The organism is Pedobacter antarcticus, from assembly GCF_900112985.1.
Classification (GTDB): Bacteria; Bacteroidota; Bacteroidia; order Sphingobacteriales; family Sphingobacteriaceae; genus Pedobacter; species Pedobacter antarcticus.
On sequence record NZ_FONS01000010.1, the window covers coordinates 1 to 57671 of the forward strand.

The window sequence follows — 57671 nt, forward strand, 5'->3', positions numbered from 1 at the left end:
CTGGAGAAAAAGAAATATGCGATTTTCAAACATCAATCCCAGAAAGACAGAGCCGTATTCCCCGGAGATGATGCCCGGGAATTCTGGGAAAGGGCAGAAGACCGGAACAGGGAAACAGCAAGGGCTTATGACGAACTCGGACTTGCTGAATATGAGGCCATGGAAGCTTTTGTCCGCTGGAAATTCTAAAATACCCCCTTCCAAAGAAAATGGGTTTAACGACAAAGGCCTCTGCTGTAGCAGAGGCCTTTGTTATATATTTCATTCTGCTTTTGAATTGAATTCCTCCAGCCAGCTTACCCTGGTATTGTTTAATGTATCCAGGTGTTCCAGTCGTTTATACTGATAATAGGCACCCTGATCAAAATCTCCATTAATCAGGATCATCCCAGCAATAAACACATGCCTGACACCTAACTCACTTTTGCTAATGAGGTCCTGGATCTTCTCATCAATCGCTTCGTACATGACTGCAGTTGCTTCTATGATCGGATTATCCGCAGTCATAAGCCGGTTTTCAGATTTCAACAAAATCTGCTGTACACGGTTAATCTGATAATTATCCTCCGGGTTGACATCGGAAATGGTCAATTTCTCTTTTATCTTTTGCAGCGAAGAAATTACCGCACCACAACAGATAGAATCACCACACTGTCCGGTTCTTCTGAGTTCACCAGCTACCCCTTTATGATTAACACCGATATGCGGGCCATAACTAATGAGCATGGCTCCATGCTCCGGAATATGTTGCGCAGCAGTATTCAATGCCGCGAGTCCGGCAAAAGGATATCCTGAAAGGCCACCCATTTTAAAAGCACCAATCATTTCTGAAGCTGCTGCAGGATACTGAAGCGTGTTGACTTCGTCACAGCAAATACTGTCGGCATGGAGAATTTGCTCAGGTTTGAGGTCGAGCTTCTGCCGGATGATATCATATAACAGGTTAACAGATTGTTCCGCAGGATTAGCTCGCGGGTAGATTTTACGGATGAGATCCAATGAGGTTACAGAACCTGGTTCTTTCATTTGGCAATGGATTAAGATCTAATTTATTCCGGACAAAATTATTGGTAATTTCGTTATCCCTGCAAATTCATGAATATTTTATTTCTTAATAATTGCGAGAACAATGTCCCTGATATGTGCTTTAGCTCTTTTCTTAAATAATTTCACATAATCTTCGTCAGATAGCGTATCAAATCCATTCACTTTTCTGTAATAATCTTTATTAAAGATCATTGCATTCAGGGAACCATAGATTGTACTCAATAAAAATGTAGTATCAATATCAGATTTAAATTCGCCCTTCTCTGCGCCATGCTGGAAAACATTAATCAATACTTTGAAGTTCCGCAAACGCATATTATTAAAGTGCTCCATTACAGATTCATCCTTCAGCGTTGACTGCAGCTGAAATAAAAGACGGTAGAAATATTTCTGTTCGAAGATTTTGTCGACATAGAGATCCAACAGGAATAGAATTGTATTAAGCGGGTCCTCAGCAAGCTCATCGTATGCATTAAATACTTTGGCCATATTAATGGTTCTGTATTCCAGAATAGCCTGCATTAACTTTTCCTTCGATCCGAAGTAATAAGACACCATTGCAGAATTCATTCTGGACTCTTTCGCAATAATTCTGAGAGAGGTTTCAGCATAGCCGACTTCGGCAAACAATTTTTCACTGGTTTTAATTAGATGAATTTGTTTCTCGCTGAAGGTTCTATCCTTGTCCTTAATCATATCTGAATTTAACATTAAAATCGAGTTAAAAGTTAAGAAAACAATTTCTTTTCGTTAATCCGCAGTTCAAACCTAATCCAAATCTTTGAAAAAATGAGAAACTGTTTTAAAGTAACTACATTCTTACATAGGCTAATTCGCCTCACTTAGAAATGTTAATAAGATGTTAACTACTCTCTTAATAAAGATATAAATAACTATAAATCAAATGATAATACAATTTAAACTGTGGAACAAAATGTTAATAACATTAGCAGGAATAATAAAAAAAACAGAATACTAACATCAGTTGTGAATAAGTTGTGCAAAACACATTAAGAATGTTAATAATAGCTTTCTTTCTGTTAGGAATTATAGATCCCTGCTTGATTATCAAGGGTCGAATTAATGCACTTGTGGCAAGGTGGTAGAAACTGTATTCAAATTATCTGTCAGGCTCTCCATAAAGGCAACTATTTCCTGCACTTCTTTTTTCGACAGGTTAAGCGGCTGAGCGGAAAGTGTTTGGCCGGGTACCTCTAAACGGAGTCCGGCTCCGCCGCCCTGGTTATAAAATTCGACTACTTTTTCTAAATCTTCGAATGCACCGTTATGCATGTATGGGGCAGTTTTAGCGGTATTTCTTACCGTAGGAGTTTTAAATGCACCCTGATAATATGAAATCGGAAAAAACCCAAAACGCCCAGCATCCTGGTCTGGAACTAAACGATCGAAATCGGCGTTAGCCGGTGTACCCAATACCTCAAACTCCGTCCGTTTGTAAAGCGGTGGTATCAATCCGTTAAATAATGGAGCAAAATGACAGCTGCCGCACTGCCCTTTCCCCATAAACAGGTTAAATCCATTCAACTGCTGCTTATTCATTGCGGATCTGTCACCAGCCATATAACGGTCAAAAGCGGAGTTCCTAGGAGAGAGCGTACTGAGATAGGCAGCCAGAGCCTCCGCGAGATTATTCATATTCAAAGGGTCTGCAGCCGCTGGGAAGGACTGCTGAAATGCGATCTGATAACCCGCATTCTTTTTCAGGGAAGCCACAATGACTTTATGCTCTCCATTCATCTCTGATGGATTCGCAATCACGTCTTTAATCTGCCCGGCCAAGGTTTTAACGCGCCCGTCCCAAAACTGGGCATATTGAAAACCCGCATATAATAAAGTAGGCGCGTTTCGTTTTACAAAAGACTCTTCATTAAAAGCAAGGCTTGTCTTTAGCCCATCGCTAAAATATTTCGCCGGATTATGACAGGAAATACAGCTTCTTTTCAAGTTTCCCGAGAGTATCTTTTCGGCAAATAACCGCTTACCCAAAGTCACTTTCATTTCATCAGCGTGTTTCCCTTTTCCTAAATCTGCAGCCGATACATCATTAAATGCCGATGCAGGTAGAGCATCCGGACTGAATATATGACTCGCCTTATAGTTTAATATACTTTTATAGTTGGCCTCCAACCCTCTTTCACGAATAAAATTGCCTAATTTCTCCTGCAAAGGAAGTGCATAAATAGTTAAGAATTCCATCCGGTCAAACTGATCGAAATTTGTATGTACTTTAAGGTAAGCAAGGGTACTGCTTAAAGACAGGGAGAGCTTACCATCTGTATTTTCTGCAGAACTGAGATAAGGTGTCAGTACCTTTTTGATGATATCAATAGATTGATAGGCTTCAGAAATACCGGTTTTGAGCTCTGGTGCATCATATCCTGTAATACCCAGCGTAATAACTTTAACCAGTTCCAAGCGGACACTTTCCAGTATCTCTTCATCTTTACCATTAAAGCTGTACAATAGTGAATTCAGGTCGGCTGCCGAAGATATCAGCAACTCTGCCTGTTCCAGTAATGCTTTGCGATGCCCGGCCGGATCTTCATCAAATAATAAAGCTTCGATTACCTGGAAACCGGATGGCTCCTGATATTCCATATAAGGTTCATCAACCTCCACTTTTGCCGGCCGGTTATAAATTAATCCGGAGCTCTCAAAGAAATAATCCATAAAAAACTCAATCCTTTTATAAGCCAATCTAGATTTGGTGAGCGCAGCCCTGGCATTTGCAATTGTTCGCGTATCCTGGCTGTTTAAAACCGATACAGCTGCCTGCAGCTCAAAAAGGGACTGTCCAAAACCGGCAGTCCCTTCCTTAAAAATGCCGATCGTATGGTTTAACCCAATCCTTTGGTCTGCGGTCTTCAGACTGGAAAAAATGCATAGGCAGGTTATCCACAGCGCGGTAACGAGCAACATTTTGAGTTTATTGACCTTCATTCCAGGTTTATTCTTTAATCATCGTAAACTGGTCTCTCACGACCCCATCGGCACAAATCCATTTTAGCTCCAGACGCTTATCCTGCACATCCAATAAACATGCGCCTCCATGATCGGCATCAGAAAAGTACATTGCATCATGCGGATAACCGGTCTGCTTCCCGCCCAATTTGCCCGCCGAACCGCTCACTACGTAGACCGTGCCATTATTTTTCTTGATCGTTTTAGTATAGGGCGCGGAGTTCCTGCTTCGGTCATTTCTTCCCGAAGAGTTACTTATATTATGTTTCTTGGGGTCAAACGTATTTTCCATTCCATAATGTCCCCGCATCAATTTGCTGCGTTCGTAACCATGGCTATGTCCGTTCAATACGATATCTACCCCGGTGCGCTCTATAACCTTAATAAAGTTTTCTCTAATTTTAACCAGTTCTTCTTCCTCATCTGAATTATGGGACCCCATAGTATAAGGCGGATGATGCCAGAATGCAATTATCCAGTCCTTATTTTTATTCGCCGCCAGATCCTTTTTAATCCATTGTACCTGTGGTCCTATGGTATCATACAATCTGTAAGCTTTGTCTTCCTTTCCATAAGAATCCAGAGATAAGAAATGGATGTTCCCGACATCAAAAGAATAAAAAGCCTGCGTATGAGAGGGCACGCCGCCGGATTCTCCCGCAGTTGGCATAGAAAAGTTCTGATAGTATGCTGTCTCATGCGTTTCCTGAGCATATTTAGCACTCAGATCGGTATCATGATAGTCGTGATTTCCTGGCGTGGGGAACAGCGGATACTTTTTCAGCAGGTCATCTTTATAAACATTAAAGAACTTAGTTTGATATTCGGCATCTGTCCCATCCTGATAAGCATTGTCTCCCAGTAAAATCCAGGCATTAAGTTCATTTTCTCCGAGGTAACTGAGCATTTCTTTTTTAACCTGACGCTGGTTAATTGAGTTATCTCCGCAGTCCCCGAATGCTGCAATCCGGTAGTGTCCGGGTTTGCCGGGTTCAGGTAGCGTGGTAAAGAAGTTGTGTTCGTTTCCCTGCAAAGTATCCTTTAGTCCGCCAATTGAATAATAATATTTAGTAAGTGGCTTCAGCCCGTCTATTTTCAATTCATGTTCAGTAACCAGTTTGAGATCCTGCACGGACTGATCCAGATTTGCGGCTGAAGTACCGTAACGCACCCTACTTCTTGCAGAAAGGTCAGTTCTCCAACGGATGTGAATACCTGTACTGCTTGCCACCTGCAAATAGGGGCCGCGAATGAGCTTTACAGGTTCTGCAGGCGCTCCTTTTTGTTTCTTTTGCGCAACAGCCATTCCTGAAAAAAGCATAACCAGCGGCAGCAGAACACAAAAGATCCTGTTACTACTTTTATAATTTATGTGATTTGATCTGTACATATTCTCTGAGTTTATTTAACTCCGTTTATATCCAGTTCTTTCCCTGCAATATCTTCCCATCTGTAGAAATGAAAAGTCCTGTCATCACTCATAGCTACGAAAAGGCCATGTTTGAATGTTTCATTTAACGGCACATTTACAACCTCAGACCCATCACTGTGTCTTGCTGCAACTTTAACAATTTTGAGCAACTGATGGTCGAACTTACCATCGGCACCAGACTCTCTTCTAAAAATCTGGAACCTGTTCACTCCCTGATCTGAAACCAAAATATAACCTTTGGAAGCAGATGTTTTATAGATAGAAATACCTTCATGGTCGTCTGCAAAACCTGTTGTGCCGAACAGTGCTAACTCCTGATTTCCCTTTTCCGGGTCTGCATAGTATTGTCTGACACCATGCTGCTCATCAGAATAGTAAATATAACCCAGCTCATTATCCACAGCAATAGCTTCGATTTCTTTTTTTCCACTGTAGGCACCAAATTTCCTGACCAGCGTTGCTTTGACCTGCCCGTTCCCATTATCTGATAATAAATATTGCCATAGATAGCTACCATCTACCGGTCCTGTTTTACGGCCTACTATTGCATATAACTTTCCTGATTTAGCTGTGTAAACAGCAATTCCCATCAGATCACGATACTCTATACCAGTTTCGCCTTCAAATACAGGGATACCACCTCCATCAACAGGTTTCATATCCGGTAAAGAAAAAATCCGCAGCTGATGCGTGAACCGTTCTGTAGTAATCGCGATATCCGTAGATACCCCATTTAGTTTTAAACCATAAGCGACGTCAACATTATTCGGTCTCTTTAAATCTTTTACCGTTAGGTCCGCCTGGATTTTACCCTCCAGGTTGAATACATACAAGGCCCCGTTAACTGACTTATCTGTCCCGATGACCAGACTCTTTGAAGGATCCGCAGGATTTACCCAGATCGCAGGATCGTCTGAGTCAAAGCCTACCTTTTCAGAAATAACTGCAGGTTTTATAGTGCCCCTGCTCACAGTAATACCTGTAGGAACACTGGATAATTTTGGACTGCATGCCGCCAGAAATAAAGGCGCCAGCATTAAAAAGTTTATTGATTTAGATAAGATCATAGATAAAATATTAGTTGGCACCAAATGCACCAATGTAAGAAGCAGGTTCCGGTGTGGTATACACTACACCATTCAGGGTCAGACCGTCAGGAAAGTTGCGGCTGAAATCTTTGGTTCCGGCATTTAATGCTGCAGAACCAACTTTCAAATGAAAGTCCCAGTTTTCATTAAATGTTGGATTATCAGTCGCTGTTGTAACTGGATAATTCACAAAAAGAGGATCGTTTTGTCCGGCCAGAGCACCGATAACATCATTTTTACCGGCAACTATATCTGAAGCCGGCTGAAACTGTGACACTATATCCTGTCTGTAACCGTAATAAAGCGAATTTTTAAAAATTGAACGTGCATCTTCTGCATCTTTGGTATTCCTTTTTATCCCAAAACGTGTATTCGCAAATAAGTTATTATATAACTCTACGTTTACACTGGTCTCCAGCCAGACAGAACCACCTTTTGCAGTAGGCCTTCTCCATCCTGTATTCACCATCGTATTGTTATAAGCGACAACATGTGCCTGTGGTGAACGACCGCCTGCATTAGATAACTTCAGCGCATTCGTATTGGTGGAGTAAAACAGGTTATAAGCAACATCTGCCAGAACACCAGACTTAATATTGATACCCTCACCGCCAGTAAGACCAGTCGTATAAAATTTATTGTTGGCAAATATGATATGTCCACCTTCCAGATAAGTACAGTCATCATAAAAATGCCTGAATGTACTGTTGGTTACCACTAGCTTTCCTGTCGTATTCGAAAACCATATTGCTGGCGTGTTTTCACCACTCACTGCTTTGTACAGGCCTAATTTAACCGAAGTAGAAGCTTCAGTAGTGGTTGCACCACCGTATTCAATAATAGTGTTGTCCAATACCATTTCTGTACAGGTCTTTGCAGCCAGCAGGCCTCCCCATAGTTTTCCAAATTTATGAGCTTCATTACGGTAATTTTCTTCTACTGTAAATTTCACAGGATTGGCCGCGGTACCCAGTGCATAAAGATTGCCCTTCAGAATAATCTCCGGACTGGCCAGCGTATCCATAATTACAATTACACCTTCTTCAATAGTCAGTGTTTTGTTCTCCGGAACAATAATATCTCCGGTCACTCTGATCACACTGCCTTTAGTCCAAATTCCGTAAACCTCTCCCGAAACACCGCTGTTATCAGTCACTGAAGTTGAAGTATCTACATCCACGTTTGCTTTCTTGCAGGCATTCAGGAAGACCACAGCCATCAGCAGAGAGAGGATAAATGATTTAGTTTTCATAGCTTTTTTGATTATGCTTTATTTATAATTTGTAACGTAAGCCCAGTAAATAGGTCTGCTCGTAATAGTCTTTGCGGATCAGGGTTTCATTCTTTCCGTCTTTCTGGTCAGGAAGTCCTGCATTTACAGCATTTACACCCTTAATAAATAAGGTCGTCGGCGTGTTCAATAGATTTCCGGCTTTTATAAAGACGCTTATTTTATTCTTGAATTTCTTTTCAACTGAAGCGTCCATCTGGATGAAACCTTTCTGCCACAAATCATTATCGACAAACTGGGAAACAGTATTAATTCTGTCACCGGTATAGGATCCGGCAAGCTGTGCGTCCCAGCCGTTTTGAGTATCTTTATATAAGAGAGAAAGGTTCGCAATATGTGCTGCCTGGCCGTAAAGTGGTCTTGTTTGTTCTACAGATATAGTTTCCAGATCTCCTGCACTGTTTCTGATTCGGCTGGTTTTGCTGGTTGTAATACGTGAATGCGTGTATGTATAATTGGCTTTGAAACCAAATTTGCTGATGAACTTCACATAATCCAGTTCTAATCCATAGTTCTTAGCATTACCGAAATTGCCGGCACTGTAATAAAGGTCTCCGCGGGTATCTGCCTGAATCGTGTATTCAATAGGATCCTGAATGTTTTTATAGAATCCTCCAATTAAAAGCTGATCAGAGCTATTTGGAAAAAATTCATACCGCAGGTCGAAATTATCTGCTATAGCACGCTTCAGATCGGGGTTTCCACGTTCTGTGTATTCTTCGTAAACAACTTTCGAAGGTACGATCTCATAAAAACCAGGTCTGTTCAGCGAGCGGAAATAACTGGCTCTCAAGTTCTGTTGCGCTGTCAATCCATATTTCAGATTTAAACTTGGAAGTACATCTGTATAAACCTGGCTGCCTTTTGGTTTGCTTTCTCCTGCAGGGAACAACAGGTCATATCCCTGGTTGGTATGCTCGACTCTGACCCCTCCTACTACCTCTAGATCCTCTATTTTAACGTTGAACATCCCATAACCGGCTGTCGTTTTCTCCGAAGCATTGTAAGTAAGCGAATTGGCTACTGCACCTTTAGGATTCTGAATATCCCAGTTAATCTCAGTATAATTATTAAAATCAACACCATAAAGTGACTTAGGTGCAGATGGCTCAAATACGTAGTTGTTATAAAAGCTGCTTCTTTGTTTATCGCGGTACAAGCCACCGGCTGTAAAATCAACTTTCAGGCCTGCAATAGCTGCGGAGTAGGTAAGATCAAGGTATCCTGCTTTATCTTCATCTGTATTTCTTGACCACCGGCGCGTACTTTTGGAAGCCGTAGTTCTTTGATCCAGGAAATTAGTTCTGAGCCCGTTTAATGTAACTGAAGTTTCTTCCGGAACATCGTTTTTCGCTGATGAATATACACCAGACCAGTTAATCTTTAGTTTTTCATTGAACAGTTTATGTTCCCCCTGTAAAGTGGTATTGTAAATCTGTTGTTCAGCTAATCGTGAGCGGGTTTGATAAGTGAGTTGTGCATTCCCGGCTCCGGGGTTATAGTCTGCATTGGAGAAATTGGTATTCAGCACATCTCTGGTCTGAATACTGGTTAGGTTAACATACGAGTTTACCAATGCCAGCTTATTATTTTTATTCAGCGTATAATCTATTTTGCCGTGCAACCCGTATCTTTTCTGCTGCTCACTGTACTGACGGTAATCCTGGGAAGTAATTCTGGAAACTGCATCTGTTCCAGCTACCGTAGAGTTATAAAAAGTACTGTTAGTCGCGGTATAATTATTCTGATAACTTCCTGCAATGATTACGCCCAGCCGATTATCCAGAAACCGCTGGCCTATCGACAATCCACCGACTACATTAGGAGCTGGCTGTTTAGCCTTATAATCTACTGCTCCATTGGAGAAATCACCCGATTTAGCATTATAGTTTTTCCGATTAATTTCATAAGGTGATTTAGCATTCAGCGCGCCAGGATCGAAAGACAGAAATTTACGGTCCAGCAACATCTGGTTGTATCCCCCTGCCAGATTAGCATTAATTTCCAGTTTAGCGGGCGCATCTTTCATAACCATATTGATAACTCCACCCACGGCGTCACCTTCCATATTTGGAGTTAGCGATTTATAAACCTCCAGACGTTGTAATAATTCTGTCGGGAACACATCCAGTGGTACATACCGGAATTTATCATCAGAACTTGCAATTTTAATCCCGTTAACCAGGGTATAATTATAGCGTTTGTCCATACCCCGCAGGATAGCATATTGTCCACCACCATTACTGCTTCGTTCAATAGATACACCAGAAACACGCTGAACTACATTCGCCACAGTCAGATCCGGGGAGATTTCCATTGCCCTGCCAGATACGACATTCGTAACCTGCATGGCTTTCTGCTCCAGTTTTCTGGCTGTGCGTTCTGAGGCCCCGTCATGTTTGGCACCAATAACCACTTCATTCAGGTCATTTCCATTGGCGTCACTCAGATAAATCTGGATCGAAGGATTGTCTTCATCAAGTACATTCAACTGCCTGGTAAAAGTTTGATAAGTTACATACGACACTTTTAAAACCGCGAGACCTGCCTTCACCTTCTTAAATTCAAATGACCCATCCAGACCGGTCATGGTAACTTTGTCTGTGTTTTCCAATCTGACAGAAGCACCAACTAGTGCCTCACCTGTTTTCTTGTCGTACACATGCCCCTTTATATTACTCGCTTTTGCGACAGTAATACTTAGAAAGAAGCATAAAATAATCTTAAAAATTGGTTTCATTTTGAATTGAGATTTTAAAGTCGTTTGCTGTTTTTACAACTATTCCTCAAATGTGCAGGGTGTTTATTGAAGCGTCAAATTATCACCGTATACAAAGCGTCAACAGCGTATACAAGGCTGTATACGAAGCGCATACAGCATAGACAACCAGCATGCAATAAACTGGAAAACAAATACTTACAAAAGACAAAAGCACCATTACCATTCAGTTAGCGTAACATTAACAAATTGTTAAGTAGTAGAATCCGGAAGATTCTAAGTCTATACAGCCTGTATAAATGTTGTCAGGTTATCACCTTCAGCTATGTTAAGTTTCTTTCGAAGTCTGTATCTGGCCATGCGTAAACTATCCTGCGATATTCCAAAGATGGCAGCCATATCCCTGGCATTCATATTCATTTTAATTAGCGCAATCAGACGCATGTCATTAACCGTCAGATTTTCGCCCTTTGCTTTCAGTTTGTCAAAAAAAGACTGATGCAGCTGCTCAAACATTTCTGTGAAATCTTTCCATTGCTGATCCTGATTCATATGCTGCATGATCTGCTTAACTAATTGTTGCATCTGTTTCTTCTGATCTCTTTTCTCCTCTTTGATCATCTCTTCCATTGTATTACGCATACTTTCCAGGAACTGATTATGTTGAATTACCTGTAGCGTATGGGTAGTCAGCTCTTTCGTTTTTAACTCAAGCTGCGTTTGCTGGGCAAGAGAAAGCTGTTTATTCTTTTCCACCACGGCATTATTTTCTCTCAGCTTCAGCCGTTGCCTGGAAATCGTCAGCAATCCCATTACAATTAATAAAATCACAACTACTACAATAGAAACAGTAACTATAATATTCACTTTACGGCCGTTTTCAAGCGCAGCAATCTCATCGTTCTTTTTGTCGGTATCGTATACAATATTCAGGAATGACATCTGCCTGTTGTTCTGCGTAGAATATATATTAAGCAGGTGCTTACGGCTAAGTTCCAGGTAATGAAAAGCACTGTCATTTTTGCCCATCAGATTGTATGCTTTGGCAATATCCCTGTAAGCTGAAGCTTGCTGATATTCATTTTTAGTATCCACAGCCATTATAAGTGCTTTTTGAGAATAACGCAGCCCTTGTTTATAATCCCCTGTCTTACGTAGAATATCACCAATGTTATTCATCACTTCAATGCTGGAAACCTGATTATTTACGGATTGATAAAGCTGAAGGGAATGATCAAAATAATATCTTGCAGAATCATAACGAACCAGATCTTCGAATATACTTCCCAGGTTTTCGTAGATCTTTGCCATACCAGCTTTATGATCCGCGTGCTGATACGCACTCAACGCAAGCTTTTGATAATAAAAAGCGCTATCGTAACGCTGCTCTTTTTCATATAAATGACCAATATTACCATAAGTTTCGCCCAAACCAACCCGGTTATTCAAGGTTTGATACAACTGAAGTGCTTTATCGTATTGTTTACGGGAGGATACTTTATCCAGATTCTGATAGTATAAATTACCCATATCATTAAAATTATGAGCAAGCAGATTCCGGTCTCCAACCTGCTCATATATTTTGTAGGCTTGCTGAAAATAATCTAATGACTGTGAAAAATGCCCTTGTGCACTCGATATCTCTCCCATTTGCTGGAGACAAATTCCTGAGCTCCTTTGATCATTACTGAGCTGAGCCTGCCCGTATAATTTCTTTAAGATCAAAAATGCCGAGTCAGGATACTGTTTACTCAAGGCTAGGGTGTATTTGAGTTTAATGGCAGGATCTTCGGCCGCGAAAGCGTTGCTATAGATCAGGGAAGACAGTAAAATTACGCACAGCAATCTGCTGATAGATTTGCAAGAATAGTATGACATGATGCAAAGGACGCCTTCCTATATGAACCATATGTTAAGTAAAGTGCTTTAAATGAAGATATCAATTAACATTAATTTAACCATAATCGCTCGTCTGAATCTGACGACTGGATTTACCCCTATGCAGTTTTGTCATAATTCTGTCTTATTTAAAATGAATCTCAATAGTATTGTTACACACTCAAGTCTTATTGTAGTTTTGCAGTTTAAAATCATTCTAAACAACACATACACAAAATGCAAAACAAATACTTTAAATTTTATTTAATGACACTTATCCTGCTGTTCACGGGCGTGATTTCCTTTGCACAATCGAAAACGGGAATTATAAAGGGAACAGTAGTTACCAGCGACGGCGGAGCTGTAGAATCCGCAGAGGTGAGTATTCGCGGAGTAGCTAATGCAACGACAGACAGAAATGGAAACTTTACGCTAAAGAATATTCCAGCAGGAGATTATATGATCACTGCAAAACTAGTAGGCTTAAAAGCCGATACAAAATCGGTTTTTGTGACGGCCGGTGAAACTTCGACCGTTCAGCTTGGTTTACAAGCGTCAAACGAGCAGCTGAAAGAAGTGATTGTCAGCGGAGGTAAAAAGAACAAATTTGCAGTTAAAGAAAGTGAATTTGTGGCTAAAATGCCTTTAAAAAACCTGGAAAACCCGCAGGTCTATTCCGTGGTATCTAAAGAACTCCTGAAAGAACAGGTAATCACTAATTTCGATGATGCTTTAAAGAATGCACCGGGGGTAGATAAATTGTGGTCATCAACGGGTCGCGGTGGTGACGGAGCTGGTTATTTCTCTTTAAGAGGCTTTGCAGTACAACCGACATTGGTTAACGGTTTACCAGGTTTAACCAATGGAAGTCTTGACGTTTCCAATATCGAACGCATTGAAGTAATCAAAGGGCCTTCCGGAACTTTATTTGGCAGCAGCCTGATCTCTTATGGCGGTTTGATCAACACTGTAACCAAACAACCTTTTGACGCAGTGTCAACCGACGTAAATTATGTAGCCGGAAGTTACGGATTAAACAGACTGAGCGTTGATGTGAATACGCCGCTGGATGCAGAACATAAAGTACTGTTCCGTGTTAACGCTGCGTATCAGGAAGAAAATAGTTTTCAGGATGCAGGATTCAGGAAGTCGACATTTATTGCACCATCCCTGTCTTATAAAGTTAATGACAGACTTTCATTCCTATTAAATGCACAATTCCTGCGTGCTGAAGGAACAAATCCTACGATGCTGTTCTTCAATAGAAGTGCACCATTGATCTACAATAATGTTGCTCAGCTCGGTTATAACCCTAAAAACTCTTTTACGAGCAATGACTTGAGCATCAAAACACCGGTAACATCAGTTCAGGCACAGATGAATTACAAGATCAGTGACCAGTGGAATTCGCAGACCGTTGTGTCAAGAGGTTCTGCAAAATCAGATGGTTATTATTCTTATTTGTTCGAAGGGACCAAAAAGACTGGCGATAAAACAACCAGCAATGGCATATTTGATCGCTGGATAAGCGACCAAAACACCAATACAGAAACTACTGACATTCAACAAAATTTCACCGGCGATTTCCACATTGGAAGTATCCGTAACCGCATTGTAGCTGGTTTAGATTATTTTAACAGAACTTCAATCAGTAACAGCTCGAATTATGCGCCACTTGGTGCAGTTAAGCCTAATGGTGAAGATTCGGGTGTCTTAACACGTCAAAGTGCAGATGAAGCTATTGCCGCAGCAGGTTATGGTGGCAACAGCAGAACGACACAGGAAGTGTACAGTGCTTATGTTTCAAACGTAGTGAACTTCACTTCTCAGTTTTCCGGTATGGTGAGTGTACGTGTTGATCGTTTTCAAAATGGCGGTTTAAGCACTGCAGCGGCAGATAAGTACGGTCAAACCGCATGGTCTCCAAAATTCGGTTTGGTTTACCAAATCCTGCAGGATAAATTGTCTGTATTCGGAAATTACATGAATGGTTTTAGTAACGTTGCTCCTGTAAATGCAGAAATTAATGGCGTCCCAATAGTAACTACCTTTAAACCTGAACATGCAAATCAAATCGAAGGAGGAATTAAAACAGACCTCTTCGATGGAAAATTATCTGGTTCATTAAGCTACTACGATATTAAAGTTTCCAATATTGTATTAAGTACCGGTATCAATCAATATTCGCAAGGTGGCGAACAATATAGCAAAGGTGTTGAGGCTGAATTTACCGCCAACCCATTCCCTGGGTTAAACATAACTGCAGGATACACTAAAAACAAAAGTAAATTAACAAATGCAATCGTTGCAACAGAAGGCAGAAGACCTACTAGCGCGGGTCCGGAGGACCTGATAAACGGATGGATTAGTTATAAAATACTTAACGGAGCTGCAAAAGGTCTCGGATTTGGCTTTGGAGGAAATTACGCCAGCAAAAACCTGATCGTGAATGACGCAACAGTGGGTGTGTTTACTGTCCCTTCTTATACAATATTAAACGCATCGGCATCATATGGCACAGGCAATTTCACTTTCTCGTTAAAAGTTGACAACCTGACGAACAAAGAATACTTTAAAGGATGGAGTACACTGGAACCAATGAGACCACGTACAGTGTCGGGTGGTATCGGATACCATTTTTAGTATAAGCAACCCTATGGTTTAAACCCCGGGTTATCAAAAAAGAAAAGCCTTTCAGTTATTTACTGAAAGGCTTTTTTATTAAAGTGGGGGGAGAAGGATTCGAACCTTCGAAGTCTTGCGACAACAGAGTTACAGTCTGTCCCATTTGGCCACTCTGGTATCCCCCCTAACGCTGGGCGAATATAGGTAATATCCCTTAAAATGCAAATAAAGCAGGTTTTTTATTGTAACCAGAATCAGTAACTGGATTCGACAGTATCAGTTACATCATCTTCCAGCTTCTGCTGCGTCTCTTTTAATTCATTGATTTCCTGATCACTATATTGATAGTGTTGCCTAAAACTCTTATAATCCGAATCGTAAATAATAGCATATTTATTTTCTTTGTCCTTGATAATAATTCCATCTAAAGGCGCGCTTTCCAGGTTATAATCATTCATAAAAACACGCGATCCCTTTTTAAGAGATTTAATGATAAACAATCCGGATAGATCTGTCGTGAAAATTACATGACACTCCTGGCTTTTATCTACATGAAATATCAAAAGTCTACTACCTGTTTTATCTTTATTTTCCAATAGCACGGCCATGTCCTGTCCATTGTCTCCGGTGAAATCACCGTAAGCCATAACCTTCGCTGCCCTGTCCGCAATGGCTGTAAACTGGTACTCCTTGGTACGCTGAAAATCATGCTCATGAAAATAAGCCGCAATACAAGTTTTAATCTTTCCCGGGATCTCATTATAAACTGATAATGGAAAAATCTGGTAATACATCAGTCTTCCAGATCCATGTGCATTCACCATACTTTCCGGTAAATAATTACCGATAATCTCCTCGGCGTAGATATTATCTTTTCCATCGTAACCTTTCAATTTTCTAAGATCACCCAGGTCATCATGGGAGGCCCATTCATTCACCGCGACCAAAACCACAGACTTTGCAGGAAGTATCTTATACTTCTTTACAGGCTGATCACTTTTTCCGGTGAAATCCATTTCATAAAGCTGAATCGCTTTAGGAACAACCAACCTTTGATACTCAGTTTCATTGGGAACCCGGGAGGTATAATAACGATAGACACGGTAACCTCCCAGCGACAACGCAAGCATTGCAAATACAAATACAGTCAAAACTTTCTTAGACATATCTTTTTGAAAAACTCAATTTACTTATAAAGTAATAAGCAAAACCGGAAGGTTGATATTCACTACGTCCTGACTATTATACGCCTCCCTCTGTTAATTATCTGGACGCTGCATAGCTTTAAAACCTACCCGTCAAACCGCAAGACCTTCCAAAACTTAACGTAAGCTTTTCAAATCGTTAACAAATCCTTACGCCGCAGAACGTTCCTTTGTAACCGGATTTCACATTTAAATGCGCCCATTATAAAAATGAACTGCTCGTCATTCAAGCACAAATTATGCAAGTCGGCGCCTGCAAAGTAAAACCGAAATAAATTACAAAATATGAAAATTAAAAATCTACACTTAACTACTATTTTCTTGCTTGTACTGTTTGGTACTGCATGCCGGAAGGATAGAGCTCCTGAAATTATCCCCGGCAGCGGTACAGCAGTAAAATTCTCTTCATCGATTAATGGAGAAATAAAAACCAAAGCTGTTGACAACAGCTGGAACACAAATGATAACATTGGTGTATTCATGAAAACAGGAAGTGGACTGCTTAATGCTCTTTCTGTCAATAAAATGTATTCGACCCCGGGCGACGGCGAATTTACGCCTGTCTCCCCAGATCAGACAATTTATTACCCTGAAGACGGCAGTACAGTGGATTTTATCGCCTACTACCCTTACATGCAGGCTTTAACTTCTACTAAATATCCCGTTGATGTAACTAATCAAACTATACAAAGTGCCATAGATTTATTATATGCAGACAATGCTGTAAACCTGAGTAAGGTTAAACCTGGTGCAAGCCTTATTTTTTCACATCAGCTTTCTAAAGTTGAATTTACGGTAAAAAATGGCACTGGTGTTTCTAACCTGAATGAATTAAGCGTAAGTCTGGCCGATCAGAAAACTACGGCCGAATTTGATCTGGCTACAGGAAGTTTAACGTCCCATGACCAGAATGCCGATATTCAGTCAAGGATAAGCGTCAGAAATGGATTGACGATTGCGGAAGCTATCCTGATCCCGTCTGGCGCTGTAGCGGCGAAAAAAGTTGTGTTCACCGTTGGTGAAAAAAACTTCAGCTGGAAGATCCCTGCAGATACGAAATTCGAAAAAGGAAAAAAATACACCTATGAAATTGTATTAAATAGCGATGGCAACGGAAATACCGGAACAGCGGTATCCCTAAAAGCATCGATCACCAATTGGACAGACGTTCCTTCGGGCACATTCATACTGGATCAGGAAACGGTAACTACGCCGCCCGCCACATCAGGTTATCTGGAAACTCCGGTAATCAGTACCGACGAAAACACGGTTTATATAGCTCATGGATTCCCGGGCCGTACAAATGTCAGAAACTACGCTATGTTATATGATAAGAAATATAAAATGGCATACTGGGTGGCTTATCCTATGCATTCTTCCTACATAGGCAGTTCCGGCCGTAGTGATGCCTGGGCTTTTGACCCGCTTATTAACCAGGATTCACAGGTGAATTTAAGCAGTTCTTTTGGTAATGGGTATGACCGTGGTCACCAGATTCCAAGCGGGGACCGTACTGCGACAAGAGACCTCAATGCAACAACATTCTACTACAGCAATATGACCGCTCAGATATCTTCCATGAACCAGGGAATCTGGAACAACCTGGAACAACAGGTAAGAACATGGACGGCGCAAAGCGACACATTATACGTAGTGACGGGAGCAGCAATCAAAACAAAAACGGATGAAACGGTAACGTATGCCAAAGGGTCTGCAATACCTAAATATTATTATAAAGCACTGGCGATGAAAAAAGGGAATACTTATTATACAATCGCTTTCAAGATTAATAATCAAATTATTCCTTCTTCAACCTCTTATAATAGCTACAGAATGAATGTAAGTGACCTGGAGAAAGAAACTGGGTATACTTTCTTTCCGAAAATCCCGAATGACGCTAAAGCAACTATTGATAATACTATCTGGAAATAAACCTAACGAGCTTACATAACGCTAAATGAAAAATCAAAACATTCTACTGGCTACGGCTATGACACTGTTCATCATGAGCAGCTCCTGCAAAAAAGACGATACAACAACACCTCCTGAGCTAACACCCGGTGCTAAGGCAATATCTTTCTCCTCGAGTATTAATAACCTGGTTAAAACCACAGCATTGAACGATGCCTGGGCAGCTAACGATGAAATCGGGGTTTTCATGAAAACCGGAACCGGGTTAACTGATATATTGGCTGCAAATAAAGCATACAAGACTAATGGTGATGGCGATTTCCATCCTTCAGCGACAAATCAAACTATATACTTTCCGGAAGATGGAAAAACGGTTGACTTTATTGCTTACTACCCACTAAAATCTACGCTTAACGGTAATGTATATCCAGTAGATATCAGTAATCAAAACAACCAGGCAGCGATTGATCTTTTATACTCAAATAATGCTAACGGATTAAGCAAAACCAACTCAAATGCAAACCTTGTCTTTTCTCACCAATTATCGAAAATAGAATTCAACGTAAAAACAGGGGAAGGCGTTACTGATTTAAGTGGTCTGGCAGTTACCATCGCCGGCTTAAATACCAAAGCAAATTTTGATTTAGCGACAGGTTCATTGAGTGACGCCTCAGAAACTGCCGACTTATCTGCAAAGATCGAAAGCATAAATTCAGTGGTGACTGCAGAAGCGATCCTGTTACCCTCATCTGAAGCGGCTGCTACGCAAATCACTTTCACTTTACCAGGTGGTAAATTTAAATTGAGCCTGCCTGCAAATACGAAGTTCGAACAAGGTAAAAAATACATTTACGATATAGAACTCAGAAATGGTCCTTCAAGAACACCAGTAGCGTTATCATTAAGAGCAACTATTAACAACTGGACAGAAGTACCCTCTGGTTCTCACGAAGTTAATCAGGATAAAGACGAAACCAATCCACCAACAGGTGTAGAGGAAGTGCTTTTCACTGAAACCTTTGGAACAGGTGCCGCAGCAAATAAGCCAAAAGTCGGTTCTTATACGGGCTGGTCAAATTCATCATTTATCTTCAGCGATAGCTATGGTACTACAGACTTGAGAACTATTAGTGCTTACCCTGACAATATCCACGCCTGGTTACCAGCGACTAAAGATGCTTCTTTGAAAATAGAAGGGATTAAAACATCCGGATATACAAAACTTAAGCTCAAATATGACCTTGCTCCAAATGCGAATTCGGCAAGCTCTGTATCAGATTTCAACGTAATTTCTGTTAAAGTAAACGGTGTACAAATCACAGTTCCAAGTCGTCCGGTGAGCAATGCAGACAACAATAAATTCTCTACTATAGAATTAACTGATATCTCAGCACTCGAAAATAACACAGTCGAATTTTTCGGCTCTGCTTCAGCAAATACACTAGGCATGCGCCTGGATAATGTGGTCATTATCGGTGTAAAATAAACGCAGCATTATATTGTCTGCCAATGGCAGCTTAAAACAAAAAACCTGCCTGGAGACATCAATGTCTCTGGGCAGGTTTTTTATTTTAAGCTAATCAATGAAATTTACTCCGACTTATAAGTAATTGTTTTAGATGTCAGTCCCGGAGAACTAAAGGTTACTTTTATTGTTCCTGCCTTTCCTTCAGATTGGATATAAGCCAATAGTTTTCCTCTATATACTTTTCTGCGATTTGACTGGTAACTTTCATGACTGGCAAGATCTCCGCTTTCCAGACCTAAAAGCTTAGCCGGACCTTCAATCGTAACCTCAACAGTTTGATCTGCATTAAAAACGCTGTTTCCGTCTTTATCTTTTAAAAGTAACTCGACCATCGAGACTCCTTTTGCTTTTTTATCGAAAGTTGTCCGATCTGTATTAGCCGTTATTTGAGTAGCATCAGTACTGGTAATCAAAATATAAGATGCGACCTCTTTTCCGTCTCGGTAGCCTTTAATCACCAGCGTACCCGGCTGATAGGCTACATCCCAATAAAGAGTAGGCTCCAGCTTCCCGGCCTTTTTTCTGCCCAGAGACTTCCCGTTCAGAAAAAGCTCAGCTTCTTCCGTGTTGGTGATCCCCTGAATCTTCAATTGAGCTCCTGCCTCCCAGTTCCAGGAAGGAACAGAACTCCATAGAAACTTCATATCCTCGTCAGCATCATTTTTCGAAGCCATGATATAAGCCATGGGTTTTTCTGTCCAAAGTGACTGTCTCAGGTAAAAATCATTTTTTGGGAAGCCTGCCATATCATATAAACCTGCACCGCTACTTCTCATCGGCCATTTTCTCGCTTCACCAACAAAATCGAACCCTGTCCATAAGAACTGGCCAAATATGTACTTGTTACTGTCAACAGCTAACCACTCATTTTTTCCTTTACCATTCTCACTACCATAGATAATTCTTTTAGGATATTTTTTATGATCCTCTGCATAGCGGTATTCCTGATAGTTATACCCTACCAGATCTAGTAGTCCAGGATAATCTGTAAAATTAGACATCACTACACCAGCTAATGCAGCAGTTACAGGACGCGTTGTATCATTCCTTTTGACTATATCGACCAGTTTCCTTGCAATATCTCCCATCTCACTGGCAGGTGGACTAGTCGGAGAATAACCTCTTCCATAAATCTGAGGATTACGACCACTACTGAGTATTTCATGAGAGTAAGGATCATTTGGATAGTCGATCTCATTACCTATACTCCACATAACAATTGAGGGATGGTTACGGCTCCGCAAGATCATATCTTCCAGATCACGCTCTGCCCATTCTGCGAAATATTCATGGTAACCATCTTTTCCCGGCGTGCCTTCATTCCAACCTTTGATCCATTTATTTTTTCCCAGTGCCCATTCATCGAATGCTTCATCCATAACCAGAAATCCCATTTCATCACACAGATCATATAAATAGTCCTGGTGCGGATAGTGGCTCATTCTGATTGCATTACACCCTACGTCTTTTAATTGCTGTAATCTCCTTCTCCATACTTCAACAGGTACCGCAGCACCTAATGCGCCTGCATCATGATGTACGCAGACACCTTTCATTTTCATATTCTGGCCATTCAGGAAGAAACCTTCGTTAGCATCAAAACGGATATCTCTCAAGCCAACTCTTTCTGTCTGCTGATCTACTTTCTTTCCATCGATAAAAATAGAGACATTCAAGTCATATAATGCCGGTTTGTCTACTGACCACAACTGCGGGGAGTTAAGCACAAAATCCATAGCTGTTTCTCCTTTTGCTACAGCACCCAGATTCAGTTGCTTTTCCGCCGTCGCAGCAACCTTTCCCTGAGGGTCTTTCAGCGTACTTTTTACGGTGACCACAGCAGCTTTAGCATTTGAATTTTCTACCTTTACGACCACATTCGCCAATGTCTTGTTAGTTCTAACTTCCGGAGTGGTAAACGTCAGTCCCCAAGTCGGGATATAAACCGGATTTTTCTTAATCAAGTAGACATTACGGTAAATCCCAGAACCAGGGTACCAGCGTGAATCTGCAAATTTGGTATGGTCTACTTTGACAGCGATCACATTACTTCCATTCTTACTCAGGTATTTACTAAGTTCATATTGAAAGGATACATAACCATTAGGTCTTTTTCCCAGGTAATGTCCGTTAATCCAGACTTCACTATTTTTATAAACCCCGTCAAAATAAATAAACGTTTTAGCAGAAATTTCTTCAGGTTTTAATTTAAATGTTTTACGATACCAGGCAATACCCCCTGGAAGATATCCTGTGCTGCTGGCCCATTCCTGGCTAAACGGCCCTTCAATACTCCAGTCATGGGGCAATTCCAGACTACGCCATTTTTGATCATTCAGATTGACCTTTTCAGCCTGCGGTAGGTCTCCTTTATGAAATTTCCAGCCCGTATTAAACAGTATGCGCTCACTGGCATCCTGTGCATTCAATAAAGCTGGACAAAGGAAACAAAGTAACATGAATAATAAATAGTATTTTCTTCTCATAATGCAGCAATGGTTCTTGTGAATTTTAATTGGAAAACAGCTTCAGAAAGGATCTTTCTGAAGCTGTTTAGTATTAATAGCCTGGATTTTGTTCCAGTTGATTATTTGATGTTAAGATTTCAGAACGTGGAATAGGGAGCCAATAATGCTTGGTTTCAAACCTTCTGCCATCCAGTGCTACTTTTGGAGTGTAGGTAAAAGTGCCATTTGAATTTTTAGTGATGATAATTCCTTTTGCGGGTTCATTTTCTGTTACCGCAGCAATCTGCCATCTTCTCACATCATAAAAACGGTGCTCTTCATAGGCAAGTTCCACCTGTCTTTCATTTCTGATTGCCAGACGCATATCTGTTTGATTAATACCTGCAGGAAGTGCTGGCATATTTACACCCTGCCTCGCCCGGATCATATTAATTGCCTGTACAGCAGATATAGAAGAACCTGGAGCTACGGCTTGCGGGCCATAAGCTTCATTGCTGGCTTCAGCAAAATTTAATAAAACTTCTGCATAACGAATATAGATCCAAGGCTGAAAACCGGCATTTCCCCATGGATTTTGCAGTGGGTAAGCATCATTCATATACTTCTTCAGATAATACCCTGTTTTACTTGTATTCCAGTTATCCTGCCCATCTCTGCTGTCTTTACCTCCAGGTATAAAAGTTTCCACATTACGACCTCTGTAAGGAGCGCCGTTATAAAGGATTGTCGCGGCAAAACGCGGATCACGATTCGCGTAAGGATTTGCCGGATTATATAATGGGTTCGACGTATTTGCAGGCAAACCATTCGTAAGCTGATAAGCATCGACCATATTCTGCATAGGTGTATTACCTGCCCAACCTCCATAACCATTTGGACCATTGGCAATTTCCATGTGCACATGATTCGCATTTCTGGTATACAAACGCTGAAAAATAGCTTCATCACTTTCGTTGATCAGGAACATATTGCCATATCCACCCTGATAAAGCGCATATTTGTTTAAGCTCATTACTTGTTGCGATGCAGTAACAGCATCAGCCCAGGTCCCTGCGTTATACAAAGGGCTGGCAGCGTATAAAAGTAAACGTCCTCTTAAAGCCAGGGCAGCTCCTTTTGTTGCTCTGCCCGACACCCAGTTACCGCCATTATCTTGAGGAAGTTTTTCTGCCGCCTCTGCAAACTGCGCAGCCGCATAGTCAATCCCCTCTTTGATGGTTTCCCGTTTAAATAATGAAGGATCCTGAAGGTTGTCATTCAAACCTAGCACGCGGTCTCCCATTAAAACCACTCTACCGTAGTTTCTAATCAGATCCAGGTAGCGGAAAGCTCTGATAAATTTAATCTCTCCTTCCAGCATACGCTTGTGGCCAGCACTCATATCAATCTTAGCCAGCACACTTAAGGCATAATTGCATTCCCGGATACTTCTGTAACTTCTACCCCAGAGAACACCCAGTGCACCCAGATTCTCCGGAGCTAATTGCCCGCGCTGAACCATCCAGGTATTGTCATCATTATTGTATAATGACTCATCCGTAAAGGAACTCGCCATACTGTACTCAAAACCTCGTCCAAATCCAGGATTTGTGCCGTCAGCTTCTTTATCCTGCAATCTTGTTCCAATGTATCCATTAGTAACAAAGGCCTCAAAAACAGCAGAATCTGTTTCTAGTGTATTGGTTGGGATTCTATCCGTTGCCGTAGTTTCCAGAAAATCTTTTTTACATGAACCCAGCGTAAATAGACTGCCGATCACGATAAAAACAGGTAATTTATAATTGTATTTCATCTTGGTTCTTATTAAAATTTCACGTTAGCGCCTAAATTGATGATCCTTTGCTGCGGATAAAATTGACCGCTTTCATTATTTCCTTCAGGATCGTAGTCTTTTACCTTACTAATTGTAAAGAGGTTAAATCCGCTGGCGAATACTCTTACACCAGAAACCTTCAATTTAGATAAGAAATCTGCTTTTAAGTTGTAAGCAAGTTCTACATTCTTTAACCTTAGGAAAGCTGCATTATTTAACCAGAAGTCATTTCTGTAGGCACCACCACTAATTGCGTTCGAAGCTCTTTCTGTTACCCTTGGAAAAGTTCCGTTAGGGTTAGTAGGACTAAATCTGTTATCTGCCCAGCTGCTGTAGAAATTACCTACACTACCTGCTTCAGGTAATACATATTGACTCACTTGTGCCTGACCGGCGAACAAAACTGACAGATCGAAATTTTTATAGGAAACGTTAAAATTGAAACCGTAAGTGATCTGCGGAACATTACCATATTTAGTTCTTGTCTGATCGTCGGCATTAATTACTCCGTCGCCATTAAAGTCCTGATACTGTAAGTCCCCAACCTTTGCGCCGTTGATATGTGGATAAGCATCCAGCTCTGCCTGTGTACGGAAAATGCCAATGCTGTTATAGAGTAAATAACTGTTTAACGGTCTTCCGGTTTGTCTTTGATAATCGAGCGTACCTGCTGCTTCATCAATAAAAATGATCTTGCTTTTTGCATAGGTAAAATTACCGGAAACTCCCCATCTCCATTCACTTCCAGTATGATTATAACCTAAAGTAGCCTCGAAACCTTTACTGTTTACCTTTCCAATATTCTCAGAAGGCACCAACGGCTTAAGATTATTCGGATCTGGCTCGAAAGGATTCACAATACCCGATGAACCTGGAAGCGAAGCATTTCTTGTTGTTAAAATATCTGAACGCTTCTGCTCAAAATAGATCGCTTCGAAAGTGAAGTTTTTCAGGAAAACAGCGTTAATACCGATATCCAGTTTCTTGGCTACTTCCCAGGTAATATTTGGATTGGCTAATTTAGATAGAGCCACACCTGGCTGAATAGTAGGCACACCACCTGGAGTCAGCGCTACAAAACCATTGTTAACCAAGGTGTAGTTGTCATAAAACTGAAATCCATTTACGTTATCATTACCTAATGAACCATAGGAACCTCTAATCTTCAACTCATCAAAGAAGTTGATATTGTTTTTAAACCATTCTTCTTTGTTAATTCTCCAGCCTGCAGAAACTGAAGGGAAAGACCCGTACTGATTACCTTTTGCAAAGATCGAAGAACCGTCTCTTCTTAATTGTCCTTCGAAAAGATATTTATCGTCAAAGGTATAAGCTAACCTGCTGATAATACTTCTACGGGTATAATTTGAACTATAACCCGAGTTCAGGAAGTCAATAGCCGCTGTTCCACCTTGCGAAAGTTCCGGCAGTTGCGTAGACAAATAGTTGAAACGCTGCGCATCAAAATACTCCAGGTTATTTTTACTTTGCTCATAACCAACAAAGGCATTGATATCATGACGACCAAAACGACGGGCATAATTCAATTTAACGTTGGAAGTTAATAAAGACTCACGACGCTGCGATTCTGTTAAAGTAGCTTTTTGATTATTTCCCCCTACAATATTACTGTTGTATAAACCAGTTGAAGGCACGTAGTTATAAAGCACATAAGGTTTATTAAAGCTTTTGCTGAAGGCATTCGATTTGTCTGCTGAGAAGAAACCATCTACTGAAAGTCCTTCTACACCAGGAATCTGATAACTACCTCTTAAAATTGCATTCAGTACCTGATTCGGATTGTTGGTGCTCCCCCCTAGGTCAGTAACCTGAACGGCCGGATTTTCATTTTCAATTCCAGTTGTAGGCAAGCCATTTGGATAGAATGCGGCAATGGTAGGTTTCGAACGATATAAAGAGCGGAAAATATTACCACCACCAGTAATTGGGAATTTACGATCCTCCTCCCTACCGGAAAGGGATAAACCAACCTTTAAACGTTTACTTATGTTTGCTTCCAGATTAGTTCTGAAGTTATACTGATTGTATTTTGTCGCGCCATTTTTATACAACCCTTGTTGGCTGATCGTTCCTAATGACATATAATATTTAACGTCTTCAGTTCCACCGTTTACAGAAAGGCTGTGTTGTGTCTGTCCTGCAACTTTATTCAGAACTGTTTTTGTCCAGTCTGTATTTGGATAGAGCAAAGGATCTGAACCGTTCCGGAATAACTCTATCTGTTCCGGTGTAAAAGACTGATTTAGTCCACCATTAGGATTAGAGTCAAAATTAATCTCATTCATGATCTGCGCATAAGTAGCGGCATCTGCCATCTTTGGCAATCGCGTTGGTGTGCTGAAACCCTGGTTAAAACTATAACTGACAACAGGTTTTCCGGTTTTACCTTTTTTGGTCGTTACCAGAATTACACCGTTAGCAGCACGGTTACCATAAATAGCTGCAGACGCATCTTTTAATACAGAGACACTTTCAATATCATTCGGATCCAGACGTTCCAAACCTCCTATTTGTCCTGGAATTCCATCTACCACAACAAGAACGTTGTTGCTACCTGTAGTGGCCAGTCCACGGATAGTAATGTTAGAGCCGTCATAACCTGGCTCTCCACCACGGTTGCTAATCACTACACCAGAAAATCTTCCGGCAAGTGCATTGGAAAGATTGGGCTGCGGACTTTTCACGAGATCCTCCCCTTTTACCTGGGAAATAGATCCGGTTACAGTCTCTTTCTTTTGCGTACCATAACCAACCACCATAACTTCATTTAAAGCACGGTCGTCACTTTGCAGCACAACGTTGATGGTCGTTTTACCTTGAGCAGAAACTTCCTGCACGGCAAATCCTACAGATGTGAACTGAAGAATGGCATTGTTGTCAGAAATACTAAGCTGATAATTACCATTGGCATCAGTGCTGGTGCCTGATGCGGCATTTTTAACCCTCACACTGATTCCAGGTAAAGGTTGATTATTACTGTCTGTTACCTTTCCGCGCAGCACTTGCTGTGCGAAGGCAGTAGAAGTCAGGATAAGGAGAATGCATATTCCCGTCATCAGTTGAATACTCTTTTTAAGAGAATATTTTAAATACATGATCGTAATTTTTGAGTGGACACTTAGAGAATTAATAATGGGATTTAAGCCCACGGATCAGGTGTCCCCTGACAGGTTGTTTTGTAGATTTCGTTTCATACTATATTTGGTTTGTGTTAAGTGCTCGTAAGGCTGCTGTTAAGTAGCGCCATGAACGAAGCTAAATTCGATATATTTACAGCCACGCCGTGAGGGGTAAACTCTCAAATAAGCGGGGGGATTTGAACAAAAACAGCTTTATTTCTCTTCTTTTCCCTTTAACAGGGATTTATGAACAGCATATTTGCTCCCGAATACTTTCCTGTATTTTTTAATATAGTCAGAAGGATTCATGGCAAACAGCTTATAGAATTGTTCCCTAAAATAACGTGCATCCCTGATCCCTACCAGAAGAGTCGTTTCCTGTACAGTAAGATCTGTATGAATAAATATTTCTGCTGCTTTACGTAAACGGATAAAGCGAATAAAGCTATTTGATGATTGTCCGGAAATAGATTTAATTTTAGTGTAGAGATTTGAACGGCTCATCCCGATTTCATCTGCGAGTGTACTGATGCCAAAATTAGGGTCGGTGATATGCCGTTCTACGATATCGATACAGCGGTCCAAAAACTCTTTATAATCTGCAGAAATTTTCAGGTTTGCAGATTTCAGTGTTATTTTATTATAGAAGTATGTCTGCAGGTTATTTCTGCTTTTCAGCAGACTATCCACAGTTACGATAAGAAATTTTTTATCAAACGGTTTGCTTACATACGCATCGGCGCCTCCTTCGATACCTTTAAGACGGGTTTCAGGAGAAGAACTTGCCGTCAGCAAAATGAATGGAATGTGATTAAGTGCCGGGTCTGCTTTAACCAAACTACAGAGTGCTAAACCATCCATATTTTGCATGAGTACATCACTGATAATTATATCCGGTAAATATTTGACTATCATTAAAAGGCCATCTTCACCATTTATAGCTTCCAGAATTTCATATTTCGGTTTAAAAATACTGCTGATGTAGCGCCTGATGTCATCATTATCGTCAATAATCAAAAGTGTTGGTTTTTCGGACAGGATTCCCTGTTGCAGGTCCAACGCATTTTCATCCTGCCTGAATTCCTGGCTTTCTGTTGTATTGAGTTCGGTAAAATCCTGCTCAAAAGTATTTAACTCGTCCAGAATCACTGAACTTTGCGGTTGATGGTCCAGAATCAGATGTTGCTTAAAGTGGTGCTTCCCCTTCAACAGCTCAATCTTGAATATTGTACCTTCATTGACTTTACTGGTAAAACTAACCTGACCATGATGATTGTCAACGAAATTTTTGACCAGGAACAGCCCTATTCCAAAACCGCCTTTAAAGTTTTTCTGATGTTGCTGAGATTTGTAAAAACGTTCGAACACCTTATTCCCGATCTTAGGATCTATCCCGGTTCCGGTATCCGCAACTGTTATGCTTACATTAGTTTGCGATTCCAGGATAGAAAGCTTCACAATTCCTCCATCGGCAGTATGACGTAAAGCATTGGAAATCAAATTAAATAAAGCAATTTCTATTTTTTCACGATCTGCATACAGTTCGGTATAGTCACTTTCTTTTTCAAAAGTATAAGTGATATTTTTTTTCGTTGCCTGGTAAGAAAAGCAGAGAAAAACCTCTTCACACAGCTCAATAAGGTTAATCCTGGAGATATTAAGCTGATCGGACTGAGTCTCTGCCTTATTAAACAAAAGCAACTGGTCAATAAGGCTTAATAACCTTTTTGCATTCCGGTAAACAATATTCAGATTTCCTAAGTCTGAACTCGTCTGCTGATCCTGGATCATTTCCTTTACCGGATTAATAATCAGGGTAAGGGGACTTCGGAATTCATGGGAAATATTTGTAAAAAAAGATAATTTACTCTGATGCAGTTCCCGTTCTTGCTGTGCTTCCAGGTTAGCAATGCGGATCCTGTATTTGAGCTTGGCCTGTTTAGATTTATAATGGACAAATCCATAAATCAAAGCGGCAACTAAAACAGCATAAAGTGTGTAGGCCCACCAGCTCTTATACCAGGGAGGTAAAATGTGAATAGTAATCGCAGCGAAATTTTCCTGCCAGATATTATCCTGATTGGTCGCTATAACTTTAAAAGTATAGGTGCCAGGTTGCAGATACCTGTAGGTCGCAGACCGTTGCCGCTTCACATAATTCCAGTCATTATCTAAACCTTCGAGTTTGTATGCAAACTGTGCATCATGTGGATAAGCATAGTTTAACGCTGCATACTGTATAGAAAACACCGATTGATTAGCTTCTAATGTCAATTCTTCTCCCGCATTAACATGGACCAGATTACCTTTATCTTTTTCTGCCCGGCCATACAATTGCAGACCAATAATACTGATCTGTGGTTTAAAGGTACTCGGCATTATAGTTTTGGGGTAAAACAAATTCCACCCTTCTGTACCACCAAAACACATAAAACCACTACTGCCGTCTACCATCGCCGACCCGGCGTTAAACTGGCCACCCTGAAGTCCATCGCTTCCACTGAAGTTATAAACTTGTTTGGTATTCAGATCAATACTTGATAAACCATCATTAGTACTTATCCAGACTTTGCCCGGGCTCTCCTGCAGGATGGCATACACTGTATTATCGGCCAGCCCGTTCTTTTCACTGAATTTCAGTAATGATTTCTGGCGGGTATCATAAACTAACAACCCATTTCCCTCCGACCCGATCCATAATCTTTTTTGCCCATCCAGGTGTAAAGCATAGAGAATGTTACCAGATAAATTGACACGGGATTTTCCATCCTGGAGAAATGGATAAATCTTATTTTCTCTAACTACTAGATAGTTAAGCCCCCCGCCATAAGTCCCTATCCAAAGATTTCCTTTTTCATCGTTTTCTAAAGAACGGACATCATTAGAACTAATGCGGCTATTAACCATATTATAATTTATAAACTTTCCAGTCTGACCATCTAATTTACTCAAGCCACCACCATTAGTTCCTATCCAGATATTTCCATGATCATCTTCGTGTATAACCCGCACATCATTACCAGCAATAGAACCAGATTTACGGGGATCATATTTATAACTAACAAAACCATCTTTAGCAGGGTCATAGCGCAACAATCCGTTGGCATATGTGCCGAACCAGAGGTTATTTTTACTATCCTTGAAAGCACTCAGTATTGCATTATCTGTAAGACTGTTCGGCCGGCCATCAGCCAGGTAATGCCGGAGTACTTTTCCATCTTTTCGGGATTTATAAATTCCATCACCGTCAGTTCCTAGCCAAAGATTCCCCTCCGCATCCATACACATCCCATAATACCGCAGATAGCTTTCCCCACTTTTATTGATCAATTTTCTCTTAAACTTCTTAAACTTCGCGGGCGTCTTGCTAACCATATAAACACCGTCTCCATAAGTACCCAGCCAGAGATTTTCGTCACGGTCCAAAAACAAATCCGGAACTGAGCGTGGGGTAATACCAAATCCATTTTCATCTTTGACCTGATCGAAAATTAACTCTTTAGGCGCCACTTCACCTAACTTATTCAGATCCAAATGATAAAGTCCACCTTCCTGTAAACCAATATATAATTGGTGATCACTGTCTTCTGCAAGTGATAGAAAAACGTTGCTGATGAACTGATGACTACCTGCAGAAAAGACATGAAAATTATTGGTTTTACGCTCATATAACCATAAACCCCGCGATGTCGCAATCCACATATTCTGAAGATGATCCCGGTAAATCGCATTCACCCGGCTTGAGGGCATCTGATTATGAGCGCTAAAAAGCTGTTCCGGAACTTTATTCCGATTGAGCCTAAATGCACAAAGGCCGGCATCTCTTGTCCCGACCCAGAGTATACCAAATGGATCTTCTTCGATGCTCAATATGGAATTACTAGGCAATCCTTTCAGAGATTTCATCGTGTAATTTTTGAAATGCCCTGTTTTTTTGTCAAGATATGAAAAACCATTTCCACTGGTCGCTACCCACAAATTACCCAAAGTATTCTGACTGATTCCCGCCACATCTGCTTTGCTGCGTTGTGGTAAAATAGGATGATTTTTAAATTTCTCCGTACTTACATCAAAGCTGTAGAGTCCTTTTCTCGAAGAAATCCAGAAGCTACCGTTCTCGTCCCTGGTGAGTTTCTGGATATAATTATCCGGTATTCCCGCAGAATCATCGGGATCTGATTTGAAAGTGCGGAAATTAATGCCATCAAAACGATTCAGGCCATTTCCAGTAGCAAACCAGATGAACCCATTTTTATCCTGATTGATACTATTGATAATATTAAAGGAGAGCCCCTCCTTTTGCGTATAATGCATAGTTTTTCCTGATGGCACTTGTCCATAAACAGAAAAACTTAATAAAAATAACAGAATGGAGAGCACCCTCATCAAAATCATTTTAGTATTTAAACCCCGTCACATATATACCAATATTATTTATAATATGTCATATTGACGGTATAAAAACAAGTGAATGGATTCCACAAAAAATCCCTCTTTAAAAAATTTTAAAGAGGGATTGATAAGAAATCAGGTGTATTATTGATTTAAGGAATTAAGTTTTCGCGCTTCAATTTTTCGAAAAGATTATAAAATGCTTCTTCTGTATCCTGGAAAACAGTAAAGCCCATTTTTCTGCTCTTTGACATGTCTGTCATCACTTCAATCGGCCTGCCCAGATCAAGATCAGTATGCCATGCTGTTGCCAGACGACTCAGCGAATTTTCTTTCAATTTGTATTTTTCCGCAATCTGTTTCCAGATTTCTCCATCATTAGCCATGGTGAGCTCTAAAGGATGGATTTGCCCATCAAAACCAACAGGAGCCACATCAAAATACCCGGCCAGTCGTTTCCATAACCTGCTCCAACGAAATACGTCTCCATTGACAATATTAAACGCCTCATTTCGGGCGACATCAGTTGTAGATGCCCAAATCAGATGCTCTGCTAATACACCTGCATCTGTTACATCAGATATGCCGTTCCATTGCGCAGAAGAACCCGGCCATATAAATTTCCGTCCCGTCTCTTTGCAAATACTTGCATAAACGGCCAGGGTTGTGCCCATATTCATCGCATTTCCAACTGCCATACCGATAACAGTGTGCGGTCTATGAATACTCCAGGTAAAACCATCCCGTTCTGCGGCGGCATATACTTCGTCTTCCTGTGCATAGTAAAAATTCTCCAAATCCAATCTTGGGTGTTCTTCACGCAGTGGTGTTTCAGGTAGAAATCCCTCTTTTGCATAAGCCTCGAATGGACCTAGATAATGTTTCAACCCGGTAACTAGAGCCACGTGTTCAACCGATTTTCCTTCTGACAATACACTCAGGAGATTTCGAACCATTAGCCCGTTAACCCGAATATTTTCTGCCTCGGTTTCATTGCGCATCCAGGTCGTAATGTAAACATGCGTTGGTCTGACCTCAGCTAATGCCTTTCTTAAACTATCAAGATCCATAAGGTCGGCGGCAACAGGCTTAAGTTCTTTATTTTCTATATTCGGTCTACGCGCAAGCCCATAAGTTTCCCAGCCTCTTGAAATTAATTTCTCTGCAAGGTTACTTCCTGCTATCCCACTTGAACCAACTACTAAAGCTATTTTGTCCATATCAATATATTTTTTGAATTCATAAAAATCTTATGCAATATTAAAGAGTTGAAAGCGGTTCACCCTTGACCTGTGTCAAATAAGAAACTTGATCCAGATCAAGCGAAGTTCCTTTGCACCTACAGGTAGTCCATGAAAGAATTATCTTTACTTCCAGAACAAGAAGATATGATCGATATACTTTTCAAACATATTCAGGATAAGGTGTCACTTACCGAGATGGACAAGGAATTGATAAAGCCCTTTTTTATTGAAAAAAAATTAAGGAGAAAACAGTACTTGCTTCAGGAAGGTGATGTTTGTAAGTACTTGTCATTCGTGGCCTCCGGATTGATACGCACTTATAACGTAGATGAGAAGGGAGATGAACATATGAGTGTTTTTGGCTGGGAGGGCTGGTGGATTTCCGATTTCAACAGCTTTCTTTCAGGTGAGGCCTCAGTATTTAATATTGATGCTATTGAAGAAGCTGAACTGCTACTCATCTCATTATCGAATTATGAGGCACTCACATTAGCTGTACCGGTTATGGACCGGTATTTCCGTATCCTCTACCAAAATAGCCTGGTTACAAAGGAAAAGCGGTTAATGAGCTCCATAACCCATAATGCTGAAGAAAAGTATGTGCAGCTTATAAATTCCAACCCCCAGATTATTGAGCGTATCCCCCAAAACCTCATTGCCTCTTACCTGGGTATTGCTCCAGAAACGCTAAGCCGGATAAAGAAAAAACTGGTACTTAGAAAGTAATAGGAAATTTAAAGCTCAGTATACGAATCTATTCACTACTAACCATTTAAAATTATTTTATATGAAACAAAACGCAGTTTCCGTCCGGCCATTTATTGGTGCTAAAGATTTTGAACAGTCCCGGAATTTTTATCAGGATATTGGATTTAATGAAACAGTTCTAAGTCCCGTATTATCCCTATTCAAATGGGGCGAATTAGGTTTCTATTTACAGGATGCTTACGTAAAGGATTGGATTGATAATACCATGGTGTTCTTTCAGGTTGAAAATGTAACGCATACCTGGGATGAATTGATTTCTTTGGAACTGGAAAAAAAATATCCGGATGTTAAGCTGACACCTATCCGTGTAGAAAATTGGGGGCGGGAATGTTTTCTGCATGATCCATCGGGGATACTCTGGCATTTTGGCGAATTTTATTGATTTAAAGGGTAGGACTTTAAATAAAAAGCCTTCCAACATTCGCTGAAAGGCTTCTTAAATAATTGGGAATCAGACCTACATTGTCATCACTAACTTTTTCCCGTTCGTCTGATTTTTTTCCATCAGGTGGTGAGCTTCTGACACAGTCTCTACGCTGATTGGTCCGATGATCCGAATTTCCGGAACAGTTATTTGCTTGCTGCTGATAAGCTCAGCAATAGCATTTAACACGCTATTGTCTTGTATTTCAGCATATGCGGCAATGTTCATAACGGTTGCTGCTTTATCAAACAAAATCTCACGAGTATTTTGAGTACCATGAAGCGTAACATCCAGATAGTTTCCGTTTATGGCAAGTATTCTGGCAGTAATCTCGGAGATAGTGCTGCCTACCAGATCGACCGCATGGTCGTAAAATCTTCCTCCATTTGCTGATAAGAGCACCTTATCCAGATTTGGAGTATGATAATCAATAATTCTTTCATCTGGTAAGCCGAGGCTTTTCAAGACAGCAATACTTTCTGGATTTCCGGCAACCGCAACTACATGAGCATCAGGATGATCACGCATTAATAGTACTAAAAGGAAGCGCCCTACTCCTCCTGCGGCACCATTTATAAAAACGCTCTCCCCAGATTTCCAGCCCATCCTGTTCACACATAACCATGCGGTCATACTGGCAATGGGAAGGGATGCCGCTTCTTCCAGACTGATGTTGGCCGGTTTATGGATAAGCTCAGCACTAGAAATAGCTATATACTCAGCATAGGCTCCATTACTTCCCTTCTCGATGCTACATCCAAAAACCTCATCGCCTTCTTTGAAGTCATTAACAGCTACTCCCGTTTTTTCGACTATTCCAGAAAATTCAATACCCAGGATATTTCCTATCATCAGCTCGCGTTCTCTTTCCCCTCGACGCATTTGATGATCTATCGGATTGAAGGCAGCAGCTTTTATACGTACTAAAACTTCACTATCGCCAAACACAGGAATGTTAATTTCTTCTTGTCCGAAGTTTTCTGTTCCTCCAAACCCATTCAATACTATTGTTTTCATTTTTCTTATCTTTAGGAAAACAAACGTAGCTTAAAATAGCCCGGTTTGGCCCCTACCTACTTTAAAGTGAGTTACTCATAAAAATAGAAGTACCAATGAAAAAATCTAATTCATCCAACGCAATTAACAAAGAGTTTCTCCACAGGTCCTGCAGCGTAAATGAAGCTATTGATTTGATTTCTGGCAGATGGAAAGCATTGATTATTATATATATACATGAAGGTCAAAATCGGTTTAGTCTGCTCAAGAACATACTCAGCCCTATTTCTGACCAAATACTGGGCCGGCAGCTTAAGGACCTGGAACAGAATGGACTGATCTCTAAAACTATTGTTCCTGAAGTGCCCGTTAGAGTAGACTATGAACTTACCGCTAAGGGCAAGTCCTTATTGTCCATTTTTGATTCCCTTGAAGAGTGGATTGCGTCTTAGGGCAGCGTTACAAACGTAAAAGAAGAATGCTCAAATACATTAAAACATTCGAAATAAATGGATGACTAAACTTCTTTATAGGACTCCATCCATCATTATTTAATCCTATAATTTGCCTACAGACGCAATGTAGTTAGATTCTTCGACAGAATGAATTTCATTTACGCACAGTATGAAAACCGTACGCGATTTGTGAACGGCACCGTGCAAATTCCAGTCATATTGAAATTTACTGAATTCAGAAAAATTCCCTTCAAAACAAAAAAGCCTTCCAGAACTAACTGAAAGGCTTTTTAAGGTGTGGAGAATAGCGGAGTCGAACCGCTGACCTCTTGCCTGAAGGTATCATAATGCATACCACAGTCGTTCCAATCATGGTAATATCCACTTAATGGTTGGGAACAATGATCATGAAGGTATTCAATGATATCAAATAAATCATCCTCTGTATACAAATACATATGATTATGAAGAGGCTATAGGTTATCTTTTCGAAGATCAAGAAAAATCATTGATAATATATCAGTTCCTAACGCACCTGGAACTATATCTTGATCGACGCAATAGTAACCAAAGTACTTTTGGAAGTATCCATTTGGTTGTATATTACTAAATATAGCTTCTTTAATAACTTGAGAGAGAGTTCCGGAGACTCGTCAATTTTACCTTGTCTTCTGGAGTAATATAGTTTTCTTTCTGGCATCTTCTGCGTGAACTTAACCCAAATAAGTCGTTTAATACCAAATATAATATTATTAACGGGGTTAAACAGTTGTCTTTCGATCCATAAAATTATTAAGAAGTAATGGAGTAAGTAGAAAAATGTATGGCATACAAGTAAGTTTATGCTGGAATTTCTATAAACATCATAAGAACGATCAGAAATCAATCCTATACTATCCATATTTTGTATCTCCTAGAGATTCATTCATCTTTTAAACGCCTTAATAATGATATTTTATAGAGTAATGTTATTCTTGGCTTATAATATTGGCTCATCATATGTCATTAAACTTTTTTAAATCGCAACAGTAGAATACGGAAAACTGTAATTGACTAATAACTTGAAAGTTAAACGTATCTTTGTTTAAATTAAATCAAAATTTATGAAAATATTTAGACTCTTACTAATTACTATTTGTGTCACCTTATTTGCTAATAATGTCAAATCTCAGGTTAACCCATCAAGTACTTATGTTTCTGGTTACACAAAATCAGACGGTTCTTATGTCAATGGTTATTACAAAACAACACCAAACAATACAAATAGGGATAATTACACCACTAAACCCAATGTTAATCCATACACAGGTTCAGTTGGATATGTTCAGCCCGATACTAAGCCACTAACAACCAGTTCATCATATTCTGCACCATCTTATTCTGCACCATCTTATTCCGCTCCGGTTTCTACTGGGTCAAGGGGAGGCCAGTATTACATCAACAGCAACGGGAATAAAACTTACATTAAAAGGTGATAGCATTATCACCATCATTATCAAAGCCTTTCACTCTTGGAAGGCTTTTTTAGTTTTGTCAATTCCCAATACATATACATTTGGAATGTGATTTGGCATGATCTGTTATAAGGAAATAGCTTACCTAACCTTCGCGAATTTGTGGTTAAAATCAACATCCATTTTATAAGCAAGATCGATGGTTTTAGCGTACTCATTAATCTTGGTTCTTGATATACCATAACTAATCTTTAGCTATTTGTGAATCCGAAATTAGAAAATATGAAGTGTTTAAATGGTAAGGTGATATTAATCCAGTGCAGCCTTCGCTTCGGCTTCTAAAAAAATTTACTGTTGCAGCACTTTGTTCTGACTTCAGGTATCCTAATACTCGAATTGCCTTATTATAATTTTCTATTGAATAATCTTTATTGATAAATTCATGTGTATCAAGAATTGATAGGTGAAGTTATTCCTGATACTATTTATAGTGATTATGTTTGCGAGTATACCTTCATCATTCATTGCCAATTTATCTTTCAATATTTCTGTAGCTTGTGCTATTTTTAGGTGCTTTGAAGATTTTATGTAGTATTGGCAACGACAATTGTTCTTACAAACTAGGTTTTCACTTATTCGACAGAACTCATGTAAATGGCCTAATGAGCTCATTATAATAGCCTCAATTACTGAAACTAAATTAACTAAAGCTCCTTTTAGTAATAGTTTTTCCACTATACCCCAAACCTGTAGTCTATTAATGAGATAGTTGTGTAGGTCACTTTGCATTAAAGAATAAGCAATACTGTCTCTTTGTTTACTATTTCCTATGAGATCGCGTAACCTATACTCATTTTCAAAGTGTAATCGCGTGTATTCACCATAATGTAATTGGTTATGGCTAAATCTTGCGCTCATTTTTCACATAAATCTCACATAAAATGTGTGAAATTAGTGTGAGAACATGTGGTAAAAAAGTCTGAAAGTGCTGCTAAGAAACAAAAAAACCCTCCAGAACTAACTGAAAGGTTTTTTAAGGTGTGGAGAATAGCGGAGTCGAACCGCTGACCTCTTGCCTGCCAGGCAAGCGCTCTAGCCAGCTGAGCTAATCCCCCTCGTGGCTTATGGATGGCAAAAATAGCAATTAGTTTGAGGAATGCAAATAAATATTAACAGACCTCAGTATCCTTCTAAGCGTATTACAGGTCCGTTCTGTCACCATGGGATTTCGGCTCAGAAATAACCAGGAACTCTAATTCATTAACACCATGATTAGCAATGGAATGTACTGTTCCTTTTGGAATATGCATACTTTCTCCCGAATTTACGGTGAGTAACTCATCTTTAATTTTAAAGATTGCAGTTCCTGATAAAATAAAAAATAATTGCTGTGCTTGTGTATGAATATGGATCCGCTCTGCCGTACCAGGGGGCATCTTCTCCTGAATAACACTTAAGCTATCTGTTTTTAACAGGAGCCAGCCATCACAATTTTCACCCCATTTATAGTGTTCCGAATTTTGAATTGATTTGATCATACTACTGAATAATTAATTATCTGCTAATTTCCCACCTATAACAACATTTCTCCTATCTTGCTTCATAACCCAATTTACCCAAAATGATTTTAGAAGTAGCAATTCTTTATGTAAAGAACGGTCAGAAAGAACTATTTGAAGCTGATTTTAAAACTGCCGGTCAATATATTAGTTCCATCTCCGGCTATATCCGCCACAGTTTGCAGCGGTGCATCGAGCAGGATAATAAATACGTTTTACTCGTCGAGTGGGAGAATCTGGAAGACCATACCGTTGGGTTCAGGGAATCCGAAGCCTACAAATCCTGGAAAGCGCTGCTGCATCATTACTACGACCCCTTTCCTGTGGTCGAACATTTTGAAACTGTAATCGACGGCCGGTTTACCTAACTTCAACTTTCACAAGGAAATTAGCTGTATCAATTTCTACATTATCTTTGGTAGCGCCTGAGATACCCAGGGGTTTGAATTTTGAGGAAGGATAAATCCATTGATATTCCGCATCCTTGAATTTCAGACGTATTGGCATGTTGAAATCTTTCACATCAGCTATCCAACGACAGTTCAGCTCACCTTTAACTGTAGAAAGCTCCAGTTTCGGGATATCTTTAAAGCGTAGGTACTGGTCAAAGATCGTATTTAGCTTTTCGCCGGACTGCAAAGAAATATAATTTACAATATCAGCATAGGTCACCGTTCGGTGCCGGAATTGTGCATTTAGTCCGCGTAAGATCTTGCGCCACTTCACATCATCATTGATAATTATTCTCACCATATTTAACAGTACAGACCCCTTGCCATACATTTCTCCCGATCCCATTTTATTCATATGATATGGAGCTACGATTGCAGACTCATTTTTGATATGCGCTCTGTTCTGTGCAACATAATCCTGCCCTGCCTGCTTACCATACAGATATTCGATAAATAAAGATTCTGCATAGGTCCCGAAAGACTCGTGGATCCAGAGGTCGGCAAGGTCCTTGGCCGTGATATTGTTGCCAAACCACTCATGTGCACTCTCATGCACAATGATAAAGTCCCAGACTTCTTTCCCGCCGACAGCATGCATTTCATTTGGTGGAAATCCTTTCAAGAATCCGCCATAACCAATAGCACCCTGATGTTCCATTGCCGGGTACGGCACATCAACCAGTTTATAACCGTCCTTATAAAAAGGATAGCGACCAAACCAATATTCAAAAGCGGCCAGCATTTGTGGAACGCTCTTTTTAAACTGGGGAACAGCCTTTTCTTTATTTTCGGGGAGCACCCAGTAATCGAGATTTAAAAGGCCGCTTTCGCCTTTATAGGTATCACTGAAATGTGTGTAATCGCCGATATTGGCCGCCACATTATAATTATTAATTGGATTAGCTACGTACCAGTCGAAACGTGTATATCCGTTTTTTAAATCTGTTATTTGCTGAAGCCGGCCGTTCGACACATTTTTTAGCCCGGTCGGAACGCTGATACTAATCAGCATACTATCTACCTCATCGGATAAGTGATCTTTATTTGGCCACCAGATACTTGCGCCGGTACCCTCACATGCCGTCGCCACAAATGGTTTACCCGCAGCATCAGTAGAAAATACTACACCCCCATCGCGCGGAGCACGTTTTGTTACAGTAGGATGCCCCGAGTAAAAAACAGTAAACTCATCGCTGCTACCTTTCTTAATATTTTCCGGGAATGATACAAATACCGCATTGGCTTCCCGTTTAAAAGGAAGTTTGCCCGATCTGTAAACGACGCTGTCAACATGCAGATTTTCAAAAAGATCAAATTGTAAACGGTTGAAATCCGATACTGCAGCAAACTTAAAACGGTTACTTCCGCTTATAAAACGGTCTGCAAGATCAAACTTCACATCAAGGTGATAGAATTTAACATCGTAACAAGTACGCAAAGGTGTTAATGTTCCCCGAAGCGTATCCGCTCTGGTAAACCTGGTGGTTTCTGTTACGTCTTGCGCGCTGGACACAAGAGAACAAACACAGCAAAATGTAACTAAAGGAAGCAGGAAATATAATTTCATGAAGGAATTTAAGTTCATATAATTTAGCTGTAATATATGATTAATGCAGACCTGAAAATTATACAAGTTGCAACGTGAATAAAAAATTCCTATTAATCCTCATTCTTCCCAAACTATTCTAACCTGTTCTGGGTTACAACATATATCTGTAAACATTAGCCTATATTATTAATGATTTTTTGATAAACCAGCTGTAATTCAACACCGTGAAATGGAAGAAAAAAAATACGTGACGAAAGAAAAGATGAATTATACGCCGGAAGTTAAATGCGGTGCATATATCCGAACGAATAACTGGAGTGAACACCCGCTCGGCCATTTCAACAAATGGCCGGAAAGTTTGACAACGACAATAAGTTTGTTGCTAAACAACACCCTCCCGACCCTGTTATTATGGGGATCTGAGCGATACATCTTTTATAACGAAGCTTTCAGACCCAGCCTTGGTTTCGCCGGTAATCATCCAATCGCCATCGGCCAGCCTGCAGATTCTTTCTGGCTTGCCACCTGGCCTTCTTCACAGCTGCTTTTACCAGACGCACAAACAGGTATTGCGGCAGCAAACATACAGGATCACCCGCTGCCCTTATATAGAAATAACCATTTTGAGGATGCCTTCTGGACGTTTAATTCTTCTGTACTAACTGATCTGCTGGGAAATCAGCGGGGCGTATTCATTACTTGTTTTGAGACTACGGAAAAGGTGCTTGCCTTGCAGAAACTTCAGGGTGATCAGAATACGATCTCACAAACCAGAACCTCCGATATTCTGAATACAGAAGAAAGACTGCGATTGGCAACTGAAGCGACTGGCATCGGCAGCTGGGATATCGATCTGATCAGCAAAGCCATTATTTACACGCCAACACTAATGGAGATCTGCGGTTTTCCGCGCAATGCAATAATCGACCTTTCGGAACTTATAGCCATGATTCATCCCGATGACCAGAAAGCATTAGAAGAAGCTTATGATCATGCGTTAATTTCTGGAAATTTCCATGCAGAAGTAAGGATCTGCAGGGAAGACCAGTCCGAACACTGGATTAATACCAACGGACGTTTAATACGGGATGAGAATGACAAACCTGTACGTATCCTTGGCACCTGCATTGATATTACAGACCGCAAAATGGAACAGCTTCAAAAGAATGATTTTATTGCGCTGGCCAGTCATGAGTTAAAAACGCCGCTTACTTCTGTTAAAGCTTATATTCAACTGCTGAAATCCGGTAGAAGCGGCAATGATATGAACACAGTGAAAGATCTGGCGTCAAGAGCAGAGCATCAGGTAAATAAAATGACCAGGTTGATTTACAGTTTCATGGATATTTCCAGAATTGAATCCGGCCATCTCGATCTCAATATGAATCCTTTTATGATCGACGATCTGATTCGCGAACTAACCGCAGATTTTCAATTACATACTTCAAGTCATCATATTACCTTTAACGCCGGCATTTCTGCGCCAATTTTCGGCGACAAAGTGAGAATGGGGCAGGTTGTCGAAAATTTAATCAGTAATGCTATTAAATATTCACCGCTCACCAAAAATATTGAAGTTTCTTCCTGGATCAGTGGTGATGAAGCCATCGTCGCAGTAAAAGATAATGGTATAGGTATTGATCCAAAAAATCAGAAAAGCATCTTTGAAAGATTCTACCGGGCAGCAGATGAAAAAGCGATTAATGCTTCTGGATTTGGCATTGGTCTATACATCTGCGCCGGCATTATGAAAAGTCACAATGGTGGCATCTGGGTTAATAGCGAGCAAGGTAAAGGCTCTACTTTTTATATCAGCCTTCCCGTATATCAGGAAAACAAGGACTAAATCTTTGTTAATCAAATTTCCTACCTGTATTTAACAAAAGCCTAACACAAAATACACTTTCAGGTGTTTAGGGTAAAGAAACAACTAATCCATGCAAAAACTCATACAGATCATAGAGGACGACGAAGATATTAGAGACGTGATAGAATTTATCCTCCAGGAATCGGAATATGAAGTTAATGTAGCTTCAAATGCAAAGGAGTTTAAGATTAACCTGTTTAATTCCCTCCCTGATCTTATTGTAATGGATGTCAGATTACCAGATGGCAACGGCTTGCAATTATGCAGACAGCTTAAACAAAGTATCGAAACCCGCCATATTCCTGTAATTATCATTTCGGCCCATGCCACTGCTGAAGAAGCAAGTAAACAGGCATTTGCAGATGATTTTATCGGCAAACCATTTGATCTGGAAGAATTGATCAAACGGATCGAATATCATCTTGCCTAACCGTCTAAACTTGTTCTGGAGCGGGTAATGACTGCTTTTTAAAGTCTTCCGGAGAAAAGCCTGTTTGTTTTTTAAAAAAACGGCTAAAATAAGGGCGGTCACTAAACCCCAGCAGATAAGCGATTTCCTTTAGACTATGTTCACTATGGATAATCTTTCTTTTTGCTTCCAGGATAATACGGTCATGAATTAACTGCATGGCAGTTTTGTCAAGCTTCTCTTTTAAAATCTGATTGAGCCTTTTCGTGCTAATTCCAATCCGATCTGCATAAAACTCAGCATTTCTTTCCTGCTCATAATTCTCTTCCAGCAAGAGCATAAATTGATAAACCCTTTTCTGATTCAAGTTTTGAGCAGTGAAAACATGTTCTTTTACCCTGATCAGTTTAAGTAGAAATACGCGTAGCAAGGCTTTGACAATCTGGTCGGCAGCAGGTTTACTTTCGTACTCCGCAGCCAGTAAATCATACACAGGTCGTAATTCAGCTACATTATCCGGCGCGAGCGGAAGAAAAGAAAATTCTCCCTGTATATTGAAAATCTTAAAAAGATCCAGGTAAAACTCCTTATCCTCATCATCGATAAAATCACGTTTAAAGGAAAGCAAGATTCCATTTTTACCTGCTTTTTTTAGCTGATGAACACGATATGGCGGTATCAGATAAATCCAATCACCGAGCTCGGCTGGTTCTCCTTCTAAAACAGTATGCAGCGGATACTCCTGCTGCAGCCATACAATTTCAAAAAAATCCTTTCTCCAGGGATCATTCAGATATGCCGGCGGGCAATTCTCCAGATTCCTGATATAGATCAGTGATTTTTCTAATCCTAAGCCATTAATTTTCTCCATAGATTCTTAGATCAAAGATAAAGATACCAAACTGCAGCAGTAGGACAATCAGGAAATAAGCGTGTACTAATAGCTAATTGATCTTTTTTTATGTCATTTCCATGATTTTAATTCGTCATTATTTCCAATTAGTCCAACACAATGGGCATATAGTCTAACACCTTCATCTGCTGTCCACCCTATCTTTGACGCAGTTGAATTACAATATATGGACACAAAAGCAAATCAGGACGATTCTATTCAGCCGGCAGAAATGCCTTTTTTAAAACAGATAGAACAGTTGAAAAAAAATCTGAATATGATTCTTTCAGAGCAATTACAGCTGGCTGCTAAATTAGATTATGGACAGATTGCCAAGCTAATTCCCGAACTGATGACAGCTGAACGGATCTTTGTGGCTGGAGCGGGCCGTTCCGGATTATCAATGAAAGCAGCAGCAATGCGGCTCATGCATTTTGGTTTTCAGGTATATGTCGCGGGAGAAACAACTACACCTGCTATCCGTAAAGGAGACCTCTTACTGGCAGCTTCAGGATCCGGTACAACAACAAGTATCGTAAATGCAGCGCAGAAAGCAGTTAATGCCGGAGCAAAAGTAGTTGCTCTGAGTGTAACAGCAGAGTCACCTCTTGCTGCATTGGCAGAACTGGTTTGTATCCTGCCAGCCGCCCAAAAACAGGATCACGGCAAAACAATGTCACAGCAATATGCCGGCAGCCTTTATGAACAGGGACTGTTATTACTCACCGATGCCATATTTCAGACCCTCTGGGCAATGGAATACAGTCCTGCGGAAACCCTCTGGACCAGGCACGCAAATCTTGAATAAATAAAAAATAAATATATCTATCATGGCAAAATTACAAGTAGCAATTGATTTATTAACCACTCAGGATGCATTAGCTTTAGCAGCTAAAATCGCTCCTTATATTGACATTATTGAATTAGGTACTCCCCTTATTAAAAATGAAGGAATTGCCGTAGTAACAGCAATGAAGCAGGCACATCCTGATAAATTGGTTTTTGCAGATTTAAAAACAATGGATGCTGGCGAACTGGAAGCAGATATCGCATTTAAAGCTGGTGCAGACTTAGTTACCGTCTTAGGCGCAGCAGGAAACGCAACTATTGCGGGAGCCATCAAAGCTGGAAAAGCACATGGTAAAGGTGTAGTAGTAGATACTATCGGCGTTGCAGACCGCGTACAACGCGCTAAAGAGGTTATTGAGCTTGGTGCAGAATTCGTAGAATTACATGCAGGTCTTGACGAGCAGTGGACTCCAGGATATTCTATCCAGGTTTTAATTGATGAAGCTTCAAGAGCAGGTGTACCAGTATCGGTAGCTGGCGGTGTGAACATCACAAATGTTGCCGATGTAATTAGAGCTGGCGCTATCGTAGCGGTTGCAGGCGCAGCAATTTATGGCGCTGAAGACCCGGCTGCTGCTGCAAAAGCACTTCGTGAAGCGATTGATGCAGCCTAAAAATTGCAGCACATCATATATTTTGAGAAGAAGAATAAGCGAAGGGCGATAAATTAATCGCCTTACCTTAAACTGGAACAGTTTTTGATTGTTTTCTGATTCAAAAATCTGCTAATTTCTTGATTATGGTAAAAAGGATACATGTTCTCGAGGACGACAGTGATATCAGGTATATCATTGAATACTTATTAAAGGATGAAGGATATGAATTAACACAATCCTCCTCTTTAAGCGAGTTGAAAAGCAAAATCAGAGACGGCATACCCGATTTATTTATCATAGATGTAATGCTGCCTGACGGAAACGGTATCGAAATTTGCGATGACCTCAAAAATGACATTTTCACCAAACATATTCCGGTGATCGTCATGTCTGCAAATCCCAGAAGCAAGCAGATGAGCACTCAGGCATGTGCAGATGATTATATCAGCAAACCATTTGATCTGGACGATGTACTCATTAGAATCAACAGAATATTAGATAGAAAAAACACGAAGGTTTAACCTTCGTGTTTTTTTTTGACTGCTGGAATTTAAATTACTTTCCCTGCTGCTTGGGGACTGCATTTTTAAGATAATCCAGAATTAAACCTGCAGTACGGGCAGAAGCTCCCGCGTCACCCATCTTTTCAGCAAGTTCAGCATACTCTTCTTCCATCTTTATCCTGACAGGCCCTTCAATCAGCCCCCTTAATTCAGACTCTATATTTTTAGAATTACAATCTTCCTGAATCAGCTCGGTGACTACTTTACGATCCATAATCAAATTAACCAGGGATATAAACCGGATCTTCACCAGCATTCTAGCTATGGCAATTGAAACCCTGCCACCTTTGTATAAAACAACCTGTGGCACACGAAATAAAGCAGTTTCTAAAGTCGCGGTGCCGGAGGCAACCAATGCCGTATGGGCATGATAAAGCAAATCATAAGTTTTGCCAAAGACCAGCGATACATTTTTGCCCGCGGTAAACTGTGCATAATAGTCTCCCTGAAAACCTGGCGCCGCCGCTATAGCGAACTGCTGATCAGGAAAACGGTCAGTAATACTCAACATAGCTGGCAGCAGACGTTCAATCTCCTGCTTCCTGCTTCCGGGCAATAAGGCGACCAGTTGCTGATTGCCAAAACCATAAGCTGCCGCAAATCCAGGATCAGGTATATAAGCCTCCTTCTCGTCCAATAGTGGATTACCAACATAGTGTACGTCCATCCCCCAGCTTTTATAAAATTCCACCTCAAAAGGCAAAATGCAATATAGCTGGTCGACGACTTTTTTAATCTTAAGCACTCTTTTTTGATTCCATGCCCAGACCTTTGGTGATATATAATAACAGACTTTTATGCCCTGCGCTTTTGCAAATTCAGCAATTTTAAGATTAAAGCCAGGGAAATCTATCAGGATCAGTACATCAGGACGGGTTTTAAGGATGTCCTCTTTGCATGTTTTCATGTTCCTTAAGACGGTCCGGAGATTTAATACCACTTCAGTAAAGCCCATAAAAGCCATGTCTGCATAATGCTTCACCAGCATTCCACCTTCTGCCTTCATTTTGTCCCCGCCGAAATAACGGAAGTCCGCTTCAGGATCCAGCGCTTTGACTGCTTTCATCAGGTTTGCACCATGCAGGTCTCCCGAAGCTTCTCCAGCCACAAGATAATATTTCATCGGCTCATTATTTTTAAGGTCATCATCTTATCAAACAGATTTTAAGCATTAAAATCCCAGGAATTTAACAAAGGGATAGCGTGGTGGGCAGTCAGGTCGAACTGAACCGGCACAACGGATACATAACCGTGTTCCAATGCCCAGACATCTGTATCTTCTCCTTTATCATTATTCTGAAAAACACCGGTAAGCCAGTAGTAAGGGCGGCCATGTGGATCTTTGCGTTCATCGAATTCTTCGGCCCATTTTGCATTGGCCTGACGGCAAATTTTAATTCCTTTCAGATCTGCGCCGTTCGGAAAATTCACATTGAGTAAAGTTGCCTGCGGCAAACCATGTTCCAGCACCTCTGCACTGATTTTGGTCACAAACTTCAGGCAATGACTGAAATCTGCTGATTCGGTAAAATCATCCAGCGAAAACCCGATTGAAGGAATCCCCTCAATTGCTCCCTCTACTGCAGCAGACATTGTTCCTGAATAGATTACATTGATTGAGTTGTTTAGTCCGTGGTTAATTCCGGAAACACACAGATCTGGTTTTTTACCTTTAAAAATTTTATTTACTGCTAGTTTAACGCAATCTACGGGTGTTCCCGAGCACTTGTACATTTCTACGCCTTCATAAAGATTCACGCGGTCAAATCTCAATGGCTTACCTATTGTAATGGCATGTCCCATGCCAGATTGCGGGCCGTCAGGAGCAACAACGACAACGTCTCCCAATTCCTTTACAGCATCGATCAGATTTTTAATTCCGGGTGCTGTAACTCCATCATCATTAACTACCAGAATCTGAGGTCTGTTTGACTGCTTTTTCATGTATATATTATTTTATGCGATAATTTTATGCTGAGCGCAGGGACTATAGATATTTAGCCAATCCCTGATCGTAAAAGTACAAGAATATCATCTCATTCTGTGAAAATTTCGTTTTACAAAAGTATATTTGATGCATAGAATGCTGTCAATAGCATTAAAAAAGACGCTCAATCAGAAAATCTCCTTACTATAAAAAATGCTCATGAAATCTAAATTCATCATGCTATCCTGCTTCCTCCTTACCGGGACGGGGCTGATGGCACAAACCGAGTTTCAGTGGAAAACTGCAACTTCAGGTGGTTACAGCTATAAATATGTAACTAATGACCCAACCAGAGCACGTTTCTACACGTTAAAAAATGGTCTGTCGGTTATTTTGTCCGAAAATGCTAAAGAACCAAATGTCGAATACCGCATGGCCGTACGTGCAGGGAGTAATACAGACCCACGCAATGCAACCGGACTTGCCCATTACCTGGAACATTTACTGTTTAAAGGAACAGATCGTTTCGGTACAATGAACTACGCGAAGGAGAAGCCACTGCTGGACAAAATTGAAGCTCTTTACGAAAAATACCACGCTACTACAGACCCGGCAAAACGTAAGGAGATCTATGCTGAAATTAACAAAACATCTGGAGAAGCATCAAATTATTCTATCGCTAACGAATACGATAAAATGATGAAATCTATCGGCGGACAGTCTACCAATGCGCATACCTGGTATGAAGAGACCGTGTACAATGAAGATTTCCCTAGTAATGCAACTGATAAGTTTCTGGCATTGCAGGCAGAGCGTTTCCGCAGTCCTGTCTTCCGTATTTTCCATACCGAACTGGAAGCTGTTTATGAAGAAAAAAACAGGGGCCTGGATAATGATGCCTGGAAGATCAGCGAGAAGCTGAACGACTTACTTTATCCAACCCACAATTACGGTCAGCAAACAACCATAGGTACTATTGAGCACCTGAAAAACCCATCTCTTGTTGAAATCAGAAAATACTACAACAAATATTATGTACCAAATAATATGGCCGTTGTAATGTCCGGCGATTTCAAGGCAGATGAAATGATTAAAAAGGTCGACATTGCTTTTAGTTATATGAAAGCGAAACCACTGGAACTTTATCAGCCTGCACCGGAGAAACCTTTAACTAAAGTACAGGTTGCAGACATCTATGGCCCAAGCGCAGAGGTTGTAAGGATCGGTTATCGTGGTTTTGCGGAAAACACAAAAGAAAGTATGCTGCTGGATTTAATTTCTAGCATCCTGTCCAATGGTAAAGCAGGTTTAATGGACATTAACCTGAATAAGGCACAAAAAGTATTAAATGCAGCAGCTGGCTATCAGCAAATGAAGGATTACGGTACATTCATTATGCTGGCTACTCCTAAACAGGGACAGTCACTGGATGAAGCGAAACAACTGGTGCTGGACCAACTGGCTTTATTAAAAAAAGGCTCTTTTGATGAGAGCTTGATTAAAGCGACTGTAGCCAACAGCAAGCTTAGCTTACTGGAAAACTTTGATAATAATGGTTTCCGTGTAGAGGCGATTACCAACGAGTTTATCATGAACCGCGGTACCAAATGGAATCAATCCCTGAATTCTCCGGATGCCATGGCTAAAGTAAGTAAAAAGGAAATTGTAGATTTTGCAAATAAATTCTTTGGCAACGATTATGTAGTTATTCTGAAACATAAAGGCGAGGACAAAAACATTGCAAAAGTCGACAAACCGGTTATCACACCTGTGAAGACTAATACGAACGAAACCTCTCCCTTCACGCAGCAATTACTTGCCCGTACAACGAAACCTATCGAAGCTAAATTCCTGGATTACCAGAAAGATTTGAACTTTGGTAAAGTAGGCATCGCCGATGTGGTTACCGTTGAAAACAAAGAGAACAGTATTTTTAATTTGACTTACCGTTATGATTTGGGTTCATGGAATTCTAAGCTGGCTCCTTACGCGGCAAGGTACCTGACTTTTCTGGGTACAGATAAATACTCAGCTGAAGAGATCAGCAAGCAGTTCTATAATATTGCCTGCAGCTATTCATTTACGGTAAACAACGACGTAACTACGATTAGAATTTCCGGTCTGCAGGAAAACTTCGACCAGGCGGTAAAATTGGTTGAGCATGTTTTTGCAAATTGTAAGCCAGACGAGCAAGCACTAAAAGAAATGAAAAGCAGCGTCCTGAAATCAAGGGAAAATAATAAGCTGAATAAAGCTGCTATTTTATCTGGTCTAATGAGTTACGCACAATATGGTGCACAAAATCCGTTCAATTATGCGCTCACCAATGCAGAGGTTGAACAGATGACTTCGGCTGAATTACTGGAGATCCTGCATAATATAAATAACCTGAAACATAGTATCAATTACTACGGTCCACAGACGCTGCAGGCATTTACTGGTGACATTGCGAAAATCCATATTCTTCCAGCTTCTTTTATGGAAGCTCCGGCTGCGCAGAAATTCAACTTTACGCAAACTGCAGATAATCAGGTCTATTTCGCTGATTATGACATGGTGCAGGCCGAAATTCGCTGGTTAAGAAATGACGGCGTATTCAATGCTGCTGATGCAGCGAAAATAAACCTGTTCAACAGTTATTTTGGTGGCGGTATGGGTTCAATTGTTTTCCAGACTATCCGTGAATCAAAAGCGCTGGCTTACTCTACCTACGCATTCTACTCTACTCCTGACAAAGCAGGGAAAGACAACTCTATGATTGCTTATGTGGGTACACAAGCCGATAAAATGAATGAGGCGGTGGCCGGTATGAACGAACTACTGAATGTATTGCCGGAATCTGAAAAGAATTTCGAGTCTTCTAAATCAAATTCATTGAATGCACTGGAAACATCACGTGTGACCAAATTTGATATTATTAACCATTATTATGCAGACAAAAGACTAGGTCTGGAACAAGATTCAAGGATCGCAGAATTTAATGGAATCAAACCTTTAAAATTCAGCGATATCAAATCTTTCCATGATAATAAAGTATCTAATAAGCCATTCAGCTATTGCATAGTAGCTTCCAATAAAAATGTCAAAACTGCTGACATGGAGAAATTCGGGAAACTGAACACCTTAAGCCTGGAGCAGATTTTCGGTTATTAACCGGCCCCACTAAGGGCATCTGATTTGGGTGCTGCCAACGAAATCCCGTTATCTTTTTATAAGGTAACGGGATTTTTTTATATTGAATCCTTAAGGCTAAGACATATCTCCAACCCATCCTTGACCCATTTAACGATATTTGAAGATCTCTGATGAATAGCTTAGCGACGTCTGAATTTATTTTAGACAAAATTTAAACTGCTGCAAGCTCATACTATTGATGCTTTGGTTTTATTCGGGCCATCTGTTGGTATTGTTCGCATGGAACCCGAAGATAAGGTGAGTCCAACCCGAACTTGACCCGAGGTCGACCCGATGGGAAACGTCATTATTCCTTGAGATACCGTATAGCATCCCAATAAAAAAGGCTATACTCCTTTCGGAATATAGCCTGCTACGTTTAATTATATGGTAATTACAGTGACTTGATCCAGTCTACCAGCTCATCGCGGGTTTTTCCGGTCTTCTGCTGTAATCTTCCATACAGTTCATCATCTTTTCCTTCTTCGTATTTAAGATCGTCATCGGTTAAGTCGCCGTAAGCTTGTTTAACTTTACCTTTTAACTCGTTCCATTTTCCTTTTAATTCTAATTTGTCCATGGTATTTGTTTTTTGTTTCTAAATTGAACTGACAAAAGAACAACGCTAATTAAAAAAAGTTTGGAATGTTACCTTTCGGATTATTAATTCGTCTAAAATCTAAACGGACAGCTATAAATATAGCTACCAGATAAATTACCGCTAACGATAAATCAAATGAACATGCTGATGAAAAAAATTTACTACTGCTTTTTATTGCTGCCCCTGATCTTGTCTGCTTCCTGCACGATGATGGTGAAGACAATTGCCAAATCTGCTGCGAAGGGCTATGATGACCATGTTGATCTCCAGATCAATCAGCTGAAATTAGTGGACACCCTTGGGAAAACGGCTTCCTTTGAACAGCTATATACTGGCAAAACAGTGTATCTCTATACCTGGAAATCCCCTATTCTACTCCCTCCCGATGACAAGGACCTCCTTTATAAAGGATTAAAAGACCGCTTTGCAAAATATGAGGATGTTGTTTTCATTAATCTGTATACTGGAAATAAGGATGAGGACTGGAAGCTTATCCACGGATTACAGCAAAAGAATGTAAAAGCTTTTCGTTTAGCGGAAGACCCGGCAAATGCAGCGTTCCGTGAGTTATACAGTATTTCTACGTCACCACAAATTGTGAGTAAAGACGGACATATCCTGGGCTTCAAGGGTCCCTTGCCATCTGATAAACTTGTCGTTGACTATGCCTTATATCAGGCGAGAAATGGTATGGATGCAACCTCTTCGACCAAGATTTTAATTAAAGGAGTTAATAAAGAAGAACGTCTGAGTACCGAAGAACTTAAGAGTTGGTATAGTACTCATTTCGGGAAAGACCCCAATGAAAAGATCAATGCCAGTATCTCTAATAAAGGTTCTGATAATTAAACAAAAGGGCCTTTTTGCAAATGCAAAAAGGCCCTTTTAATTTTAGGTGATTACTGGTTTTTCGCTTTCTCAATAATTTCATCAACTACTGCAGGATCCTGCAGCGTGCTGGTATCTCCCAGATTAGTATAATCGCCCTCTGCAATTTTCCGCAGGATCCTTCTCATAATTTTACCTGATCTGGTCTTAGGAAGGCCAGGTACGAAAAGAATTTTATCTGGTTTAGCGATCGCTCCGATAACCCGGGTTACGGTCTGCAGAATATCTTTCTTACTCAGTTCTGCTTCGGTATGCAGGTTCGGGTAAATGACAAATGCATAAATGCCCTGGCCTTTTACCTCGTGCGGGAAGCCTACAACTGCGCTTTCTACCACACCGGCATGCATATTAATGGCATTTTCTACTTCTGCGGTTCCAATGCGGTGTCCGGAGACATTAATTACATCGTCTACGCGGCCTGTAATTTTATAATAACCATCTTCATCACGCATACAACCGTCTCCTGTAAAATACAGATCCGGATAAGTAGAAAAATAGGTCTGTTTACAACGCTCATGATCTCCGTAGGTTGTACGGAGCATTCCCGGCCATGGAAACTTAATACACAAATTACCGCTTACGCCATTTCCTTCGATAACAGCTCCGTTCTCATCGACAAGCACAGGTTGAACGCCGGGTAATGGTAAGGTTGCACAAGCGGGCTTTAATGGTGTCACAAAAGCTATTGGAGAGATCATCAGCCCACCTGTTTCGGTCTGCCACCAGGTATCTACAATCGGACAGTTACCGTGACCAACTTCTTGATCGAACCAATGCCAGGCCTCTTCATTGATCGGCTCACCTACTGATCCCAGCACACGCAGACTGCTGAGATCTGCACCTTCCACCGGTTCTTTACCAAAACTCATTAATGAGCGAATCGCGGTGGGCGCAGTATACAGTATATTAACTTTGTGCTTATCCACTACCTCCCAAAGACGGGATGGCGTCGGATAGGTTGGTACGCCTTCGAACATTAAAGTAGTCGCTCCTTGTGAAAGCGGACCGTAAACTATATAAGAATGACCAGTAATCCAGCCAATATCTGCGGTACAGAAGAACACTTCGTCCGGCTGATAATTAAAAGCATTGCTAAAGGTATAACCCGCATACACCATATATCCGCCAACGGTATGCACAACGCCTTTGGGCTTACCGGTTGAACCGGAGGTATACAAGATAAATAACATATCTTCTGCATCCATTTCTTCTGCCGGACAGTGTGTGTCCACCAGTTTTATTTCATCTTCGAACCACAGGTCCCTACCTTTCAGCATGGAAACCGGCGTACGTGTATGCGTTAAAACAATAACTTTTTCTACGGTTGGGCAAGCAATCAGTGCATCGTCGATTACTTCTTTCAACTGAATCTGTTTTGCACCCCGGAAAGATCCGTCAGCGGTAATAACCAGTTTGCAGGCAGAATCATTAATCCGGTCTGCTATGGATTTGGCAGAAAAACCACCGAAAATTACTGAATGAACAGCTCCAATTCGCGCACAGGCCAAAACGGCTACAGCGAGTTCAGGTACCATCGGCATGTAAATGCAGATCCGGTCTCCTTTTTTAACCCCATTTTTCTTTAGCACGTTCGCAAACCTGCAGACTTGTTCATGCAGAATACGGTAAGTCAGCGTTACACTTGGTTTTTCACGATCATTCGATTCCCAGATTATAGCTGGCTTATCTCCGTTCTTCTCCAGATGTCTGTCCAGACAATTTTCTGTAATATTCAGTTTGGCACCTTCAAACCATTTAATTTTTGGCTCACTAAAATTCCAGGACAATACATTGTCCCATTTCTTTTTCCACAGGAAGTTGTCGGCTATGCCTGCCCAGAACTGTTCAGGCTGCTCTACACTGAGCCTGTAGGTTTCTTCGTATTCGGCTATAGATTTAATTTGCATAATTTGGTTTGGGTGTAAATTGGCTGATTTAATATAAGTGTAAGGTAACAAATTCCACATTAATTTTCCACATTCGCCTGAATATTACCGCCCTGTGATGTCCTCAGGGCCCCTTTGTAAAATAGCCCGCTCTCACAACACTAAGACGTTCGCTTTATGACGTAATTTTTATAGCTTTGCAGTTCGAGAGAAAGATTGATCACTACTATTTTGAAAAATAATCACATGTAGTATTGATCGTTACAAATATTTTAGTGATATTTGCACACTCTTAAAAAATTAAGCGAAGAACAATTAACAATATATATTAAAGGCATGTCTAGAGTTTGTGATTTAACCGGAAAAAAGGCTATGAGTGGTTTTAATGTTTCTCACTCAAACGTTAAAACTAAACGTAAGTTTTATCCCAACTTACAACTTCAGAAATTTTATATTCCTGATGAAGACCGTTGGATAACACTGAAAGTTTCTACTTCAGCTATCAAAACCATCAATAAAATTGGTATTACTGAAGCGATCAATCGTTTCGTAAAAAAAGGATTTTTGTAAAAACATTGTTGATGTGAATCAACTAAATTATTAATAGAAATGGCAAAAAAAGGTAACAGAGTACAAGTTATTCTAGAATGTACAGAGCATAAAACTAGCGGCATGCCTGGTATGTCTAGATATATCTCTACAAAAAACCGTAAAAACACTACTGAGCGTTTAGAATTGAAAAAATTCAATCCAGTGTTGAAGAAAGTAACTGTACATAAAGAAATTAAGTAATACATACCAATAATCTATTTAGATCATGGCAAAAAAGGTAGTTGCGACCCTTAAGACGGGTAAAGGAAAAGAATATTCAAAAGTTATCACAATGACTAAATCACCAAAAACAGGTGCTTATTCTTTCAGTGAAGTTATCGTGCATAACGATCATGTTAAAGATGCTATTGCAGGAAATCAATCAGGCAAGTAATTTTAATATTTAATCATATTAAAGCCGTCCCTTCATTATGGGAGGGCTTTTTTTGTTTTCATCTACATTTATATGGGATTATTTGATTTTTTCAAGAAAAAGGAAACTGCACCTGAAGCTCAGGAAGCCCTGAGTAAAGGTTTAGAAAAAACTAAAGAAGGATTCCTAAGTAAACTCACCAAAGCAGTCGCCGGAAAAACGACTGTAGATGATGATGTACTTGATAATCTGGAAGAAGTTCTGGTTACTTCTGATGTTGGTGTTTCTACGACGCTTAAAATAATTGAGCGTATCCAACAGCGTGCAGCCCGGGACAAATACCTGTCTACTTCTGAACTGAACCACTTACTGAGAGATGAAATTCAACTCTTATTAGCTGAAAACAATAGTAATGATTTCCGTAAATTCGAATATGGAGATCATAAGCCATATGTAATTATGGTTGTCGGTGTAAACGGTGTGGGTAAAACTACTACTATTGGTAAACTGGCGCATAAACTGAAAGCCGAAGGACTTAAAGTTGTCCTGGGTGCAGCCGATACATTCCGTGCTGCAGCTGTGGAACAAATTAAATTATGGGGTCAGCGTGTCGACGTCAGAGTGGTTGCACAAGCAATGGGTTCAGATCCTGCTTCTGTTGCTTTTGATACTATTCAATCGGCTGTTGCCAATGGCGAAGATGTCGTAATCATAGATACCGCAGGTCGTTTGCATAATAAGATCGGCCTGATGAATGAATTAGGCAAGATCAAAAAGGTAATGGAAAAAGTAATTCCGGGCGCACCTCACGAAATATTGCTTGTACTGGACGGCTCAACCGGTCAGAATGCATTTGAACAATGCAAGCAATTCACTGAAGCGACAGATGTAAATGCATTAGCCATCACTAAACTGGATGGTACTGCCAAAGGTGGTGTGGTTATCGGAATTTCAGATCAGTTTAAAATCCCCGTTAAATATATCGGCGTGGGTGAGGGTGTAAATGACCTTCAATTATTTGACAAAAAAGCTTTTGTGGACGGTCTTTTTAAATAGGCTCCTGAAAAGCATAGCTATAAAATATAATGAATACCAAAACAACTTCCAGGATCATCCCCCTGAAAAAACCTAAGATTAACGTAATTACACTGGGTTGTTCCAAAAACATTTACGATTCTGAAGTATTAATGGGTCAACTGAAAGGAAATAACCTCGATGTGGTTCATGAAGCCTCCACTATGGGTAAGGATGATATCGTAGTTATCAATACCTGCGGCTTTATCGATAATGCAAAACAGGAATCAATTGATACAATCCTTCAATACAGCCAGTTGAAAGAAGCTGGAAAGTTAAGTAAGGTTATTGTAACCGGATGTCTTTCTGAACGTTACAAACCAGAATTAGAATCGGAAATTACTAATGTCGATGCTTTTTTTGGTACAAATGACCTGCAGAACATTCTACATTCATTAGGTGCAAATTACAAACACGAACTAATTGGTGAGCGTTTACTCACGACGCCTTCACACTTCGCCTATTTCAAAATTGCAGAAGGCTGTAACCGCCCCTGCTCTTTCTGCGCAATTCCGCTGATGCGTGGTAAACATGTATCAACCGATATAGAAGCCTTGGTTAAGGAAGCTAAAATCCTTGCAGCCAATGGAACGAAAGAACTGATCCTTATTGCACAGGATTTAACTTATTACGGTCTTGACATATACGGTAAAAGAAACCTTGATGAATTGTTGAGAAGACTGTCCGATATCAATGGTATCGAATGGATAAGATTACAATATGCCTATCCTTCTGGTTTCCCAATGGAAATTCTGGATGTGATGAACGAAATGGAAAATATCTGTAACTACCTGGATATGCCTTTACAGCATATTACTGATCCGATGCTAAAATCGATGAGACGTGGTATCACTAAACAAAAAACTATTGATATCGTGAATCAGATCCGTGATAAGGTGCCTAATATCGCTATGCGTACCACATTAATCTGTGGCTATCCTGGCGAAACGGAACAGGATTTTGAAGAGATGCTACGGTGGGTAGAAGATACCCGTTTTGACAGGTTAGGCTGCTTCACTTATTCACATGAGGAAAAAACTCACGCGCACCAGCTGGTAGACGATGTACCTGACGAGGTGAAACAGGAACGTGTGGATGCTATAATGGAATTACAACAAGGTATTTCTTATGAGATTAACCAGGAAAAAATTGGTCAGACATTCAAAGTTCTGGTAGACCGCAAAGAAGGAGATTTCTTTATCGGGCGTACAGAATTTGATTCACCTGAAGTGGATAATGAGGTCTTGATCGATGCGACAACTGGTTATGCTGCCATTGGAAGCTTCGTTAATGTAGCTATCGACCGTGCTGAAGATTTCGATCTCTATGGACAAATTGTCAAATAAATGATGCAGGTGGAGAATTGCGGATTATTAACTTAATTTAGTGCCAATGCAGGCCAAGTACATCTCTTACCAACAAACAAATTCATTCTCAGGTATCGTTTTAGATTACTTGAATGAAGATCAGAAACTGGAGTCCTTTTATCAGTACGCTCCTACTATTGCCGGCTTTGAAAGAGCCATTGCGGAACGGAAATTTTCCGGTGACCGGGATCTTC

43 protein-coding genes, 2 tRNA genes and 1 pseudogene (1 of these 46 running past the window's edge) are annotated in these 57671 nt (G+C 40.4%); 22 read left to right on the forward strand and 24 right to left on the reverse strand.

The genetic code is table 11. The features are described 5' to 3' along the window. A pseudogene (locus BM192_RS16675) lies at positions 1-189 on the forward strand (PIG-L family deacetylase); the annotation flags it as partial. Positions 190-261: 72 nt separating this feature from the next. Here BM192_RS16675 and BM192_RS16680 read toward each other — a convergent pair. The 8 genes from BM192_RS16680 to BM192_RS16715 form a co-directional block, all read right to left on the reverse strand. Continuing rightward, entirely contained in the window at positions 262-1026 is a 765-nt protein-coding gene (locus BM192_RS16680) for a hypothetical protein (RefSeq protein WP_037437692.1), read from the reverse strand. Positions 1027-1104: 78 nt separating this feature from the next. Next, positions 1105-1758 carry a TetR/AcrR family transcriptional regulator gene (locus BM192_RS16685; protein ID WP_037437690.1) on the reverse strand — a complete coding sequence of 218 codons (654 nt, stop codon included), beginning with the start codon at positions 1756-1758 and terminating at the stop codon, positions 1105-1107. 369 nt (positions 1759-2127) lie between these two features. Next, on the reverse strand, positions 2128-4008 hold the full coding sequence (locus tag BM192_RS16690) for a cytochrome c peroxidase (RefSeq protein ID WP_201771341.1): 1881 nt from the start codon (positions 4006-4008) through the stop codon (positions 2128-2130). Between the two features lie 7 nt (positions 4009-4015). Beyond that, the gene (locus tag BM192_RS16695) at positions 4016-5419 is read right to left on the reverse strand and encodes a purple acid phosphatase family protein (RefSeq protein ID WP_074964055.1); all 1404 of its coding nucleotides are present in this window, start codon (positions 5417-5419) and stop codon (positions 4016-4018) included. Positions 5420-5430: 11 nt separating this feature from the next. After that, positions 5431-6528 carry a phytase gene (locus BM192_RS16700; protein WP_234797582.1) on the reverse strand — a complete coding sequence of 366 codons (1098 nt, stop codon included), beginning with the start codon at positions 6526-6528 and terminating at the stop codon, positions 5431-5433. Between the two features lie 10 nt (positions 6529-6538). Further along, positions 6539-7801 carry a right-handed parallel beta-helix repeat-containing protein gene (locus BM192_RS16705; protein ID WP_037437688.1) on the reverse strand — a complete coding sequence of 421 codons (1263 nt, stop codon included), beginning with the start codon at positions 7799-7801 and terminating at the stop codon, positions 6539-6541. Between the two features lie 22 nt (positions 7802-7823). Then, on the reverse strand, positions 7824-10580 hold the full coding sequence (locus tag BM192_RS16710) for a TonB-dependent receptor (protein WP_037437687.1): 2757 nt from the start codon (positions 10578-10580) through the stop codon (positions 7824-7826). A gap of 261 nt (positions 10581-10841) precedes the next feature. Continuing rightward, the gene (locus BM192_RS16715; RefSeq protein ID WP_051759456.1) at positions 10842-12437 is read right to left on the reverse strand and encodes a tetratricopeptide repeat protein; all 1596 of its coding nucleotides are present in this window, start codon (positions 12435-12437) and stop codon (positions 10842-10844) included. 267 nt (positions 12438-12704) lie between these two features. On the opposite strand from BM192_RS16715, the gene BM192_RS16720 reads away from it, so the two are divergent. Next, a complete protein-coding gene (locus tag BM192_RS16720; protein ID WP_234797583.1) occupies positions 12705-15080 on the forward strand; it encodes a TonB-dependent receptor in 2376 nt (791 codons plus the stop codon). Positions 15081-15164: 84 nt separating this feature from the next. Here BM192_RS16720 and BM192_RS16725 read toward each other — a convergent pair. Both BM192_RS16725 and BM192_RS16730 read right to left on the reverse strand, forming a co-directional pair. After that, positions 15165-15247 (reverse strand) — tRNA-Tyr (locus BM192_RS16725). Between the two features lie 69 nt (positions 15248-15316). Further along, positions 15317-16228 carry a hypothetical protein gene (locus BM192_RS16730; protein ID WP_037437683.1) on the reverse strand — a complete coding sequence of 304 codons (912 nt, stop codon included), beginning with the start codon at positions 16226-16228 and terminating at the stop codon, positions 15317-15319. Positions 16229-16552: 324 nt separating this feature from the next. Here BM192_RS16730 and BM192_RS16735 point away from each other — a divergent pair, with 324 nt between their 5' ends. Together BM192_RS16735 and BM192_RS16740 are read left to right on the forward strand one after the other, a co-directional pair. Further along, positions 16553-18199 carry a fimbrillin family protein gene (locus tag BM192_RS16735; RefSeq protein WP_074964056.1) on the forward strand — a complete coding sequence of 549 codons (1647 nt, stop codon included), beginning with the start codon at positions 16553-16555 and terminating at the stop codon, positions 18197-18199. Between the two features lie 25 nt (positions 18200-18224). Beyond that, the gene (locus tag BM192_RS16740) at positions 18225-19664 is read left to right on the forward strand and encodes a fimbrillin family protein (protein WP_037437681.1); all 1440 of its coding nucleotides are present in this window, start codon (positions 18225-18227) and stop codon (positions 19662-19664) included. Positions 19665-19768: 104 nt separating this feature from the next. Here BM192_RS16740 and BM192_RS16745 read toward each other — a convergent pair whose 3' ends face one another. The 5 genes from BM192_RS16745 to BM192_RS16765 form a co-directional block, all read right to left on the reverse strand. Continuing rightward, a complete protein-coding gene (locus BM192_RS16745; RefSeq protein WP_037437678.1) occupies positions 19769-22192 on the reverse strand; it encodes a glycoside hydrolase family 2 TIM barrel-domain containing protein in 2424 nt (807 codons plus the stop codon). 73 nt (positions 22193-22265) lie between these two features. Beyond that, entirely contained in the window at positions 22266-23966 is a 1701-nt protein-coding gene (locus tag BM192_RS16750) for a RagB/SusD family nutrient uptake outer membrane protein (protein ID WP_037437677.1), read from the reverse strand. 11 nt (positions 23967-23977) lie between these two features. Beyond that, positions 23978-27103: a SusC/RagA family TonB-linked outer membrane protein gene (locus tag BM192_RS16755; protein WP_081857444.1), complete on the reverse strand. Its 3126-nt coding sequence runs from the start codon at positions 27101-27103 to the stop codon at positions 23978-23980. Positions 27104-27340: 237 nt separating this feature from the next. Then, complete coding sequence (locus tag BM192_RS16760) at positions 27341-31522, reverse strand: hybrid sensor histidine kinase/response regulator transcription factor (protein ID WP_081857443.1); 4182 nt, start codon at positions 31520-31522, stop codon at positions 27341-27343. A gap of 149 nt (positions 31523-31671) precedes the next feature. Further along, a complete protein-coding gene (locus BM192_RS16765; RefSeq protein WP_037437673.1) occupies positions 31672-32739 on the reverse strand; it encodes an SDR family oxidoreductase in 1068 nt (355 codons plus the stop codon). Between the two features lie 132 nt (positions 32740-32871). On the opposite strand from BM192_RS16765, the gene BM192_RS16770 reads away from it, so the two are divergent. Further along, on the forward strand, positions 32872-33489 hold the full coding sequence (locus BM192_RS16770) for a Crp/Fnr family transcriptional regulator (protein ID WP_234797584.1): 618 nt from the start codon (positions 32872-32874) through the stop codon (positions 33487-33489). A gap of 61 nt (positions 33490-33550) precedes the next feature. Continuing rightward, the gene (locus BM192_RS16775; protein ID WP_037437672.1) at positions 33551-33913 is read left to right on the forward strand and encodes a VOC family protein; all 363 of its coding nucleotides are present in this window, start codon (positions 33551-33553) and stop codon (positions 33911-33913) included. A gap of 75 nt (positions 33914-33988) precedes the next feature. Here BM192_RS16775 and BM192_RS16780 read toward each other — a convergent pair whose 3' ends face one another. Continuing rightward, positions 33989-34972, reverse strand: a complete 984-nt coding sequence (locus BM192_RS16780; RefSeq protein WP_037437671.1) for a quinone oxidoreductase family protein — start codon at positions 34970-34972, stop codon at positions 33989-33991. A gap of 95 nt (positions 34973-35067) precedes the next feature. On the opposite strand from BM192_RS16780, the gene BM192_RS16785 reads away from it, so the two are divergent. Both BM192_RS16785 and BM192_RS16795 read left to right on the forward strand, forming a co-directional pair. Then, complete coding sequence (locus BM192_RS16785; protein WP_037437670.1) at positions 35068-35403, forward strand: winged helix-turn-helix transcriptional regulator; 336 nt, start codon at positions 35068-35070, stop codon at positions 35401-35403. A gap of 1106 nt (positions 35404-36509) precedes the next feature. Continuing rightward, positions 36510-36881 (forward strand): hypothetical protein, encoded by a 372-nt coding sequence (locus tag BM192_RS16795; RefSeq protein ID WP_037437667.1) that lies wholly within the window; start codon positions 36510-36512, stop codon positions 36879-36881. A 1020-nt stretch (positions 36882-37901) separates the two neighbouring features. Here BM192_RS16795 and BM192_RS16805 read toward each other — a convergent pair. Together BM192_RS16805 and BM192_RS16810 are read right to left on the reverse strand one after the other, a co-directional pair. Beyond that, positions 37902-37975, reverse strand: a tRNA-Ala gene (locus BM192_RS16805). Positions 37976-38059: 84 nt separating this feature from the next. After that, the gene (locus tag BM192_RS16810; protein WP_037437664.1) at positions 38060-38398 is read right to left on the reverse strand and encodes a cupin domain-containing protein; all 339 of its coding nucleotides are present in this window, start codon (positions 38396-38398) and stop codon (positions 38060-38062) included. Between the two features lie 83 nt (positions 38399-38481). Here BM192_RS16810 and BM192_RS16815 point away from each other — a divergent pair, with 83 nt between their 5' ends. Then, positions 38482-38787, forward strand: a complete 306-nt coding sequence (locus tag BM192_RS16815) for an antibiotic biosynthesis monooxygenase family protein (protein WP_037437658.1) — start codon at positions 38482-38484, stop codon at positions 38785-38787. Here BM192_RS16815 and BM192_RS16820 read toward each other — a convergent pair. Beyond that, positions 38780-40438: a M1 family metallopeptidase gene (locus tag BM192_RS16820; protein WP_037437695.1), complete on the reverse strand. Its 1659-nt coding sequence runs from the start codon at positions 40436-40438 to the stop codon at positions 38780-38782. The two genes, BM192_RS16815 and BM192_RS16820, sit on opposite strands and share 8 nt — an antisense overlap. A gap of 211 nt (positions 40439-40649) precedes the next feature. On the opposite strand from BM192_RS16820, the gene BM192_RS16825 reads away from it, so the two are divergent. Both BM192_RS16825 and BM192_RS16830 read left to right on the forward strand, forming a co-directional pair. After that, complete coding sequence (locus BM192_RS16825; protein ID WP_051759449.1) at positions 40650-42266, forward strand: sensor histidine kinase; 1617 nt, start codon at positions 40650-40652, stop codon at positions 42264-42266. Positions 42267-42357: 91 nt separating this feature from the next. Continuing rightward, positions 42358-42717 carry a response regulator transcription factor gene (locus tag BM192_RS16830; RefSeq protein WP_037437657.1) on the forward strand — a complete coding sequence of 120 codons (360 nt, stop codon included), beginning with the start codon at positions 42358-42360 and terminating at the stop codon, positions 42715-42717. A 4-nt stretch (positions 42718-42721) separates the two neighbouring features. Here BM192_RS16830 and BM192_RS16835 read toward each other — a convergent pair whose 3' ends face one another. Then, the gene (locus BM192_RS16835; RefSeq protein WP_074964057.1) at positions 42722-43567 is read right to left on the reverse strand and encodes a helix-turn-helix domain-containing protein; all 846 of its coding nucleotides are present in this window, start codon (positions 43565-43567) and stop codon (positions 42722-42724) included. Between the two features lie 208 nt (positions 43568-43775). Between BM192_RS16835 and hxlB the strand changes: the two genes are divergently transcribed. The 3 genes from hxlB (at position 43776) to BM192_RS16850 (ending at position 45554) form a co-directional block, all read left to right on the forward strand. Next, positions 43776-44396 carry a 6-phospho-3-hexuloisomerase gene (hxlB, locus tag BM192_RS16840; protein WP_234797585.1) on the forward strand — a complete coding sequence of 207 codons (621 nt, stop codon included), beginning with the start codon at positions 43776-43778 and terminating at the stop codon, positions 44394-44396. Positions 44397-44418: 22 nt separating this feature from the next. Then, positions 44419-45051, forward strand: a complete 633-nt coding sequence (gene hxlA, locus BM192_RS16845) for a 3-hexulose-6-phosphate synthase (RefSeq protein WP_037437655.1) — start codon at positions 44419-44421, stop codon at positions 45049-45051. 125 nt (positions 45052-45176) lie between these two features. Further along, positions 45177-45554 carry a response regulator transcription factor gene (locus BM192_RS16850; RefSeq protein ID WP_037437654.1) on the forward strand — a complete coding sequence of 126 codons (378 nt, stop codon included), beginning with the start codon at positions 45177-45179 and terminating at the stop codon, positions 45552-45554. Positions 45555-45588: 34 nt separating this feature from the next. Here the strand turns inward: BM192_RS16850 and lpxB are convergent, their stop codons facing one another. Beyond that, entirely contained in the window at positions 45589-46719 is a 1131-nt protein-coding gene (gene lpxB, locus BM192_RS16855) for a lipid-A-disaccharide synthase (RefSeq protein ID WP_037437652.1), read from the reverse strand. Positions 46720-46760: 41 nt separating this feature from the next. Further along, positions 46761-47540 (reverse strand): 5'/3'-nucleotidase SurE, encoded by a 780-nt coding sequence (gene surE, locus BM192_RS16860; protein WP_037437651.1) that lies wholly within the window; start codon positions 47538-47540, stop codon positions 46761-46763. 202 nt (positions 47541-47742) lie between these two features. On the opposite strand from surE, the gene BM192_RS16865 reads away from it, so the two are divergent. After that, entirely contained in the window at positions 47743-50676 is a 2934-nt protein-coding gene (locus BM192_RS16865) for a M16 family metallopeptidase (protein WP_037437649.1), read from the forward strand. 415 nt (positions 50677-51091) lie between these two features. On the opposite strand, the gene BM192_RS16870 is transcribed toward BM192_RS16865, so the two are convergent. Next, positions 51092-51277, reverse strand: coding sequence for a CsbD family protein (locus BM192_RS16870; RefSeq protein WP_037437646.1), 186 nt, complete (start codon positions 51275-51277; stop codon positions 51092-51094). A gap of 168 nt (positions 51278-51445) precedes the next feature. On the opposite strand from BM192_RS16870, the gene BM192_RS16875 reads away from it, so the two are divergent. Continuing rightward, positions 51446-52147, forward strand: coding sequence for a hypothetical protein (locus BM192_RS16875; protein WP_139218456.1), 702 nt, complete (start codon positions 51446-51448; stop codon positions 52145-52147). 50 nt (positions 52148-52197) lie between these two features. Here BM192_RS16875 and acs read toward each other — a convergent pair whose 3' ends face one another. Next, on the reverse strand, positions 52198-54093 hold the full coding sequence (acs, locus tag BM192_RS16880) for an acetate--CoA ligase (RefSeq protein WP_037437639.1): 1896 nt from the start codon (positions 54091-54093) through the stop codon (positions 52198-52200). A 315-nt stretch (positions 54094-54408) separates the two neighbouring features. Between acs and rpmB the strand changes: the two genes are divergently transcribed. The 6 genes from rpmB to bshC form a co-directional block, all read left to right on the forward strand. After that, positions 54409-54642 carry a 50S ribosomal protein L28 gene (rpmB, locus tag BM192_RS16885; protein WP_037437638.1) on the forward strand — a complete coding sequence of 78 codons (234 nt, stop codon included), beginning with the start codon at positions 54409-54411 and terminating at the stop codon, positions 54640-54642. Positions 54643-54681: 39 nt separating this feature from the next. Continuing rightward, positions 54682-54864: a 50S ribosomal protein L33 gene (gene rpmG, locus BM192_RS16890; protein WP_008242799.1), complete on the forward strand. Its 183-nt coding sequence runs from the start codon at positions 54682-54684 to the stop codon at positions 54862-54864. A gap of 25 nt (positions 54865-54889) precedes the next feature. Beyond that, entirely contained in the window at positions 54890-55057 is a 168-nt protein-coding gene (locus BM192_RS16895; RefSeq protein WP_070808179.1) for a DUF4295 domain-containing protein, read from the forward strand. Positions 55058-55129: 72 nt separating this feature from the next. After that, entirely contained in the window at positions 55130-56092 is a 963-nt protein-coding gene (gene ftsY / locus BM192_RS16900) for a signal recognition particle-docking protein FtsY (RefSeq protein ID WP_037437635.1), read from the forward strand. Positions 56093-56121: 29 nt separating this feature from the next. Next, positions 56122-57456, forward strand: a complete 1335-nt coding sequence (gene rimO / locus BM192_RS16905) for a 30S ribosomal protein S12 methylthiotransferase RimO (RefSeq protein WP_037437634.1) — start codon at positions 56122-56124, stop codon at positions 57454-57456. A 46-nt stretch (positions 57457-57502) separates the two neighbouring features. Then, on the forward strand, positions 57503-57671 hold the start of the coding sequence (gene bshC, locus BM192_RS16910) for a bacillithiol biosynthesis cysteine-adding enzyme BshC (protein WP_037437632.1). It continues 1418 nt past the right edge of the window; 169 of the gene's 1587 nt are visible here — the first part of the coding sequence; it begins with the start codon at positions 57503-57505; its stop codon lies off the right edge, out of view.

What these genes read in the sequence shown, in the direction of transcription:
- BM192_RS16710 (WP_037437687.1), bottom strand. Translation starts at nt 10,580, where the DNA reads ATGAAACCAATTTTTAAGATTATTTTATGCTTCTTTCTAAGTATTACT.
- BM192_RS16740 (WP_037437681.1), top strand. Translation starts at nt 18,225, where the DNA reads ATGAAAAATCAAAACATTCTACTGGCTACGGCTATGACACTGTTCATC.
- BM192_RS16820 (WP_037437695.1), bottom strand. Translation starts at nt 40,438, where the DNA reads ATGAAATTATATTTCCTGCTTCCTTTAGTTACATTTTGCTGTGTTTGT.
- BM192_RS16690 (WP_201771341.1), bottom strand. Translation starts at nt 4,008, where the DNA reads ATGAAGGTCAATAAACTCAAAATGTTGCTCGTTACCGCGCTGTGGATA.
- BM192_RS16780 (WP_037437671.1), bottom strand. Translation starts at nt 34,972, where the DNA reads ATGAAAACAATAGTATTGAATGGGTTTGGAGGAACAGAAAACTTCGGA.
- BM192_RS16870 (WP_037437646.1), bottom strand. Translation starts at nt 51,277, where the DNA reads ATGGACAAATTAGAATTAAAAGGAAAATGGAACGAGTTAAAAGGTAAA.
- BM192_RS16825 (WP_051759449.1), top strand. Translation starts at nt 40,650, where the DNA reads ATGGAAGAAAAAAAATACGTGACGAAAGAAAAGATGAATTATACGCCG.
- BM192_RS16815 (WP_037437658.1), top strand. Translation starts at nt 38,482, where the DNA reads ATGATTTTAGAAGTAGCAATTCTTTATGTAAAGAACGGTCAGAAAGAA.
- BM192_RS16735 (WP_074964056.1), top strand. Translation starts at nt 16,553, where the DNA reads ATGAAAATTAAAAATCTACACTTAACTACTATTTTCTTGCTTGTACTG.
- BM192_RS16835 (WP_074964057.1), bottom strand. Translation starts at nt 43,567, where the DNA reads ATGGAGAAAATTAATGGCTTAGGATTAGAAAAATCACTGATCTATATC.
- BM192_RS16865 (WP_037437649.1), top strand. Translation starts at nt 47,743, where the DNA reads ATGAAATCTAAATTCATCATGCTATCCTGCTTCCTCCTTACCGGGACG.
- BM192_RS16685 (WP_037437690.1), bottom strand. Translation starts at nt 1,758, where the DNA reads ATGTTAAATTCAGATATGATTAAGGACAAGGATAGAACCTTCAGCGAG.
- BM192_RS16695 (WP_074964055.1), bottom strand. Translation starts at nt 5,419, where the DNA reads ATGTACAGATCAAATCACATAAATTATAAAAGTAGTAACAGGATCTTT.
- BM192_RS16795 (WP_037437667.1), top strand. Translation starts at nt 36,510, where the DNA reads ATGAAAATATTTAGACTCTTACTAATTACTATTTGTGTCACCTTATTT.
- rpmG (WP_008242799.1), top strand. Translation starts at nt 54,682, where the DNA reads ATGGCAAAAAAAGGTAACAGAGTACAAGTTATTCTAGAATGTACAGAG.
- BM192_RS16760 (WP_081857443.1), bottom strand. Translation starts at nt 31,522, where the DNA reads ATGATTTTGATGAGGGTGCTCTCCATTCTGTTATTTTTATTAAGTTTT.
- BM192_RS16715 (WP_051759456.1), bottom strand. Translation starts at nt 12,437, where the DNA reads ATGTCATACTATTCTTGCAAATCTATCAGCAGATTGCTGTGCGTAATT.
- acs (WP_037437639.1), bottom strand. Translation starts at nt 54,093, where the DNA reads ATGCAAATTAAATCTATAGCCGAATACGAAGAAACCTACAGGCTCAGT.
- BM192_RS16765 (WP_037437673.1), bottom strand. Translation starts at nt 32,739, where the DNA reads ATGGACAAAATAGCTTTAGTAGTTGGTTCAAGTGGGATAGCAGGAAGT.
- BM192_RS16875 (WP_139218456.1), top strand. Translation starts at nt 51,446, where the DNA reads ATGAAAAAAATTTACTACTGCTTTTTATTGCTGCCCCTGATCTTGTCT.
- rpmB (WP_037437638.1), top strand. Translation starts at nt 54,409, where the DNA reads ATGTCTAGAGTTTGTGATTTAACCGGAAAAAAGGCTATGAGTGGTTTT.
- BM192_RS16700 (WP_234797582.1), bottom strand. Translation starts at nt 6,528, where the DNA reads ATGATCTTATCTAAATCAATAAACTTTTTAATGCTGGCGCCTTTATTT.
- BM192_RS16770 (WP_234797584.1), top strand. Translation starts at nt 32,872, where the DNA reads ATGAAAGAATTATCTTTACTTCCAGAACAAGAAGATATGATCGATATA.
- BM192_RS16775 (WP_037437672.1), top strand. Translation starts at nt 33,551, where the DNA reads ATGAAACAAAACGCAGTTTCCGTCCGGCCATTTATTGGTGCTAAAGAT.
- BM192_RS16730 (WP_037437683.1), bottom strand. Translation starts at nt 16,228, where the DNA reads ATGTCTAAGAAAGTTTTGACTGTATTTGTATTTGCAATGCTTGCGTTG.
- BM192_RS16895 (WP_070808179.1), top strand. Translation starts at nt 54,890, where the DNA reads ATGGCAAAAAAGGTAGTTGCGACCCTTAAGACGGGTAAAGGAAAAGAA.
- BM192_RS16830 (WP_037437657.1), top strand. Translation starts at nt 42,358, where the DNA reads ATGCAAAAACTCATACAGATCATAGAGGACGACGAAGATATTAGAGAC.
- ftsY (WP_037437635.1), top strand. Translation starts at nt 55,130, where the DNA reads ATGGGATTATTTGATTTTTTCAAGAAAAAGGAAACTGCACCTGAAGCT.
- surE (WP_037437651.1), bottom strand. Translation starts at nt 47,540, where the DNA reads ATGAAAAAGCAGTCAAACAGACCTCAGATTCTGGTAGTTAATGATGAT.
- rimO (WP_037437634.1), top strand. Translation starts at nt 56,122, where the DNA reads ATGAATACCAAAACAACTTCCAGGATCATCCCCCTGAAAAAACCTAAG.
- BM192_RS16720 (WP_234797583.1), top strand. Translation starts at nt 12,705, where the DNA reads ATGACACTTATCCTGCTGTTCACGGGCGTGATTTCCTTTGCACAATCG.
- BM192_RS16680 (WP_037437692.1), bottom strand. Translation starts at nt 1,026, where the DNA reads ATGAAAGAACCAGGTTCTGTAACCTCATTGGATCTCATCCGTAAAATC.
- hxlA (WP_037437655.1), top strand. Translation starts at nt 44,419, where the DNA reads ATGGCAAAATTACAAGTAGCAATTGATTTATTAACCACTCAGGATGCA.
- BM192_RS16745 (WP_037437678.1), bottom strand. Translation starts at nt 22,192, where the DNA reads ATGAGAAGAAAATACTATTTATTATTCATGTTACTTTGTTTCCTTTGT.
- BM192_RS16755 (WP_081857444.1), bottom strand. Translation starts at nt 27,103, where the DNA reads ATGTATTTAAAATATTCTCTTAAAAAGAGTATTCAACTGATGACGGGA.
- BM192_RS16705 (WP_037437688.1), bottom strand. Translation starts at nt 7,801, where the DNA reads ATGAAAACTAAATCATTTATCCTCTCTCTGCTGATGGCTGTGGTCTTC.
- BM192_RS16750 (WP_037437677.1), bottom strand. Translation starts at nt 23,966, where the DNA reads ATGAAATACAATTATAAATTACCTGTTTTTATCGTGATCGGCAGTCTA.
- BM192_RS16785 (WP_037437670.1), top strand. Translation starts at nt 35,068, where the DNA reads ATGAAAAAATCTAATTCATCCAACGCAATTAACAAAGAGTTTCTCCAC.
- lpxB (WP_037437652.1), bottom strand. Translation starts at nt 46,719, where the DNA reads ATGAAATATTATCTTGTGGCTGGAGAAGCTTCGGGAGACCTGCATGGT.
- BM192_RS16810 (WP_037437664.1), bottom strand. Translation starts at nt 38,398, where the DNA reads ATGATCAAATCAATTCAAAATTCGGAACACTATAAATGGGGTGAAAAT.
- hxlB (WP_234797585.1), top strand. Translation starts at nt 43,776, where the DNA reads ATGGACACAAAAGCAAATCAGGACGATTCTATTCAGCCGGCAGAAATG.
- BM192_RS16850 (WP_037437654.1), top strand. Translation starts at nt 45,177, where the DNA reads ATGGTAAAAAGGATACATGTTCTCGAGGACGACAGTGATATCAGGTAT.